Origin of the sequence: Brevundimonas lenta (genome assembly GCF_014196335.1) — a bacterium.
GTDB classification, from domain to species: domain Bacteria; phylum Pseudomonadota; class Alphaproteobacteria; order Caulobacterales; family Caulobacteraceae; genus Brevundimonas; species Brevundimonas lenta.
In genome coordinates, this window is record NZ_JACIDM010000003.1 from 1 (window position 1) to 54,964 (window position 54,964).

Sequence of the window (54,964 nt, forward strand, 5' to 3'; positions counted from 1 at the left end):
AGACCGCAGTTGTCAGTGTCGATGATAACCCCAAGGGTTATCGCCAGGACACCGCCGCCTGCGTTTCTCTTTCCAGATCAACGATTTCAAAGACCTAACCGGTCAAAACCGGCCAAACCGTTTAACGCCCGTTCGCGGCGGAGGCGGCTATCTAGAGAAGGCCGTTCCTCATGTCAACCGGGCTTTTCAGCCTTTCTGCGGAGAGAAGATCGAGACCTTCCAGACCGCAAAAAATCACCGGGAGGGAAGCCGAGAGGCTTACCTCTGTGTTCGTTTCCGACGATTCGATTGGAGCGCGGAACCTAACCGAACCACCTTCTGGAAGCAACCCGCTTTCGCGACTTTCTTCCGTGGGACCCTGGAGGCTTTCGTCTCCGTGGCCCCGGCGGCCGGCCCGTTTCCGAGCGAGGCGGGGATATACGCAGCGGCCATTTTGTCCGCAACCCGATTCCTGCGCTTTGCCGAACTTTCTCGCAGACTCCGGGTCATCGGACGTCGTCCGGCAGGGGATCCGTCTCTCAGCCAGTATAATGTATGGCGGCGAGTTTCACGGGGCCTCGCGGCCTGTCGACCGCCCCGCCGATCAGCGTCGTCAGCCCGCCGCGATATAGGTCTTCAGGGACTCGGCTTCGTAGGTCACTTCGGCGATCTGGCATTTCACCACGTCGCCGATCGAAATGACGCCGGCGAGTCGCCCGTCCGACAACACAGGCAGATGGCGGATCCGGCGCTCGGTCATCCGCTCCATCAGGACGCCCACGGTTTCGGCCGGCGCGGTGAAGACGACGTCCGTGCTCATCACCGCCGATACGGGCCGCTCCAGGCAGGCCTGGCCTTCACGGGCGATCGCCCGGACCACGTCCCGCTCGGAGAATACGCCTGTGACCCGGTCCCCGTCGCATACGATCAGGGCGCCAACCCGTTTGCGCTCCAGCTCGGCGCACGCTTCGGCGACGCTGACATCCGGTCCGATGGCGTAGACCGCGTCTCCCTTGTCCTTGAGAATCTCGGCGACCAGCATGGCTGCTCCTCTCCATAAAGCAGGGAGTGCGGCCGCGGACGGGGCCGCTTCAGGCCTGAGGGTCGCGCAGATCGCCCGTCGAATCAAATGCGGGACGCGGGGGACCGAACAATCGCGTCCACAGACCGATCGTCAGAAAGCCGAACAGGAAGCCGAATGCGTGGGCCTCCCAGGCGATTCCCGCCGCCTCCCCGCCCGGGACGAAGCCGATCAGTCCGATCAGGGCGTTCACCACCATCAGGGCGGTCGCGGTCGTCAGCGTTCTACGGTCCGTCAGGGGGCGCAGGGTTCCATCCCGCCGTCCCAGCAACCGGATCGCCGCCCCCAACAGCCCGAATACGGCGCCGGACGCGCCGACCATGATGTCCTGGCTCTCGAGGTGGATCAGGCCATAGCCGAGGGCCGCCACGACGCCGCACACGATATAGAAGAGCAGGAAGCCCAACGCTCCGCGCAGGCCCGAGCCCAGTCGAGCGACAGGCGGAGCAAAGGCGAGCGCGCCGACGGCGTTCATACTGACGTGCACCCAGCCTGCGTGCAGGAACATCGCTGTCAGCACGCCCGGCCACCACTGGCCGTCCGTCAGCGATGCGGGACGGAACGCGAGGCCAAGCCCGCCATCCGGCAGCCAGCCCTGAAACAGATAGAGGACCGGCATGGAGGCGGCGACGATCAGCGCTGCCGGCGGCGCGTTGAAGATCCGTTCCTTGGGTGAATCAGTCAGGGCGTGGCCTCTCTGGAGCGACGGCGGGGACCGCTTTGGTGACAGACCGCCGCTCTGGCAAGCGGTTCTTAATATCCATGCCCCATATTGGCACGGGGGGGCCTTAGCGGCCCGTAAACCGCGTCACGCGTGGAGAGCCGCCAATGCCTGCCCGGATCGGGATCGCTTCGGCGATCGCCCTCGCCGCTCTTGTCGTCCCTGCCGCCGCGGTCGCGCAGTCGTCCGGATCGTCCAGCATGGGCGCCTACCAGGCGGGTTACGGCGCTTCGCGCTACACCACCGCCCGCCCCCAGACCGGATCGACCCGGGACCAGAACGGCAATCGTCTGATCGTGAACGGCATCATCCAGGCCGGCGCCAGCGCCTACTCCAGCGCCTCCGGCGGCGTGTCGTCGTCCTGGTCGGGCGCCGGCGGCAACAACGGGACGACGGTCGGCGGCTCCACCGCGATCGGCAACAGCCTGAACGTCGTCGTGCAGGGCAACCACAACACCGTCATCGTCAACTCCAGCCAGGTCAACAACGGCGACATCACCGCCGGAACAGACCTGACCGGCGCCCTGAGGCTTCCATGATCGCTGGCCGGACCTTTCGGCGACTGCAGACCGTCGGCGCCGCCTGCGCGGCCGCCGCGCTGCTGAGCGGCTGCATCTCGGCCGAGGCGGGCCGCAACGGCACCTATGCGACGCCGATCGGCAACGCGCCGGTGACGGCCAACCCGACCCCCTACTCCGCCGCCCTTTACTGCATGGCGAACTATGCGCGCCGCTATAACCTGCCCTCGCCGCGCATCGCGGTCGGCCGGATCAGCGACTACACCGGCACGGTCTCGGCCGACGGCGGACGCCAGGTCACCGGCGGCGCCTCGCTGATGGCCACCACCGCGCTGGCCAAGTCCGGCGCCCGCATCGTCGAACGCTATGACACCTCGGTCTCGGAACTCGAGCTGCGCTACGCCAACAACCGCCTGATCGGCGATGAAGGCCCGGGCGGCGCCCAGGACACCCAGTACCGCCGCATCCTCGCCGGCCAGGTGCCCGGCTCCGACTTCTATATCGTCGGCGGCATCACCGAGGTGAACTACAACATCCGTTCGGGCGGCTTCGACGCCGCTGCGGGACAGGCCAGCACGGACACACCGCTGTCGGTGGCGTTCGCTGGCAAGGCCTATGTGATGAATATCGCCATCGACCTGCGGCTGGTGCAGACCACCACGCTCGAGGTCGTAGACGTGGTTTCGTACCAGAAGCAGATCATCGGCCGTGAGATCTCGGCCGGCGTGTTCGACTTCCTCAACGGCAACGTCTTCGACATCTCGGCCGGCGAAGGCGGGCTGGAGCCGGTCCAGCTGGCTGTCCGCGCCCTGATCGAGCGCGCCACCGTCGAGTTCATGGCCAATCTGTACGGCGCGCCCGGCCCGGACGTCTGCCTGTCGGCCGGCCCCGACCCGTTGGGCGGCACCGTCGGCGCGACCGGCGGCTATTACCCCGCGTACCCCAACACGGACACGAACAATGGCGAAACACGCGCTGATCCGTCTCGCTGGCACGATAGCCGCGACGACGCTGTGCGTCGCAGCAGCCGCTACTGAGGCCGCGGCGCAGGACGGCACGATCGTCCTGAACGAACAGCTTCAGCTGGGCGACATTCTGTCCGGCCAGACGCTCAACGTCGTCGACGCCCAGGATCAGGTGACGGTCAGCACCTCGGCGCAGGGCAACGCCTTCTCGGGCGCGGTCGAGAACGACTCGATCACCGTCAGCTCCGATCAGGACATGCGCGGCGATTCCACCGCCCGCAGCGATGTGACGCTCGGGGGAGACACCGACGGCGTCGTCAATGTGATCACCCAGGCCGGCGGCAACTATCTGGCCGCCAGCGCCTATGACGCCGGCCTAACGGTCGAGGCGACCCAGTCCAACACGGGCGGTCTGGTCAGCGCGACCAGCGAGGTCGGTGATTCCGACGCCCGGCTGCTGGCCGGCGGCTCCGTCAACGCCTCGGCCGTCTCGAACACCACCGCCCTCTATGGCGAAGGCTCGGCCATCGACGGGTCGATCGATCAATCGTCCTCGGCCACGGTGCGTTCATTCAGCCGGATCCAGAGCCAGTACGTTCCAGCGGAAACGGCCGTCACCAGCGAGTCGACGATCAACGCCGTCGCGGTCACCAGCGGCCAGACCTCCGGCCAGGCCCTGACGATCAACCAGACCTCCACCAGCGACTTTGTCGAGGCGGACGCCAGCGCCAACGCCGGCAACGCCTGGGACCTGGCCAGCCGCGCCCGCGCCAGCGCCAACCGGGCGGTTCTCAGCAATCAGGGCGGGTCGGTCGTGACCACGTCCTCGCAGGAGAACAGCAGCTTCGTCCGCGCGGCCGCCCTGACCACCGCCTACGACTACGGCCGGGCCGAAGCCCGCGCGACCGGCGCCGGCAATGAACTGTCGGTGGGCAACAACGACATCTACGTCGAGATCGACAACACCCAGATCAACAGCGGCGGGGTGGACGTCTCCGCGACCTTCTCCGGCACGAACGGCTACGACGTCTACGTCGGCGCCGATGCGGTAGGTAACAGCGTCACGGGCTACGCCTGCTCTGAATGCGAAGGCTATCTCGAAGCCCGCAACAGCCAGACCAACTCCGGCGACGTCTCGGCCCAGGCGACCACCGTCGTGGCGGGATCCAATCGCGCGGTCATCACCGGCGCCAATGCTGTCGGCAACTCGGCGAGCTTCTACGTCTCGCGGCCCACACATTAACCTTCTGTAACTTGAGCGCGGCCATTCCGTCGCCGAAGGGTTGCACGGGGCGTCGGCGCATCTGGAATTCGCGGTCCTTCCTGTTTTCCGGCGCATGCCGTCTGCAACGGTCCTTCGCGCCTATCGGAGTGACCGACCATGCGTTCCCCCCGCCTTCTGCTGCTCGTCGCGGCCTCCGCCGTCGCGCTGGTCGCGGCCTCTCCGACGCTGGCCCAGCAGGTCGCGCCGTCCGATCCCTGGGCCCAGGCCGCCAGCGACATTCCCGCTGACTCCAACGTCCGCTTCGGCGTCCTGCCGAACGGCATGCAGTACGCCATCCTCCGCAACGCCACCCCGCCGGGTCAGGCCTCGTTCCGCCTGCGCATCGACGCCGGATCGCTGATGGAGAACGAGGACCAGCTCGGCCTCGCCCACTTCATGGAGCACATGGCCTTCAACGGGACGACCAACATCCCCGAGAACGAGCTCCTGCGCATTCTCGAGCGGCGCGGTCTGGCCTTCGGGGCCGACACCAACGCCTCCACCGGCTTCGACCAGACCGTCTACATGCTGGAAATCCCGAACGCCGACGCCGGCACGGTCGACGACTCGCTGCGCATCCTGCGCGAACAGATGTCCGAGGCCCTGATGGCCGCCGACGCCGTTGAGGCGGAGCGCAACGTCATCGTCGGCGAGGAGCGCCTGCGCAACACGCCGGGCCTCCGTTCGATCAAGGCCCAGCTCGGCCTCTACGCCCCGGGTCAACGCATCTCCAACCGCCTGCCCATTGGCGACCTCGACATCATCCGCACCGCGCCGCGCGACCGGTTCGTCGAATTCTACCAAAGCTATTACCGCCCCGAGCGCGCGACCTTCGTCGCGGTCGGCGACTTCGACGTCGACGAGATGGAAGCCAAGGTTCGCGCCGCCTTCGAGAGCTGGCAGGGCGAGGGCCCGGCCGGTCCGGAGCCTGATCTGGGCACGGTCGCCCCGCGCGGGCCGGAAACCCGCATCCTGGTCGAGCCGGGCGTCCAGTCGTCGATCGAGCTGGGCTTCATCCGCAATCCCGACCGCGATCCCGACACCGTCGCCGAGCGTCGCGACAACCTGTACCGCCAGCTGGGCGTCGCGGTGCTGAACCGCCGCCTGGGCGAGATCGCCCGCGGCGACAACCCGCCCTTCCTGAGCGCCGGCGGCGGCGAGTTCGAACTGGCGGACAGCTTCGCCGCCGCCTCGGTCTCGGCCCAGTACAATGTCGGCGAATGGAAGCGCGCGCTCGAGACGATCGAACAGGAACAGCGCCGCCTCGTGCAGTACGGCGTGTCCGACGCGGAACTGCAGCGTGAGATCACCGCTACCCGTACCGCGCTCGAGAACGCTGTGGCCGGCGCGGCGACCCGCCGTACGCCGGCGCTGGCCAACAACCTGGCCGGTTCGGTGAACGGCAAGGTGGTCTTCACCACTCCGCAGACGAACCTGGACCTGTTCAACGCCTCGGTCGAAGGGCTGACCGCCGCGACCATCAACGCGACCCTGCCGCAGGTCTTCCAGGGCGAGGGCCCGATGGCGCTGGTCGTCACCCCCGAGCCGATCGAGGGCGGCGAGGCGGCGGTCACCGCCGCGCTGGAGGCCTCGCGCCAGACGCCGGTGAGCGCGCCGGCCGCCCAGGCCCAGCTGGAATGGCCCTATCAGACCTTCGGCACGCCCGGCGCCGTCACCGAGCGTCGCGAGATCGCCGACATCGGCACGACCGTCGTCACCTTCGCCAACGGCGTCACCCTGACGGTCAAGCCGACCCAGTTCCGCGACGAGCAGATCCTCGTGCGCGTCGACACCGGCATCGGCGAACTGGGCCAGCCGGTCGACCGGCCCACCGTCGAAGGCCTCGGCGCCAACGTCTTCACCGCCGGCGGCACGGGTCGTCTCAATCTCGATGAGATGAGCCGCGTCCTGAACGGTCGCGTCTATTCGACCGACTTCAGCGCGGGCGCCGACCGCTACAGCTTCTCCGGCGCCACCCGTCCCGCCGACCTGCCGCTGCAACTGCAGGTCCTGACCGCCTATCTGACCGATCCGGGCCTGCGCCCCGCGCCCTTCCAGCAGCTGAAGTCCGCCTACGGCCAGCAACTGGCTCAGGCCCGCGCCACGCCCGGCGGCGCCTATGCGGTCGACGGCGGCGCCGTCCTCAGCAGCGGCGACGCCCGCGACGCCCTGCCCAACCCCGAAGTCGTCGCGACCTGGACCAATGACGAGCTGAAGGCCGACATCACCCGCGGCCTGTCCAGCGGTCCGATCCGCATCACCGTCGTGGGCGACGTCACCGTCGAGGACGCCATCGCGGCTGTCGCCCCGACCCTGGGCGCCCTGCCCGCCCGTGGCCCCGAGGCCCGCCCCCTGCCCGGGTCGGACCAGAAGCGCTTCCCCGAGCCGACCGGCCAGCCGATCGAGCTGACCCACACCGGCCCGGCCGAGCAGGCCCTGGCCATCGTCGCCTGGCCGACCACGGACTCGATCGACGACCGCACCGAGGCGCGCCAGCTCTCCATCCTCAGCGCCGTACTGCGCCTGCGGGTGCTCGAGGAAATCCGCGAGAAGCAGGCCCTCGCCTACTCTCCCGGCGTCGGCGCGCAGAGCTCGAGCGTCTTCCCGGACTACGGCTTCATGCTGGTCCAGGGCGAGACGGCCCGCGCCAGCATTCCCGCCTTCTACACCGCCGTGGAATCGATCGCCGCTTCGCTGCGGGAGGCCCCGCCGTCGGACGACGAACTGAACCGCGCCCGCCTGCCCGCCATCGAACGCGTCCGCCTCAGCCAGGCGACCAACGAGTACTGGCTGACCCAGCTGGCCGACATCGTCGAAAAGCCGGGCGACGTGCAGCAGATCGTCAACAACATCGCCGTGCTGGAGGCCGTGACGCCGGCGGACGTGCAGCGCCTGGCGCAAAAATACCTGACCGACGACCGCGCCGTGCGGGTTCAGGTGGTCTCGGCCACGCCGGCCGAACAGCCGTAACGAAAATGGCCCCGGTCCATGCAGGGACCGGGGCCGAGTTCGCTTCTCAGGATCGTCGACGAAGAGCCGACGACCACCAATCTATGTCACGCCACCTGACGGCAGCCTGAACGGCCTGTTCAAGTCAGAACACGCGTCCGCCGACGCCGCCGTCCAGCGTGATAGACGCGCCGGACACGGCGACGCCCGACTGCTCGACCACTTCCTCGCGGTACTCGGTATAGAGCTCCTCACGCACCATGGTCAGGATCTTCACCCCGGCCCCGTAGCGGCGCAGCAGCGAGCGCTCGTTGCATTCGCGTTCGGCGCGCTGGGTGCGGCATTCCACATTGCCGCCGCGGCCGTGCCACAGGGCCTCGCCCTTGCGGCAGCTCATCGTCTGACCCTGATCGAAGCGAACCTCGCCGGTGTACTCGGCCCAGGTCATCTGCAGCCACGTCCCGGCCATGCAGCGGTACAGTTCGCCCTCGTAGTCGGCATTCACCTCGCGGTCCGGACGGACCTGTGACGCCGGATGGGGCACATTGCGGTCGTCGATGCAGACGGCCTGGATGACCACCCGCTTCTCCATGCGCCGACGCGATTCATACGGCACCCGGATCGTCTGGCGCACGCGCTCGCCCTCGACCAGCAGGCCGTTGATCGTCGTCGGATAGGGCTGGTCGACGGTGACATAGGCCGAACCGCCGCCGCCCACGAACACGGTCCCACCTGCACGGGCGTTCAGCCCGGCGCGCGCGCCCGCATTGGCGCTGGCGTTCACGTTCACATTGACGTTCAGGTTGCCGCCGCCGCCACAGCAGGGCGGGGGCGGGGGAATTTCGCAGCAGGGCGGGGGCGGAGGCGGCGGAGGCGGCGGCTCGCAGCACGGGGGCGGCGGCGGCGGGCACGTCGGTCCGCACTGGGCCGCAGCCGTGTCGGCGATCGCCGAGACAGCCAGAAAGCCCGCCGCGGCCGGCAGCCAGGTCATGATCCGCACCCGCATGGGCCGACCTCCAGATGAGTTCTGCGCGGTCCGCGACACGCGCGATCCGCTCCAGCCTGCATATCAACCCCAAAAGCCTTGCGTTTCCGTTGCCTTTCCCCGGTCCAGCCCTTGCGGCCTCAGGAACGGAGGCGGATGCGATGTTTCATCCTGATACGCAATTCCTGATCGACCACTGGACGGGCCTCGCCCGGAAGGCGGACGTGCGCGGCGGCGTCCCCGGTCGGGACGCGTTCGCGCCGGAAGTGCTTGGAGCCCGCCTGCCCCGTACGTTTCTCGCCGAGCGGCGGGGTGAGGACGCTTCACTGCGGCTGGCGGGAAGCTGGATCGAGACATTCGCCGACCGCACGCTGGCGAAGGAGTCGCTCCTTTCGCTCTGGACCGATGCGTCCCGGGACATGGTGACGGCGGCGCTGACCCAGGCCGGTCGCGAGGCTCGTCCCGTCGTGATCGTGGGATCGGCCGGAACGACCTCCACCCAGGTTGAGGTCACCCTGGTCCCGCTGCGCGACCTGGATGAACGCCCTTACCTGCTCCTCGGCCTGATCGCGACGGGCTCGCCCCCCGTGATGGACAAGTCCACGCGTCAGATTGCGGCTCGGGTGACGCTCGGCGTCGGCGACCACGGACGACCGGCGCTCAGCCTGGCGGCCATTCAGGGACGCCGCATCGCCTGACGCGTCAGGCCGGCTTCATATCCGTGACGTAGCGCTTCCAGTTCTGGACGTAGTGCGCGGCCGACGCCTTCAGCGCCTCGATCTGTCCGGGCTCCAGCTCGCGAACCACCTTGCCGGGCTGCCCCATGACCAGGGAGTTGTCGGGGATCACCTTGCCCTCGGTGATCAGCGCATTGGCGCCGATCAGACAGTTCTTCCCGATCTTCGCCCGGCCCAGCACCACGGCGCCGATGCCGATCAGGGTGTTGTCGCCGATCTCGCAGCTGTGCAGCATCACCATATGCCCGACCGTGACCCCGTCGCCGATGGTCAGCGGCTCGCCGGGGTCGGAATGCAGCACGCTGCCGTCCTGAATATTGGTGTCTCGCCCGATTGTGATGGGATCGTTGTCGCCGCGGACCGTCGCGCCGAACCAGATGCTGGCGCCCGGCTTCAGAATCACGTCTCCTATGACGGTTGCGGTTGGCGCCACCCAGTATTCGCCCTCAGGCGGAAGCTGCGGATTCTTGTCGCCAAGGCTGTAAACATTCATCAGCATACCGCCATTTCTAAAGAATTTGAGGGCTTTAAGCTCTCGTAAACCACGATAGCATCATCCTGTTGATGCGATTCGAGGCCGACATTTCGGCCCCGGATCGGAAGCCGGATCAAGCCCGGTCCGGTACAAGCACGGGGGCGTGCGTGGTGCGTTCGGTTCGGCGGATCGTTCCGCTGGAAGTTGACCCTTCTTCCGACCCGGGCGGGTGCCTCGCATCCTCCGCTATTCCGACCTTCGTTCGAGGCGATGCTTTTTCGGCATCGCCTTTTTTCATGCCCTGGAGGCGTCCATGACCAAGCGCGCAGCCCTGAAGCGTCAAACCCGGGAAATTTCCCGTGAGCACGGGATACTCGACTCCCGCCAGTTCACAGAGGATTCCAAGGTTCGGCGGTTGCCCCAACATGCCGGCTGGTCACCCCATCCATCGAATGACGACCGCGACCAGGCCTATCTCAAGACGCTGAAGCCCAAGTCCGACGGACAGGCCGAGCTGATGACGATGATCGATCATCACAACCTGGTTCTCGCCCTCGGTCCCGCAGGCACCGGCAAGACCTATCTGGCGGTCGCCAAGGCGGTCGAGGCCCTGGAAGCGGGCAAGGTCGGCCGCATCGTCCTGTCCCGTCCCGCGGTCGAGGCCGGCGAGTCCATCGGCTTCCTGCCGGGGGATATGGAGGACAAGCTCGCGCCCTACCTGCGCCCGCTCTACGACGCGCTCTCGGACCGTCTCAGCATGAAGCGGGTCAAGGCCCTGATGGCCGAGGGCCTGATCGAGATCGCGCCCATCGGCTACATGCGCGGCCGCACGCTGAACAACGCCTTCATCGTCGTCGATGAGGCCCAGAACTGCACCTATGTGCAGCTCAAGATGCTGCTGACCCGCCTGGGCTGGCATTCGACCATGGTCGTCACCGGCGATCCGCAGCAGTCCGACCTGCTTCCGGGCATCTCGGGCCTCTCCGACATCGCCGAACGGCTGATCACGGTGCCGGACATCGCCGTGATCAAGCTGGCCGAGCGCGACATCGTCCGCCACCCGCTGGTGGCCTCGATGATCGGAGTGCTCTGACCTACGACCGATTCTGACGTCGCGCCGTGTGATGATCCATCATGGGCGCGACGGCAGACACCTGGACGGATGAGACCCGTGAGACTCGTGAGACTGGTTTTTCACGGGCGCGAGTCTCACCCGGACCCGCGAAAAGCCCGCGGCACGGGGATCGCGCCCTCCCCGCATCAGACGCTTCAGACTCTTCAGACTGTTTTTTCGGTGCGGCTGCGGCCGCCGCCGATGCCGTGGCGACCTCAGATCAGGTCCCGGACCGGCGCGGTCTCAGGCTTGGGCGTGGCCTTCGGCTTGCCGCCCATCCGGTCGATCAGGGCGAAGACGAACGGGTTCAACGAAATCGACAGCAGGGCCGCGGCCAGGATCAGGTCGTGGGTCCCGCGGCTCATCCCGCCCAGGCTGACGCTCACCGCCGCGAGGATGAACGAGAACTCGCCGATCTGCGCCAGCGACGCCGCGACGGTCAGGCTGGTCGCCCTGTCCAGCTTGAAGAAGGTGGTGATCACCAGCGCCGCCAGCGACTTGCCGATGATAACGATGGCCAGCACGCCCAGCACCGCCAGCGGCTCGTTCACCAGGATCCTCGGATCGAACAGCATGCCGACCGAGACGAAAAACAGCACGGCGAAGGCGTCGCGCAGCGGCAGCGACCGTTCCGCAGCATTGTGCCCCAGCGGCGAGCTGTTCAGCACCAGCCCGGCCAGGAAGGCGCCGAGCGCGAAGGAGTGGAACAGCTGGTAGGCGATCCAGGCGATGCCCAGCGCAATCGCCAGAACCCCCAGGGTGAACAGTTCGCGGGACCGGGTGTGGGCGATCCGGATGAGCAGCCACGGCAGAACCTTGGCGCCGATCACCAGCATCACCGCGACGAAGCCGGCCACCTTGAACAGGGTCCAGCCGATCGACCCCGCCAGCTCCATTCCGTTCAGCGTCGTCCCCGGCTGGATGACCAGCAACGGCAGGATGACCAGGGCCAGGACGATGACCAGGTCCTCAACGATCAGCCAGCCCATCGCGATGCGGCCGACCTCCCCCCGAACCTGTTTGCGCTCCTCCAGCGCCCTCAGCAGCACGACGGTGGAGGCCACGGACAGGGCGAACCCCATCAGCGTCGCCTCCAGATCGCCCATGCCCATCAGGCGGCCCAGGCCCCAGCCCAGCACGGTCGCCACCGCGATCTGCAGCAGCGCTCCGGGAATGGCGATCTTGCGCACCTTCATCAGGTCGGCGAGCGAGAAATGCAGCCCGACCCCGAACATCAGCAGGATGACGCCGACCTCGGCCAGTTGCGGCGCCAGTTCGGTGTCGGCCACGAAACCGCCCGTGTACGGCCCGACAACCACCCCGGCGACCAGGTACCCGACAAGCGGCGACAGCTTCAGCCGGTTGGCCAACATCCCGAACACGAACGCCAGCACGAAGCCGCCGACGAGAGTGAGAATCAGGCTGTCGGCATGCGGCATCGGCGCTCCTTCGAGTGCGGCGGGAAATCCTTGCGGGCGAAGCGTCACATTTGGGGTGCGGCGGCCCTCAGGACAACCCGCAAAAGCCCACCGCGACGCCGTGACACGCGATTGCCCCTTCGCGAGCGTAACGCAGACTGCTAACCCGGACGGCCTCACTTTTCAGCGACACGAATGAAAATCCCACGCATCGCCTACGCCGCCTACGGCTTCGCCATCCTCGTCATCGTCATCGACCAGCTTACGAAGGCCTGGGTGCTTTCCGGCCTGGACCTGCGCGAGATCGGCCAGCACCCGGTGTGGCCGCCGTTCTTCAACTTCACCTGGGTCGAGAACCGCGGCGTCAGCTTCGGCCTGTTCGGCGACGGTTCCGCTCGCTGGATGCTGAGCCTGTTCTCGATCGCCGTCGCCGGCATCCTCGGCTGGTGGGCGCTCAAGGCCGACCGTCGCCTGCTGGTGACCGCCATCGGCCTCGTCATGGGCGGCGCGATCGGCAACGTCATCGACCGGATCCGCTTCGGTTTCGTCGTCGATTTCCTCGACTTCTCGGGCACCGGCTTCTTCCCGTGGGTGTTCAACGTCGCCGACAGCGCCATCACCATCGGCGTGGTCCTGCTGATTCTGGACAGCCTGCTGTCGGAGCGGGCCGCCAAGGTTGGCGTCGCCGCCGAAAAGTCGTAATCAACCGCTTCCAATAAGGTTTACGCGTGCGCCGACAGGGCGCGTCGCACCGGGACAAATCATGCGTCTTCGCACTACCGCCGTACTGACGATCGCCGCCGCCTCCACCCTCGCGCTGGGCGCCTGCTCCAGCATGGGCGAGAGCATCGGCCTCACCAAGGTCACGCCGGACGAGTTCCTGACGGTGTCGACCGCACCGCTGACCGTTCCGCCGGAATACGGCCTGCGTCCGCCGGCGCCGGGTCAACCGCGCCCGCAGGAGCTGGCTCCGGAATCGGCCGCTCGTCAGATCCTTCTCGGCCAACGCCAGGCGGTGACCCGCTCGGCTGGCGAACAGGTCCTCGTCGCCGAAGCCGGCGGCGACCGCGCCGACCCGTTGGCCCGCTACGTCGTCGACGACGAGTTCGGCGATCTGACCCACAAGGAAGAAAACTGGGCCAGCCGCGTCATGTTCTGGCGTCGTGAAGACCCGGCTTCGCAAGGCCCGTCCACGACCCTGACCGCCGAGGGCGCCGTCACGATCGACGCCGCCAGCGAACAGGCCCGCGTCCAGGCCCTGACCGGTGGTCAATCGGGCATCAGCATCTCGCAGCGCCGCGACTCGGGCTTCAAGCTCCCCGGCCTCTAGGGTTCGCTGAAATCAGAATGCAAAGGCCTGGACGCACCCGCGTTCGGGCCTTTTTCTTTCAGGCCTTGGCTGCGCCCGCCCGCAGGCCCCGCTCCGCCAGGGCCACCACGGCCACCCCGCCCATGGTCAGCGCGGCCCCGGCCAGGATCTGCGGCGTCAGCACATCGCCCATGAAGCCCCAGCCGATCAGGATCGACACGACCGGCGTGGCCAGCAGATAGGGCGTCACCCGCCCCGCCTCGCGCTTCTGCACCAGCCAGAACACCAGGGTCGTCGCGATCACCGACGACACCAGCCCGGCCCAGAACACGCTGGCCCAGACCCAGCCGTCGGCCCTCTGCATCGCCTCCACCTGGCCATGCTCGAAAATGGCCGACGCAAAGCCCAGAGCCGGCAGAGCCACCAGGGCCAGAAGCCCCTGCATCTTCAACGGCGGGATCGAGGTGGTGCGCCGCGCGATCACCGTCGTCATCGCCCAGGCGCTGGCCGCGGCGATGCCCACCACGATGCCTTTCCAGTCCTCGATCGCGTGCGCATCCAGCGTCATCCATGCCACGCCCAGGAAGGCCACGCCCATCCCGATGAGCGCGAATTTCGACAGCCGCTCTCCCAGCAGCAGGAAGGCGAACAGGGCGGTGAACGGCACCCATAACTGCGCCGCCACCGACACCGGGCTGACGTCATGCGCCAGCCAGAACGCCAGATAGATCAGGCCATAGTGCAACGGACCGCCCAGTCCGACGATCAGCAGCAGGCTCTTCCAGTTCGGAAACGGCGGTCGCACGAACGGAACGAGGCAGGCCGCCGCGATGGCGAAGCGCAATGCGCCGGTCAGCAGGGGCGGCAGGGTTTCGGTCGCCAGCTTGGCGGCGGCGTTGTTCACGCCCCAGATCACGACCACCGCGACGATGGCGACGATCTCGGCGACGGATAACGGGCTGTGCGGCTTGTCGGGGCTGATCACACCCCCGGCCTAGCGCGGCATTCTGTCGGGCGCGAGGGCCGCGCCCGACACTTCACATTTCAGACTGTGGCCGGACCGGCCGGCCCGCCCATTAGAACGGGATGTCGTCGTTCAGGTCGTAGCTCTCGCGCGGGCCCGAGGGCTTGTTCGCGCCACCGGTCGAGAAGCCCGACGAATAATCGTCGTCGCCGCCGCGCGGGGTGCTCGCGCCGCCGCCGTCACGGCCGCCCAGCATGGTCAGCTGGCCGTTGAAGCGCTGGATCACGATCTCGGTCGAATACTTCTCGACGCCCTGCTGATCGGTCCATTTGCGGGTCTGCAGAGCGCCTTCGACGTAAACCGTCGAGCCCTTCTTCAGATAGTTCTCGGCCACCTTGACGATGTTGTCGTTGAAGATGACGACGCGGTGCCACTCCGTCTTTTCCTTGCGCTCGCCGGTGGCCTTGTCGCGCCACTGTTCCGACGTCGCCAGCGACAGGTTCGCGACCTTCTCGCCGTTATTGAGAGTGCGGATTTCCGGGTCCTTGCCCAGATTGCCGACCAGAATGACCTTGTTGACGCTGCCCGCCATCTCGAGCTCCTCTAAATATCTGGCCTGCCACGCGTTCGCGCTGTTTCGGGCCGTGTTTCCGTTGGCCTAGCGCGGATCGTCCCGGCTGAGGCCGATTAATTGTCAGCTGAACAGGCTTTCCCACAGCCTGACGCCCCTCCCGCCGGAACGCTATCCGAAAGCGGCTGAATGTTCCAGCTTTGTTCTGCGCGGTCTAGTTGGCGGGCGGAGCCGGCGCGGTCGGCGCGGTCGCCGGGCCGCCATCAACTTCCTGCTGGATCGCGCCAGGGATGGCCAGGCGGCCGTCGCCGGTTCGTGCCAGCGCCATGAAGCGCGACCCTTCCAGGGTCTGGCCGAACGAAACGCCCGCACGGTCGATGAAGATGAAGCGACCCTGATAGGCGCCGATGATCTCCCGGCGGGTGCCGCCCATACGAAGGAAGCGCTGGCGCATCTCTTCAAGGCGCGCCGCGCAGAACTCGATCTGCGGCTGGTTCTCGGCGACCACGTTGAACTTCGGCGCGGCGCCGTCCGGCCCCAGTTCGACGGCGTAGCAGACGCCCTGATTGAACGGGGCCTTGGTGCTCTGCTGACAGGCGCCAAGAGCCAGAACGCCGGCGCCGAACGCCAGAAGGATGGAGGTGCGCATCAACGGAGTCCCGGGAACTGGCAGCTACGGTCCTGCTCCGCCAGCGTGCGGAAGCGGTTGTTGTCGTTCGACTGCTCGACCCGGCGCGGCACCAGCCGGAGGGTCGTCTCGCCCCAACGACCATACAGGGCGTCGCCCGGACGCACGCAGGTGCCGGCGTAGAGGGCCTGAACGCACTGGTTCAGCGACATGTTCGGCGACAGCATCCGCCAGTCCGAGCCCGTATGGCGCAGGCACTGACCGCCGGCGGCCGCGGATTGCGTCGGCTGGGCCGGCTGGGTCGACTCGGCGTCTGCGGGCTGCGCCTCGGCCGCAGTCACTTCGACCGGCGGCGCCTCGGGCGGAGGCGCGAAGGAAGCGGTCGGAGCGGCGACCAGCGCCCCGGTTTCGTCAACGCCCACGTCGAGCGCATCGGTCGCCAGACCATTTCGGCGGGCGCAGTCGGCGAGGGTCGCCATGCCCACATACTGGCCATCGACGTAACAGCGCAGCTCACGCGTCGTATCCAGGCCGGGGGCGTCGGCGACATCGACCGTCAGGCCGCCCTGGGCCGCCGGCGGCGGAGCCGGCGTGCGATCCCGGCCACCCGAGACGACAAGGCCGATGATGACGGCGGCGAGGACAGCCACAGCGGCGCCGATCGCGATGAGGATGCGGTTGTCCCTGGGCATGAAAAGCTCGCGCGGATGGAGACCCCAATAACCCTGCCCGCCCCCACGCCGTCAACGGCCTTGGCTGACCTAGCCGCCAAGACGGGCGAGAGCAGCCTGATAGTTGGCCAGTTGGGCCGTCAGATAGGCCGGGGCCGTGCCGGTGATCGCCGGCGTGTTCGATTCCGGGGCCAGAGCACGGTAGGCGTCCCGCACGGCTTTCATGGCCGCCTGCAGTTTCTCGCCGGCGTTCTTCACAGCCGTGGCGTCCGACAGGTTCAGATTGGAAGGCAGACCGAGGCCGAACGTGCTCATGACATCATCGCCAGAGCTGCGGCCGATAAAGCCTTGCGAAAGGCCCAGCCCGGCCAGCGCGTCGCGACCGGTTTCGCCAGCGGTCAGGACCGCCCCCTTGATCCCGTCGCGCGCCATGATCGAAAGACGCTGGAAGCCGGTGCGCAGGGCCGTGGCGAGATCTCCTGGCTGGGCCTCCTTGGCGGACTCCGATGTGACCGTGACCTTCAGCTTCATGTTGGAAGCCTGCTCGATCTTGCGGGCCAGGGTCTGCAAGGTGTCCCGCGCTTCGATGGTGACCGCAACCGAGCGTCCGCCATCGGCCGGCGAAACATAGAACCGGTCGCCCACGCGCAAGGACGTCGCCGTGGTCAGCGCCCGCGACGGGCTCTGGTCGATTTCGCCCTGGGGAAGACCCAGCCGGTCCAGCACGCTGGCTCCGCCCGACGCCACCGCCAGAGTCAGCGGCGCCGCCTGTTCGCTGTCGCCATTCCAGTCGCGACGCCATTCGACAGCGCCGGTCGTGGGGTCGATGCGGGTCAGGTAGGCCTTGGTGGGATCAGTCGCCTTGGCGCCCTCGGGGCGGTCGGCGATGCCGGTCAGCCAGACCTTGCCGTTCTGGATCTTCACGTCCGCCGCGGTGTCGTCCCCTGCCCCGCCGATGTAGGTCAGCCGATCATCGACCGAGGCGGTCAGACTGTCGTCGATCACGGCCACGAAGGCGTCCTTGCCGCCATGGTGAGCCATGGTGATCGTTCCGATGCCCAGGGCGGCGTTGCGGGTGGTTCCGCTGATGACGACCTTGCCGTCGGCGACGGCGATACCGGCGACTTCGCCGCTGGCCTCCCCCAGGTCGCGCTTGGCGGCCAGCGTCGGCTTGCCCAGGGCGTCCAGCGTGAACTGGCGCACGACCAGGCGGCCGTCCTCGACGCCCGCGGAGTAAAGGTTGTTTCCGTCGACGGCGATCGCATCGACGGTGTCAGCGCCGGTGGTGCCGAACTGCGACGCGCCGACGGCGGTCGAAACGACGGGGGCGAACTGGTGCAACTGGCTTTCGCTGAAGGCCTGGACGTAGCCGTCCCATCCGCCGACGCCCACAGCCCCCGTGATCGCCGACTGGGCACGCCCCGCCACATACACCGTACCATTGGGACCGAAGCTGACCGAGGTCGCCTCGTCGGCCGCGCGGGCGCCACGGCGCTGGGTCCAGACCTCCTGGCCTTCCGCATTGAAGACGGTGACGAAGCTGTCGGCGACGCCGGCGACATCGCCGCTCTTGCCCGGCTCAAGCGCCCCGGTGACGGAGCCCGCCACGGCGACGCGCCCGTTCGCATCCACGGCGATCGCGTATCCGCTGGCGGTCGAGGCGGCGCCCAGGGCCTGGGTCATCACCACCCGGCCAGCTGAGTCCACCTTGATCAGCGCCACATCCTTCTGACCCTTGATGGGCTGGTTGCCCGGACCCGCGGTCAGATCCGCCACCATCCAAAGGGAGCCGTCGGGCCCGGTGGCGCTGGCCCGGACAGTCTCGACACCGTCCGGCAAGGCCGTCTGGGAGGCGCGGCCATCGACCCACTGGGTCTCGCCGACGCCCGCGACAGGAGGTGGCGCGGCGCCGCCCGTATCGCTCTGGAACTTAAGGACCTGCAGACCACCGGCCGTCCCGTTGTTCTGCACCACATAGACGCCGTCCGCGGTCTCCGCGGGCGTGAACTTCACGGTCTCGGTCGTTACGCCCCGCACGACGAGGGCGAACTGATCAGGCCCGGGCGGGAGAGTGACCGGCTTGCCGCCCACGGTGACCGTCTTCGGCTCGGGCTTGACCAGTTCGCGGCCGATCCGCGTCTCAATGCCCTGCGCTTCCAGCTTGCCGTTGATGTGGTCCAGGACGTTGGTCAGCGTCCGGGGCGTCGTGCCCATGTCCGCCAGATCGATGGCCACCGTCTTGGTGGTGTTGTCGCCGCGCTTGATCGTGATGTTGAACTCGACCTCGCCGGCGAAGGCGGGGCTGAGGGAGTCGGGCGAGCCCTCGTGGATCGGACCGGTGACGGAGATGGCGCTGTCCCGGGGCACGGCGGCGCTGGACTTGCTGCTCGAGGACGACGTGCCCTGCACCAGCCGAATTCCGTCCAGATCCGCGGACGGGAGCCATTTGCTGACCTCCGCCATGCCGACGGCGAAACGCTTGTTGAGCTGGGTCAGCTCAAGCGCGCCGACGCCCTTGGTGGCCGCCCTATTGGCCAGAACGTTCAGGGTCTCGAGCCCCTGATAGAGGGCGAACAGCTTCTTATAGTCGGCCGAAGCGCCCTTCACGTCCAGCTGGGCGGAGTCCTCGTTGATGAAGTCCCGGCCGCCGAGCGCCGCCCGCAGGAGAGCGCTCTGTTCCGGCGGCTTGGCCGAGCTCGACCAGGGCGGTGTCGGCTGCTTCTTCGACTGCGCCAGAGCGGCAGCCGTCGTCGAGGGCAGCGTCGAGGACGCGGTCCCGCCGAATAGCCCGAGAAGATAGCTGTTGTTGATCACGGCCGACTCCGAGCCCGCACTCTCGCAGCTCTGCCGTAACGAGCCCTTAACAGGCTTGGCCGGTGCGACAGCGGGCGCGACTCAGGGAACAATGATCCCCAGCGACCGTTAACGGCCCGCTGATTACGGAGGAGAAGCCAATGACTGCCTTCGTCAACGCCCTGAAATCGCTGCTTTCCCTGTATGGCGTCGGGCCGCGATCGTCTCTGCGTCGCCGGCCGGAGCCGGTGTCTATCAGCCATGCGGAACGGCGACGCCTGGCCTGACGGCCAGGCCGATCAGCCCTTGAACAGCGACAGGATGATCTGCGGCGCCTGATTGGCGATCGACAGCGATTGCGCGCCCAGCTGCTGCTGCACCTGCAGGGCCTGCAGTCGCGCGCTTTCCTTGGCGAGGTCCGCGTCGACCAGGTTGCCGATGCCGGACTCCAGGGTGTCCATCAGCTTGGTGACGAAGTTGTTGTGCGCCTCGATCTGCTTGGCCTGCGCGCCGATCTCGCCGAGAGCGGCGTTCAGCTGGGTGATCGAGTCGTCCAACTTATTCAGCGCCGTCGTCGCGCCGGTCAGGGTCAGGAGGCTGTCGGTCAGCGACAGCTCCATGATCGCGCCGCCGAGCGACAGGTTCTTGGCCGAGAGGGTCACGAACTGCGAGGCGTCGGCGTTGGCGAGGAATTTGATCCCCGTCGTCAGCGACCCGTTCAGGATGTTGCCGCCATCGAAGCTGGCGTTGTCCACGGCCGACTTGATCGCGCGCAGCAGGGCCTTGAAGTCGGCGTTCAGGAGTTCGCGAGACTGGGTCTTCAGCGAAGTGTCCTTCGCGGCGACCACCTTTTCCTTGAGCTGGTTCAGCAGGTCCGAGACTGATTCGCCGGCCGACATGGCGACGTCGGCGATCGAGGTCGCGCGGTCGAGGCTCTGCTTGACGGCTCCGAGGGCGCCCACGTCCGCCCGCTGCTGCTGGGCGATCGCCCAGATGGCGGCGTTGTCCTTGGCCCCCTGAACCTTCAGGCCCGTGGAGACACGGCTCTGCACATCCGACAGACGATTGTTCGTCGTGGTCAGGTTTTGCAGCGCGATTGCAGCGGAAGCATTGGTGTGGACGCTATTCGTCATCCGACTCAGCCCTTCGAGGTTTGGGGCAAGCTAGAGGGCGAACTGTGGACACATGGTTAACAGGCGCTAACCACGCAGCTTAACCGCGCGGATCGCTCCTGCGCGGCGGATAGATCGAATGCCGGGACGCGTCAGGCCTTGGTGTTGATCACCGAGCCGGCGCTGTAGTCCGGGGTCTGCATGAGGTCGACGACCTGTTCGCGGGGCAACTGCTTGACGACCTCGCCCGTCACCCGGTCCAGCGTCTTGTAGATGAACGAGCCGGCCTGGGGGCCTTCCTCGATCACAAGACGGTAGCGGGCGGCCAGATCGGCCTCCTGCTGGGCCCGTGAATCACGGAAATCGCCGCTGGATGCGGCGTTGTTGGCGGACGAGACGGGGGACGCGGTTACCAGAGCGATCTTTGCATTGTTGTGCATGGCTCCTTCCGACGGCGATCAGCCGTGGCTTCCTTTTTAGGGACTGGAACGGTCGGGCGGGATCCGCAGACCCCGCCCTTCCGGTCGATCCTTAGCGGAACAGTCCGAGCAGGATGGAGGTCGAGGAGTTGGCGATCGACAGCGCCTGCACACCCAGCTGTTGCTTGGTTTGCAGAGCCTGCAGTCGCGCGCTTTCCTTGGCCAGGTCGGCGTCGACCATGTTGCCGACACCGGCGTCGATGGTGTCTTGCAGCTTGCCGACGAAGGTCAGGTGCGTGCCGAACGACTTGGAGCCGGTGCCCAGGCGAGCCAGGGAGGCCGAGACCTTGTCGATCGAGGCGTTGACGAGACCCAGGGCCGTCGAGGCCAGCGTCGAGGTGCCGATGCTGGTCGTGGCGGTGACCGTCACGTTGGCGCCGCCCAGCGACAGGTTTTCACCCGCCACCTTGATGGTGGTGCCCGTCGTGTTGGCGAGAGCCTTGTAGCCGTTGGTGCCGGTCGAGTTGTCCAGCAGGTTCACGCCGTTGAACTTGGCGTTGGTCACGACCGTAGCGATCTGGTCGCGGATGGCCTTGAAGTCTTCGTTCAGGGCCGAACGAGCCGACGTGGTCAGGCTCTTGTCGGTCGCTGCGAGGGACTTTTCTTTCATTTGGACCAGCAGGTCGGAGACCGACTCGCCGGCGGACAGGGCGACATCCACGGCCGACTGGCCACGGTTGAGGCTGTCCTTGACGGCGTTCAGGGCGCCGATTTCAGCGCGCTGACCCTGGGCGATAGCCCAGATGGCGCCGTTGTCCTTGGCGGACGAGACGCTCTTGCCGGTGTTGATGCGGTTTTGAACCGTCTGCAGTTCCGAGTTGGTAACCGACAGGTTCTGGAGGGCGATCATTGCGCCCGCATTCGTGTTAACGCTGTTCAGCGCCATGACGATAATCCTTGTTTCAAGGTGTCCGACGCCATTTTGGCGGCCGGGAGCTTTTTGCTCGGGTTGGTTGCAGCAAGGACGGGACCACTCGCCAAACCGTCATGCCAGCTCGCCGACCATTGATTTTGCTACGTTAGTTCCTGTTAAGGACGCTGGTCGCCCGGCAGGAAATGCCGGGCGCACGGCAGATTCTGCCGGGTGGCCCTGCACTTTCTGCCGCACGGCCGGACCTGGGGTTCGAAAATTGGAGTGCACACAGTGCACACAGTGCAGTCAGGTCATTCGCGAACGTCAGGGAAACGCCTTCCGGTCGAGTTCGAAATGCGGACCGTCGCGCAGGGTCGGCCAATCGCCGCCCCAGACGATCGCCGTACCCTGTCGGGCCGCGGCCGCCTTGAAGGCCGCCGCGATGCGGGGATAGAGCGGCCAGTCCCATCGCACCTGACCATCGACCATGGCGGCTACGTCGACGGCGTGACCTGTCAGGTGCCTGGAGTTCTTCGTCCGACTGGCCCCCGCGCGGATCAGCGCCATTTGCCGCTCGCGGGTGCGCAGCCCTTCCGTGACCATGAAATCGACCGGCGTCAGGGAGGCCGCCTCCTTGACCAGGGCCACCAGCCGGGGATGGACCCCGGCCAGTCGTTTCAGGGAGCGTTCGGACAAGCGATATCCCATCAGCGCTCCTCCCGGCCCGGGCCTGACTTGAGCAGGGCGAGGCTGGCGATCAGCTGTTGGGCGGTCGGCGCCACGAGATAGAGGACGAGGATCAGCGCCAGCATGCCCATGAGCGCCTCGGCCAGGCGTGGGGCGGCATGGGGCGGCGTCGCGGCGATCAGTCTGTCGAGCAGGAGCCAGACAGCTCCGGTGCTGGCGAACACGTACAGTCGCCGCCACAGCCAGCGCCCCTCGGCCAGGGGCGGGATCGGTTCTACGGGGTCAGCTTCGGTCACAGATTTTCCTCCAGATCGTCGAGCCGCCGCTCATGTCGGCGCCAGCCGGGACCACCGGCTTCGAACAGTTCGTCTTTCGTCAGCCGGCGCGGGGCATCCCAGGCGTCGAGGTCCAGCAGTTCAGCTTCATCGCGGGTGCGGGCGAGGTTCCGGGTCATGGCCGCCTCAACCCAGCGCGATCAGCCAGGCGCAGCCCGCAGCGCCGGTTCCGCCGATCCCGCCCGCGCTGACGCCGGCCCCGCCGCCACCACCGCCCGCGCCTGACGACCCGCCGGCTCCCCCGCCATGTCCGACACCCGAAGCGACTGCTCCTCCGCCCCCGCCGCCCCCGCCTGCCCAGTGCAGGGACGGCTGCGGACACGCCGATCCTGGACCGCCCGCCGCACCGGAGCCGGCGGAACCTCCGACCGCTTTCACAGCGAGCACGCCGCCATCGCCGCCCGCCCCGCCGGCCCGCGCCACGCCCGCCGCATCGAGGCTGCCGCCCGCGCCCCCGCCTCCGGGAGCATCCGGCCGGTCGAAACTCTTGCCGGTGGCGCCCGCCGCCGAAATGCTGGATGCGCCGCCGCCGTTGGAATTGGGCACGCTGGCCCCCGCGGTCCCGGCCGTTCCGCCGGACGCGTTGCCAAGACCTCCACCGCCGCCACCCGTGGCGGAGAGCAAGGTGGTCGCACCGAGCAGGATCGCCGAGCCGCTGCCGCCGCCACCGGCGATCGCAGATCCGCCCGCGCCGCCCGCGCCGACCACCACCGTGAGCCCGGCGGTGAGGTTTTCCGCCGGCCACACGGCCCGGCTGACGCCACCCGCCCCTCCGCCGCCGCCGCCGTAGCGGGCGCCGGAAGCGCCGAACGCCCCCGCGCCTCCACCCCCGCCACCGCCGACCACCACAGCCTCGACCGACCGCGCCCATGCGGGCGGCGTCCATGAACCGTTGGCGGTCAGAACAGTGACTTCGCGGCGCACGGCGCCCTGGGGGAACGACACGCGGCCGCTGGCGCGATCAGCGGTGAATGCGTTGCGCCAGGTGGCGCCATCGGCGCTGACCTTCAGGATCAGATCGTCGCTACCGACCAGGCCCAGTTCGGCGCGACCGCCATAGTTCGACTGGAACAGCAGCGAGAGGACGTCTGACGCGCCTTCCTTGTTCAGGGTGAAGCGCAGGTCGCCGTCGCCGCCGTCCACCATGGGCAGGGCGGTCCAGAGCGCCTTGTTCAGCTTCGCGGCGAAGGGATTGTCGGCGTCCGCCGCCGTCCCCACGCCCAGCCGGTCCAGATCGGCTATCTCGCCCAGACAGGCGCCGAGCGGCGTCCATGCGTCGCCCTCGCGGACGATGAAGCTCCCCTCGTCGGCGACCCGGGCCAGCAGCCCCGATGGAGCGGCGACCACAGTCCAGCCGCCGGCCTCCGCCCTCAACAGATCGCCCGCCTCACAAGCCGCCCAGACTCCGCCGGTCGCGTCTGCAGGGAGGATATACAGGTCGCCGTCGGCGGGCGCCGCAGGCTGCGCCGTGGTGGACCGGCTCACCACCACAGTCTGGACGAGAGCATCCAGCCGGGTCAGCGCCTCGTTGAGGGTCACGTGCTTCTGCATCTGGCCCGCGGCCAGGTACGGCAGTTCCAGCCGTGCGGATTGTTCGTCGCTCATGGTTGATCTCCGTGATTGGTCGGAGATCAGTCTGTGCTGGCCGGTTACCCCGGCTGGTCGATGACGCTGACAGCAGTCAGAAGGTCAGTAAAATTAACGACCTGACCCGTTCGGATATCGCGGAAATACGAAAACGACCACCGTCAGTCGTGCAGGTAGACCAGGCGGCGAAGCTTTGGATTGCGGCGCACGACGTCGAGGTGGCTCTCGTGCTCGCCGGAGGCTTTCGCGTCCCGCTCGCTGGCCTCGACCCAGTGCGTGCTCTCGATATCCTTCTGCAGCGCCCTGGCTGCGAGAAGGTGCCCCGGGAAGATCACGTCAGCCACGCTGGGCACGAAGTCCAGGAAGGGAACCTCGCCCACCGTCGTCACGAGGGCCTCGATACCGAGGTAGCCCATCATGCGGGTGACTGTACCGGGCGAAGCCTTGGCCCGCGCCGCCTGCACGATCAGCCAGCCTGCCGCGCCGAGGGTATAGACGGTGCCGACGATCGGCACCCAGGTCAGCAGGCCGTCCATGCCGACGCCGAACGGTCCGACGCCCACTACGCGGTCGGACAGTTTCTTCACGCCCTCGACATTGGACCAGATTTTCTCGATATCGCCGATGGTCCGTCTGGCCATTCTCACCCTCCGAAGCGAGACAGTAACGCGCCATGACGACCGGCGTTCACCATGAAAGCAAGACTGCGCGTCCGCTCGCCCGGATCGCCTTCAGTCTGGTCGCGCTGGCGCTCGTCTGCGCGCCGCTGCCGATCGCGCTGGCCGCACTGAGCGGGAACGGGCACCGGTGGGCCGACATCCTCGCGCAGTTCACAGCCCCGGCTCTGATCGCATCCCTGATCCTGGCCGGCGGCTTCCTGCTGATCCGGCGCTGGCGCTGGGCGGCGGCGACGGGCGGCGTGATCGTGCTTCTGACGGTCGCCGTCTGGCCGCAGTGGTTTTCGGCGCCGGGCCGGGCGGAAGCGGGCGCGCCCGTGGTCCGGATGTACTCGGCCAACCTGTACTATCTGAACAACGACGTGGCCGCGATCCGCCGGTCCATCGAGGATGCGGACGCCGACATCGTGGTGTTGATCGAGCTGGGGCGTGAACCGGCCGGGCGCATCGACGAAATTCTGGAAGGCTATACCTACCGGGTCGCCTCGATGCGGCTGGACCAGACGCGCGGGCCGTCGCGTTCAGTGATCGCCTCGCGCTATCCGCTCGACGAGATACCCAGCCGGCCGAACGGCCTGCATTCGGTCGGGGCTGTCGCCAGCACGCCGCTGGGCCGCCTGAACGTCATCGGGGTGCACCTGACGCGGCCCTGGCCGTTCCAGTTCCAGTGGGGGCAGATCACCCAGACGATGGCGCTGGGCGACATCCGCCGGACCCTGACCGGCCCGGTCGTCGTGGCGGGCGATTTCAACAGCGTGTCCAGCGCCCGCATCGGTCGTCAGGTGAAGCGGGATATGAGCCTGTCTCCGGCGGGCGGGTTCCCGGGCACCTGGCCCAGCGCCCTGCCCTCGCCGTTCGGCGTGACGATCGATCAGGTGTGGCGTTCCGACGATCTGGCCTTCGTCAGCCGCAGACTGGGACGACCGACAGGATCGGACCACCGGCCCGTCGTGACGGAGTTCACCCGCGCTGCGGACTGACCAGGGCGGCCAGCCGTTCGGCGTGGCCCTCCGTCGGAAAATCATCCGACACCCAGCTGTCTTCGAAGGCCTTCAGCAGGCGGCCTGTCTCGGGTCCGGGATCAACGCCCAGGCGTGCGAGCTCGCGGCCGCCGACAGGCATCGACGGCGGCGCCCATTGTTCCGCGATGGCCAGAAGACGGCGTGCATCGTCCGCCCGGTCCGGCGCTTCCGCCCAACGACGCAGCACCCCGTCGGCCACCGCCCTCCCGCCGTGGCGGTAGACCGCGGCGCGAACGGCAGGATCGCCCATGGACAGATCCACGTCACGAGCCGCGATCGCCGCGTCCGCCAACCGATCCCGGGTGGCGTTGGCCAGACGCAGACGACGCGAGACTTCGACGATCAGTCGCTCGTCCGCCGGCAACAGCGACATCAGGCGAACGACCGGGTCGTCGCTCAGGGGCGCCATGGCCTCGAACAGGTCCAGTGGAACGGCTTCCGGCAGGGCCAGGCCGAGGACGCCGCTGTCCGACATGGCCCTGAGCGCAGGCCGGGGATCCGGGGCGGCGAGCAGCTTCATCAGCTCCTTCGACACCCGCTCGGCCGAGAGGCGGGTCATCCCCGGCGCCAGCGCCTCGCAGGCCGCCAGACCGGCCGCATCCATCTCGCCCCGGCCGTACCAGGCGAAGAAGCGGAAGAAGCGGAGAATGCGAAGGTAGTCCTCGCGGATACGGGTCTCCGGATCGCCGACAAAGACAATGCGGCCGGCGGCGGCGTCGCCCACGCCTTCGCCGGTCGGATCGAAGACGCGCCCTTCGGCGTCGGCGTAGAGGGCGTTGAGGCGGAAGTCCCGGCGTGCGGCGTCCTCGGCCCAGTTGTCCGTGAAGGCGACCGTGGCGTTGCGTCCGTCCGTGGTGACGTCGCGGCGCAGGGTGGTGATTTCGAATGGCGTCCGCTCGGCAACCGCGGTGACCGTACCGTGAGCGATGCCCGTCGGCACGGCCTTAAGATCGGCGGCGCGGATGGCGGCCTCCGTCTGGTCAGGCTTCAGGACGGTGGCGATGTCGATGTCGTCGATGGGCTTCCCCATCAGGGCGTTGCGGACACAGCCGCCGACGAAGCGGGCGCAACCGGGGCCGCCGGCGGCCTCCAGCGCCGCCATCACGGCGCGGGTGCTCGACGCCTGCAACCATGGCTGGCCGGTCAGCGCGGTCATGCAGCGTCCTCCCCCGCGGCGGCCAGCGGTTCGGCCTCATCGCCGTACAGCCGTGTGCGCAGACCGCGCAGGATGCCGGCTGTCGCGCCCCAGATGTAGCGCTCCTCCCATGGCATGGCCCAGAACCACCGGCGGGGTTGTCCCTCGCGGTCGTAGAAGTCCCGGCGGTGGTTGGCCGGGTCCATCAGGAAATCCCACGGCGTCTCGAAGACTTCGGCGACCTCGTCGGGCGCGGGCGTGGTGGAAGGCGGCTCGGCCAGCCAGCCGATGACCGGAGTGATCAGGAAGCCGGTGCCGGTCTCGTAGGAATCGCCCAGGCCCAGCACCTCGACAGCGGCGGGATCCAGCGCGACCTCCTCGAACGCTTCCCGCAGGGCCGCCTGTACGGCGGTCTCGCCGGGATCGAGCCGACCACCGGGGAAGGCGATCTGGCCGGTATGGCTGGCGAGGGTGTCGGCCCGCCGCGTCATCAGCACCGTGGCGCCGTCCGCGCGCGCAATGATGGGCACCAGCACGGCCGCGGCGCGCAGACTGCGCTCCGGCCGCTCGGCATCCGGATTCAGGTCGAAGTCCGAGCGCCGGGCGACGGCGTCGGGGCTCCACTCCCCGATCGGGATCAGATGTCCGGCCAGACGTTCCCGAAGTGTGGCGAGGCTCATTCGACGCCCGCTCCGGCCGGGCCGAGCGCGAATACGGCGCCGTTGGACCGGATGGTCAGGCGGCTGTCCTCCACCGCGGCGCTTTCCACCAGTTCGTAGAACACCGACCGGGCGATGCGGGCCCACAGGTCGGCGCGGACGCGAATGCGGGGCGCAGGCTCGCCGGTGGCGGCGTCGGTCTCGACCTCGACGGGAAAGTCCGGCCCGGCTTCGACGAGATCTCCGACGTCGGTGGTGAAAACCAGTGTCTCGCCGCGCCTCTCCACAGCGACGGCGCGGAACGGCAGGTCCTCGACCCGGATCGACAGCTTCTCGACCGGCGTCACGAGGCAGTACCCGTCCGGGTCCTTTCTCAGGACGGTGGAGAACAGCCGCACAAGTTCGGGCCGGCCGATGGGCGAGCCTTCGTGCATCCAGACGCCGTCGCGGCGGATCAGGATGTCGATGTCGCCGCAGTGATCCGGGTTCCACAGATGCACCGGCGGCAGGCCGCGCGCAGGCGACTGCGCCGCCGCCTCGGCGACGGCCGCCAGTCCGGTCTTGCTGTCGGCGGAGCGGGCCATGGTCCGAACGTAGGCGTCAGGCGCTCGGCCGCAACGATTCTATGCGGCGAGAACCGGTCCGGCGGCCTCACCGGCCCCCAGCCACATGACCCGGCGCTGATCGACCGGTCCGGGAAGGCGGGCGTCCGGGGCGGGGCGGAATCCGAAGCGGCTGAAATACGGGGGCTCCCCGACCAGCAGAACGCCCGTGTCACCGGCGTGGTCGAGGCAGGCCTGCACCAGGTCCGCGCCCATGCCGCCGCTGCGGCTCGCCGCATCCACGGCGATCGGGCCGAGGAACAGCGCCGGCGCGCCATCCACCGTGATCGTCCACAGCCGCACCGAGCCGATCACACGGCCCTCGGCGCGGATCAGGAATCCGGCCGCCACGTGAGCGTCTTCTCGCAGTCGCTCGGCGGTCTTGGCGAAGCGGCCGGGACCGAAGGCGTCCAGCACCAGCGCCTCGACGGCGGGCCCGTCGGCGGGCGTCTCGACCTCGACGCGCCAGGGGCGGACGTCGGGCTGTGCTGTGGCGGGCGCGTGAGTCATGGGCGGGCGCACCTAAGGCCCCCGCCCTGACGAATCAACCGGCTTTCGAGAAATCGGGCGCGCGTTTCTGGGTGAAGGCCATGAACGCCTCCATCGCCTCGGGGCTCTTCATCTGGCTGCCGAAGGCCACGGCCTCGCGCTGCATCAGGGCCCACAGGCGTTCCGCGTCGCGCATCAGGGCCTTGGTCTTGCGGATCGAGTTCGGTGCGCGCGCCGCCAGCTTCGCGGCCAGCTCCGCAGCGACGGCCTCGACCTGATCTGCAGGCACGGCCCGGTTCGCAAGACCCCAAGCAAGCGCCGTCCTGCCGTCGATGGGCTCACCGAGAGCGAAGACCTCGAACGCCCGCTGGTGCCCCAGCACCGCGGGCAGCAGCATCGACGAGGCGGCTTCCGGGGCGAGCGCCAGGTTGATGAAGGGCGCCGACAGCAAGGCGTCCTCGGCCACCACGACCATGTCGCAGTGGAGCAGCAGCGTCAGGCCGATGCCGACCGCCCGCCCGCGCACGGCGGCCACGGCGGGCTTGTCCAGGTCGGCCAGCGCCTTGAGGAAGCGGAACACCGACATGTCCAGCGGCTCGCCCGTCATCGAGCCGATGGCGATGAAGTCCGCGATATCGTTGCCCGCCGAGAAGCTGTCGCCTTCGCCCCGGAACACCAGCACGCGCACGGCGTCGTCGGTGCGGGCGCGTTCCGTGGCGTCCGACATGGCCGCGTACATGGCCTGGGTGATGGCGTTCTTCTTGTCGGGTCGCGCCAGCGTCACGGTCAGGACGCCGTTGCTGAGTTCGGTCTTGATGTGGTCGGTCATGCCGCCTCCCCTTGGGTCGAAGTCCACCAGTCGACGCCGTCCGCATCGCGTGTCCGGACGGCCCGCCCCTGGCGGAGCAGGTAGTTGAGATGCGCCACGCTTTCGCCGGTCGCCATGCCGCGCACGCCGTCGCCGACCGGGCGGGCGAACAGGGCGCCGAACACGTCGACGGCCCGTTTGGGCGTCTTCAGCGAACGCTCCAGCCGCTTCAGCGAGGTGACATGACCCCGGATCAGGGCGTCCAGACGCGTCTGCACGCCGCGGAACGGCTCGCCGTGCGACGGCAGGATCAGCACGTCGTCCGGAAACACCGTCTTCATCCGTTCCAGCGACGCCAGCCAGTCGCCCAGCGGATCGGCGTCGGCCTCGGTAGGCCACACCGATACGTTCGAGGATATCTTCGGCAGTATCTGGTCGCCGCCCAGCACCACGCCGTCGTCCTCACGCCAGAGACAGGCGTGTTCGGGGCTGTGGCCCTCGCCGACGACGACGCGCCAGTCGTGGCCGCCGATGGACAGACGGTCGCCTTCGCGCATCCGCACATAGCCGGCAGGCAGCGGATCGACGGCGCGTCCGAACTGTCCGAAATCCTTGCGATAGCGGGCGATCTGCGCCTCGTCCCAGCCCGCGGCGCGATAGAATTCCGCGCCGATCTCAGGCGCCGGCTGGCCGGTGTCCGCCAGCAGCATCCGCGCCGTGACGTATTCCAGCCGGGTCATGATCAGCGGCACGTCGAACCGCTCGCACAGCCAGCCCGCCAGGCCGATGTGGTCGGGATGCATGTGGGTGCAGATCATGCGGGTGACCGGACGGCCGCCCAAAGGACCGGCCAGCAGGGCGTCCCATTCGTCACGCGTGCCCGAGAGCGCCAGACCGCTGTCGACCAGGGCCCAGCCGTCGCCGTCCTCGATGGCGTAGACATTGATGTGATCCAGCGCCATCGGCATGGCCAGGCGCATCCACAGTACGCCAGGAGCGACCTCGACGGCTTCACCCGTGGCCGGCGGCCCGGCGAACGGATAGGTGAGCCCGCGCAGGCTGCCCGCTTCGGTATCTGCCGGGGTGACGCCGTCGGCCAAGTCCGTCTCCAATCGCAACTTAGGCAGTGATACGCCGAACCTCCCGCACACGTCCAGACTCGCCGTCGATGCGCCTTGACCCAGACACACAGGGTGGCCATGGGTGCCGACGACAATTTCCTTTGCGGAGTATCCCAGTGTCGAAAAGCAAGATGCTCGGCCTGATCGCCGTGGCCTTCGCCACCCTGTTCATGGCCGCCGAGCCCGCCCTGGCGGCGCAACCGCAGCAGACGCGCGGCGAGCCGGGCACCACCGGACCCCAGACCACCGAAGGCGGACAGGGACGCACGCGTCGCCAGCAACGCGGTCGCGCGCCGGCGCCGAACCCTGAACAACTGAAGGCGTCCGCCCAGGAGCAACTGACCGGCGCCAGCATCAACTGCCAGGTCACCGAGGCCGTCAGCCCCGGTCGCGTGGGCGAGGCCAATGTGTACGAGGCCGCCTGCGCCACGGGCCCGGGGTACATGATCCTGGCCTCGACGCCGCCGACGATCGTCAATTGCCTTGAGCTGGCCGGCACCGCCGCCATCGCCCGGTCGCGCGATCCGAACGCCGACGTCGGCCAGCAGTGCGTTCTGCCCGCCAACCAGAACGGCATGGCCGTGATCAGCGGCTGGGCCCGCGACGCCGGCATCACCTGCACGGTCGATGAGGCGGTCGCCATCGGCAAGAGCAACGCCAACAACATGATCTACGAAGTCGGCTGCGCCGGCGCGACCGGCTACTGGCTGGAGCAACTGGCAACCGGCTGGGATGTGAAGGACTGCTTCCAGGTCGCCTCGTCGGGCGCCACCTGCCGGTTCACCACCAACGATGAAATGAACGCCGTGCTGCAGGCCAAGCTGACCGGCACCGACGCCGCCGCCTGCAACGTCACCCAGACCCGCCTGATGGGCCAGAACGCCAACGGCAAGTTCTACGAGGTGAAGTGCGCCACCGACGGCGAGGGCTTCATCGCCCGCGTGAACAACGAAGGCGTGACCCAGCAGGTTTATCCGTGCGCCACCGCCCAGCGGATCGGCGGCGGTTGCACCCTGACGCCGGCTCCGGCCGCGGCGCCCGCCGCCGAGTAAGCGACGGACCATCGCCTGAAGACGACGCCCCGGGGGAAACTCCGGGGCGTTTTTCGTTGCGGCGATCACCGCTTCACAGAACGCCCCGACGCGCCGTAATCATGGGCGATGCGCATCGCCACCTGGAACGTGAACTCGGTCAACGCCCGCCTCCCCACCGTGCTGGCGTGGCTGGAGGCCGCCGCCCCCGACGTCGTCGGCTTCCAGGAGATCAAATGCCTGGACGAGAAATTCCCGCGGGAGGCCTTTGAGAGCCTGGGCTACAACGTCGAGATCCACGGGCAGAAGACCTACAACGGCGTCGCCCTGCTCTCGAAATACCCGATGTCCGAGGTCCGGCGCGATCTGCCGGGCGAGGACCAGTCGGGGGTAGAGGTCGACGGCGTCCATTCCCGCTACATCGAGGCGCTGATCGAATGCCCGCGGCCGGTGCGGGTCGGGTGCCTGTATCTGCCGAACGGCAACCCGGTGGAGAGCCCCAAGTTCGCCTACAAGCTGGGCTGGATGGAGCGGCTGCACGCCCACGCGCAGACGCTGCTGGCGCAGGAAGAGGCCTTCACCCTGTGCGGCGACTACAACGTCATCCCGACGCCGGAGGACGCCAAGAACCCGGCCGCCTGGGTCAATGACGCCCTGTACCAGCCGGAGAGCCGGGCCGCCTTCCGGGCGCTGAGGTACCTCGGCCTGTCGGACGCGAGCGAGCTGGGACATCAGCCGCCGGGGACTTACACCTTCTGGGACTACCAGGCCGGGGCCTGGCAGCGGGACCACGGCATCCGCATCGACTTCCACCTGCTGTCGCCCCAGGCGGCGGACCGGTTCCGGGGCGTGGAGACGCACCGCGACGCCCGCGACATGGACAAGCCGTCCGACCACGTGCCCGTGGTCGTCGAGCTGGAGGACTGAGCCTTGGGCGAGGTGTTCCGGGTCGTCCTGCTGGTGGCGCTGGCCGCTGCAGCCCTGACCACCGGGGCGCTGATGCTGGCGTGGTGGATGGAGCCGGTGCGGCGGATGAAGCGCGCGCTGCTGAAGTCGCTGGGCGCCGTTCCCGAGGCTGAAGCGCTGTCGCCGGCGGAAGGCCGCGCCGCCGGTCTCGACTTCGACGGGGCCCAGGTGGCGGTGCTGTGGAACCGCGGCGGCAACGGCCTGGTCTACGCCTTCGAGGAGATCGAGGGTGGCGAGGTCATCGTCGACGGCCATGTCGTGGCCCGGGTGCGCCGGGGCGAAACCCGCAAGTCGCTGGACATCATGGCCCCCGACGCCGAGCAGGTGGTGCTGCGGCTGATGTTCGCAGACGCCCGCAATCCCGAGTTCGAGCTGGCGCTGTGGGACGCCGCCCTGCCCGTCCAGACAAGCTCTCCGGGCGAAGCGATGCGGCTGGGCCGCCGCTGGCTGTCGCATCTTGAAGCGCTTCTCAAAGGCTAAGCCTTACGGCCCATTGCTGCGCCAGGGGCAGGAGGGCTAGAAGCGCCCATCCTTGTACCTGTACCGGAGCGACCCAACGTGGCCCGCCTGTTCGACGCCGTCATCATCGCCGACTGGACCGCCGCCGAGGGCAAGAAGCTGGGCGACCAGTCCGTGTGGATCGGCGTCGCCAAGCGCGACGTGCGATTCCGCCTGTACAGCGAGACCCACAATGTGGCGACGCGGGCCGAGGGCGAGGCGCTGCTGAACAAGCTGATCTCGGAACACCGCAAGCGCGGCGACCGGGTGCTGGTCGGCTTCGACTTCAACTTCGGCTACCCCGTCGGCACGGCCGAGCGGCTGAAGCTGACCGGCGCGCCGTGGTCGGCGATGTGGAAATTCCTCGCCGCCAACGTGGTCGACAAGGCCGACAACACCAACAACCGCTACCAGGTGGCGGCCAAGATGAACCGGCTGATGACCGACGAGGCCTGGCCGCTGTGGGGCGCGCCGGCCAAACAGGCGCAGCGCTGGCTGACCACGACCAAGCCGCCGGTCGGCGCGGGCGCCGACATCCCCGAGTTCCGGGCCACCGAGATCGCGGCCCGCAAGGGCAAGCTGCACCCGAAGTCGGTGTGGCAGATGCACGGCGCGGGCGCCGTGGGCGGCCAGACCATGACCGGGATCCCGGTCGTGCGCCGCCTGCTGGAGAGCCTGGGGCCGTCGGGCGCCGTGTGGCCGTTCGGCACGGGCTGGCGCGCGCTGGACGCCGCCGACGTCGAACCGCTGTCGGCCCTGGTCGTCGAGGTCTGGCCGTCGATGTTCGAGGGCGCGCCGAACCCCGGCGAGTTCAAGGACCAGGCCCAGGTGCGCCAGACCGCCGAGGCGCTGGCGAAGATGGACGAGGCCGGCGAACTGGCGAAGGCCTTCGCGCCGCCGAAGGGCGCCGACGAGGCGCTCATCGCCCAGGTCGAGCAGGAAGAAGGCTGGATCCTGGGGGCGTAAGCTCTCCGCAGGACTCGTTTTCAAAGACCGGGCACGCGGAAGCATCCTCCGGCGGGGGCCGCGGGAAGGTGGGGAAGGCGCGGGGCGTCCGGGCCTCGCCCGGTGCTTTGATAGTTTTACCGTTTCGACGAGGTGGACGCCCCGCGTGGTCGTTGGTTTCGCGCGCCCTCCGGCTGGCGGCCCTGTTAGAGCCTTGACGGATCTCCGCCGCCGCCGTTGCCGGAAGCGACGTGGGTGGGACATCGGCTGAGCCAGCGGTCCGCACCTTCGATGCGCGGCGAGCAAGCAGGCAGCATCCATCGCTGCCCGAAGAGGCCCCCCGGACTACCCTTCGCCCGGGCTTCATCGCTCGACCACACCCCGCCGTCGTCGAGGCGCTGGATCCGACGCCTTCCCCATCGACGGGATGGGAGGATTATGCGGCGGGCGGATACCTCGCTGCGTAGAGGGAATTTTGGTGGGGGAAGTCAGCGGGTTGGCGAAAACAATCCGGGAATAGCCGACGCTTTCTTCCTGCTATCGTCATCCTCCGGCGCCCGCAGGGCGACCGGGGGACCCAGCGGCGCCGGAGCGCAGCGAAGGCGAAACCTCAGCCGCCGGTGCGTGTGACAGGGTGGCTGCTACGCGCCGTCCGGCGGTTCGCGCTCCCGCGCGCCGCTGGGTCCCCCGGTCTCCCCTCGCATGCGCGAGGGTCGCCGGAGGATGACGATAGCAACAGGATGTGCCGGGGCGGTTGCACGTCACCACCTTGTGGTTGACATAATTCTCGCCCTACGCGAACCGTAGCGGGTCCCGGCGTGCATGGGGACGTCAGACCAGAACGGAGAATCGCCTGTGAAACTTCCTCGCGTCCTGATTGCCGCGGCCCTGGCCGTGTCGGTGGCCTCGGTCGCCACCAGCGCTTCGGCGCAGACCAACTATTTCGTCGGGCCGCAGGGCTACGGCTTCCAGTACACCTATTACATCGGCGGCCAGCTGGTCTCGACCCACTACCTCGGCTGCAACGGCTGGGAGTCGTGGGACGGTTACAACGGCTGGGCCGACCTGACGATGGGCGACTCCTACGACTACATCGAGTGGGAATGCTGATCACGGCATGACCGGCGGGACGGCGCGCGAAGGCGCGCCGTTTTTGCGTCAGCGGCCGCTCATCTCCCCATCGCAGATGGGGAGGGGGACCGCCGGAACGGCGGTGGAGGGGGCGTCGCCGGCGGATGTAATCAGAGCTCTACCGGCCCAGGCCGGCGTCGCCCCCTCCTGACCGCTGCGCGGTCTGTCCTCCCCATCGCCTTGAGGGGCGATGGAGAGGTGAAGGGGCTTTACCCCGCGATCTGGCCGAAGTCGGCGACGCGGCCCATGACGGCGCGGACCTGGCCGAGCAGTTTCAGGCGGTTGTCGCGTTCGGCGGGCACGTCCGAGTTGACCATCACCTTGTCGAAGAAGGCGTCCACCGGGGCGCGCAGGGCGGCGAGCGCCCGCATGGCGGCGGCGAAATCCTCGGTCTCCAGCGCCTGGTCCACGGCCGATTGGGCGGCGGCGGAGGCGAAGGCGAGCGCGGTCTCCTCGGCGGGCTGGTCAGCCATGCCGGTCTCGACCATGCCGGTCGGCAGCGGGCCCTTCTTCTCCTCGGCCTTGAGGATGTTGGAGGCGCGCTTGTAGCCGGCCAGCAGGTTGGCCCCGTCGTCGGTGGCGAGGAAGGCGTCCAGCGCCTCCACCCGGCGGACGATACGGACGAGGTCGTCGTCGCCCAGCGCGAAGACGGCGTCGACGAGGTCGTGGCGTTTGCCCTGGTCGCGCAGGAGGACTTTCAGGCGGTCGGCGAAGAAAGCGAGGAGGTTGGCCCTGATCTGGATTGGCGGATCGAACCAGCGATCTGCCACACCATTCAAGAAGCGTTCAGTCTCCACCCCATCAACACCGCTCCATTCGGCGCCGATAAAGACCAGCTTCGCGAAGTCCTCGAACTCGGACAGCGAAGTTGGGCTTCGAACGTGGCGGAAATCCCGCACGAACTCCGGCTTATCCGGAGCGCCGTCTTGATATCCTTCTTGTCGAACTTCGCTCACACCCAGCACTGAATAGTACTGGTTGTCCCAACGTTTGACGTGGTCCCAGATAACGCCGTCAATCAGCGACGATAGCTGTGCGCGGAGGCCATTCTCCAGCACCAGCCTGATCACCCCCAGCGCCGCACGGCGGAGCGCGAACGGGTCCTTCGAACCGGTCGGCTTCTCGTCGATGGCGAAGAAGCCGACGAGGGTGTCGAGCTTTTCGGCCAGAGAGACCGCCACGGTCAGCGGCGCGGTCGGGACGGAGTCGCCCGGGCCCTGCGGCTTGTAGTGGTCGCGGATGGCGTCGGCGATCGCGTCGGGTTGGCCCTCGGCGCGGGCGTAGTAGCCGCCCATGATCCCCTGCAGTTCCGGGAACTCGCCAACCATGCCCGAGGCAAGGTCAGCCTTGGCCAGCTTGGCTGCCGCAAAGGCCTGTTCGGGATCGATGTCCATCCCTTGCCCCTTCATCGTCCGGGCGATCTCGCGGGCCAAGGCGGCGATGCGGTCGACGCGCTCGGCCAGCGTGCCCAGCTTCGCATGGAAGGTGACGCCGGACAGCTTGTTCGACCAGGCCTCGAAGCCCGTCTTGCGGTCCTCGTCCCAGAAGAAGCGGGCGTCGTTCAGGCGGGCGGAGAGGACGCGGCTGTTGCCGGCGGCGAGGGCCTTGCCGCCGTCCGTAGCCTCGACGTTGGCGACGACGACGAAGTGGGGCGCCAGGCCGTGTTTCGCGGGATCGCGGACGGCGAAATACTTCTGGTGGACCTTCATCGACAGGCGGACGACCTCGGGCGGGAGGTCGAGGAACTGCGGGTCCATGTCGCCCAGGATCGGCGTCGGCCATTCGGCGAGGCCGGCGACCTCGTCCAGCAGGCCGTCGTCATCGACCAGGGCCAGGCCCTTGTCGGCGCAGACCTTTTGCGCGGCCTCGAGGATGCGCAGCTTGCGGTCGGCGACGTCGAGCAGGACGAACTGCTTCTCGAGATGGGCGCGGTAGTCCTCGAAATTCTTGACGGCGAAGGGCTGGCCGGAGCCGAGGAAGCGGTGGCCCTCGGTGGTGTCACCCGAGGCGATGCCGTCGATGTCGAAGGGCACGACGTGGCCGTCGAACAGGGCGACGATGCGCTTCAGCGGGCGCACCCAGCGCAGCGTGCCGGAACCCCAGCGCATCGACTTGGGCCAGGGGAAGGTGCGGACGATGGAGTCGACCATGCCCGGGATCAGGGCGGCGGTGGACTGGCCCTTCTGGCTGATGACGGCGAACAGCACGCCGTCGCGCTCGACCAGTTGGTCGCGGGTCAGGCCGGTCTTGCGCAGGAAGCCTTCCAGCGCCTGTTCCGGGGCCGAGGCCTTGGGCCCCTTGAGCTCTTCCTCACGGTCCGGCGTCGCGGCCGGCAGGCCCTCGACGACGAGGGTCAGGCGGCGCGGGCCGGCGAAGGTGATCAGAGAATCGTACGACAGGCCGGCGGCCTTGAGGCGCTCGGCGGCCATCCGCTCCAGATCGCGCGCGGCGCCCTGCTGCATGCGGGCGGGGATCTCTTCCGAGAACAGTTCGAGGAGGAGTTGGGGCATGGGGTCAGGCGTCACTTGAGCCCTTCCCCTCGAGGGGGAAGGGTTGGGATGGGGTGGTGGCAGGGTGTTCGATCAAAGGGCTGGAAGACGCCGGAGTCTCCGGAGACATCTCCGGAAGCAGCGTGCCTCCACCCCATCCCCCGCCCCCTTCCCCCTCGAGGGGAAGGGGTGAGGCTTTGCGGATCGCGTCGAGAACCGTGTCGATCTCATACTCGACCTGCCTGGTCGTGAAGCGGAGCACGCGATAGCCCTGCCCGGCGAACCATTCGTCACGAGCCAGGTCGCGAACAGCAACCTCAGGCAGGTTGTGGACGCCGCCATCGACCTCGATCACGAGACGAGCGCGGTGGCAGGCGAAGTCGACGACGTACGGGCCAATCGGCGCCTGGCGACGGAAGCGGACGTCGAACTGGCGGAGGCGGGCCCAGAGCTTCGCCTCTGTGTGCGTCGGGTCGGCACGCAGTCTTCGAGCGCGGCCGATCATGCGGGCGTCGGCGCGCGTGTTGCCGTCGAAGCGATCAAAGCCCTCCCCTCCATGGGGAGGGTTGGGTGGGCTGGTGGCAGGCTGGTGGTTGACGAGACTGGAAGACGCCGGCGTCTCCGGAGCCAGCTCCGGACGCAGTGTGCCTCCACCCCAACCCCCGGCCCCTTCCCCGTCGAGGGGAAGGGGAGCTGTGGGCCGCTCGCCCTGCATCACGCCCGCGCCCGCTCCTGCTCGACCCATTCGGTCGCGCAGGCTTTGCAGAGGTCCCGGATGCGCCCGATGTAGCTCTGGCGTTCGGCGACGGCGATGGCGCCGCGGGCGTCCATCAGGTTGAACAGGTGCGAGGCCTTGAGGACCTGGTCGTAGGCGGGCAGCACCAGCGCCTGACCTTGCGGGCCCTTCATCGCCAGCAGACGCGAGACCTCGGCGACCATGTCCTCGAAGCGGCGCTTGAGGCCGTCGACGTCATAGCCGTGGAAGTTCGCTTCCGACTGCTGACGCTCGTTCTCGAGGAAGACCTCGCCGTAGGTCAGGCCTTCCCTGGTGAATTTCAGATCGTAGACGTTGTCGACGCCCTGGACGTACATGGCCAGGCGCTCCAGACCGTAGGTCAGCTCGCCCGAGACGACGTCGACCTCGATGCCGCCGACGCCCTGGAAGTAGGTGAACTGCGTCACCTCCATGCCGTCGCACCAGACCTCCCAGCCGAGCCCCCAGGCGCCCACCGTCGGGTTTTCCCAGTCGTCCTCGACGAAGCGGATGTCGTGCAGTTTCGGATCGATGCCGATGGCCTTCAGCGAGCCGAGATACAGCTCCTGCAGGTTGTCGGGGTTCGGCTTCAGGATCACCTGGTACTGGTAATAGTGCTGGAGCCGGTTGGGGTTCTCGCCATAGCGGCCGTCGCCCGGGCGGCGGCTGGGCTGGACATAGGCGGCCTTCCACGGACGGGGGCCGAGCGCGCGCAGCACGGTGGCCGGGTGCAGGGTGCCGGCGCCGACCTCGATGTCATAGGGCTGGAGGATCGCGCAGCCCTGATCGCCCCAGTATTTGTGGAGCGTCAGGATCAGGTCCTGGAAGGCGAGCGGTTCGGTGGTCACGGCGGCTTTTTCGTCCGGGGGAGAAGGCCGCGGACCCTAGACGGGCGGCCCATTGGCGGCAAGACAAGGTCGGTTCAGGCCAATCGCCGCCGACCGCGAAGCGGTCCGTCATCGCTGGTTCTTCACAACGGTCACAACGGATCCACAACGGGCACGACGTGGCCAACGTCAGGCGCGGAGCCGTCGTGTTCGTTGTGACCACGTCGCGCCCGTCGTGAAGAACCGGGGCAGCCAGAAATGAATGCCGGCTTCGCCGGAAAGGACGGAATCTTAAGCGTCCCCGGAATAGCTTTCCCCCATGAAGCAGATCGACCAGATGCGCCGGCGGGCCGCGCGCTATCTCGATGTGGCGGCGGTGGAGATCGCCCCGGCCAAGGGCGTGTTCTCGCTCAGCTTCGACGACTTTCCCGCCAGCGCCTGGACCGAGGCGGGGCCGATCCTGGCCGAGCACGGGGTGAAGGCGACCTACTATGTCTGCGGCGGGCTGGCCGGCGGGCGGAACATGGATCGCGACCAGTTCCGGGTGGAGCATCTGCAGGCGCTGCACGCGGCCGGGCATGAGGTCGGCTGCCATACGTACGGTCACACCAGCGTGCTGCGCATGGATGCGGAGGCGCTGCGGCTGAGCCTGGACGCCAATGCGGCGTGGGTGGGCGAGCGGCTGGACGGGTACCGGATGACGACCTTCGCCTATCCGTTCGGGGACGCGACGCTTGAGGCCAAACGCTATGTGCGCGGGCGGTTCGCGCTGGGGCGCGGGGTGCGCGACGGGGTCAACGCCGGGCGCGAGGACCGGGGGCTGGTGAAGTCGATCGGCCTGGAGAGCCGGCGGTTGCCCGGTTACGACCTGGAGGGGCTGATGGCCGAAGCCGCGGCGTCGAAGGGCTGGCTGACGGCCTATGGACACGACGTGTCGGACCGGCCGACGGACTACGGCTGCACGCCGGACGATCTGGACCGGGTGCTGCGGCTGGCGAAGACCGCCGGGCTGGAGGTGCTGCCGGTGGGCGCGGCCTGGGGCGTGGTTCAGGCGGCCTGAGCCAGCGCCGTCTTGCGGGCGTCGGCCCAGCGGATGAGGGCGGCGCGGGGCCAGGCGACGATCCACGAACGGGCGGTGTATTCACCCTTCTCGATCATGGCGGCGCGGGTCGGCGAGCTGGCGCCCGCGCGCTGGGTGTGGATGTCGCCGGGACCCTGATGGATCAGGAAGGCGCCGTTTTTCAGCGGGTTGAGCCGCAGATAGGCGAGGCGCGGGCTGATCTGCTCCAGCGGCGGATCGTAGAACCAGGACGAGCCGAGCATGCCGGCCATGTCGGGGCGGCGCTTCAGGATTTCGGCGGCCGTGGCCCAGGCGCGGTCCCAGCCGGCCTCGTTGAAGTCGGACAGTTCGCGGCTTTCGGTGTGGACCTCCAGCCAGGGCTTCCAGGCCTGGGCGGCGGCGTAGGCCGGGATCACCGACCAGCCCCTGCCCTCGCGGGCGTGGCGCAGGATCTGGCCCGGCCCCATGGGCGAGGACAGGTCGATCATCTGGGTGCGGGCGCCGGGGACGCTGAGGACCAAGGCGATGCGCACGTCCTTGGCCCAGAAGTCGCGGTCGTAGGGGTTGGCGCCCTCGGTCAGGAAGGCGGCGAGGCGGCCGATCCATTCGGGATAGAGCTCCAGCACCGCCTGCGGCAGGTCGGCGGCGGGCACGCGGGCGGGCATTTCCAGCGCCCACAGGGCGACCAGGGCGCGGCGGTGGTCGTCGGTCAGGGCGGGGCCGAAGACGGCCTGCAGGGCCTCTTCCGCGCGATGCCCGGGCTGGTCGAAGTCCCAGTGCGGGGCCGAGGCGGCGGCGGCGTCGGCGGCGGCGGCCTTGAGCGCGTGGAGGCGGGCGCGGTCCGCCGATGGGACCCGGTTCAGAACGGCCTCGAACGCGGCGATGTGGGCGGGCGTGAGCGTTTCCATGCCCTGAACCTACACAGCGGCGGTTTGCCGACGGTTAAGCGCGAAAAAGGCGGCGGACCGGGGCCCGCCGCCTTCGTCAGTCAGACAAGCGCCCGGATCAGTTGGGCGGAGTCGGAGCCGGGTTGGCCGGATCCTCGGCCTCGTCGACGTCGCCGTCGGTGGGGTTATGCACCGGCGGGGCCTGGATGGTGGTGGTCGTGGCCGCAGGCTGGCCGGTTGGGGCGATCTCACCGGTGGCCGGACGCGTCGTGGCGGTCACGCCCGCGGCGGCCGCGGCTGCGCCGGCGACGCCGGGATCCGTCGGCAGGGTCGGGACCGACGGCATGGACGGCATGGACGGCATGCTCGTCCCCGGCATGGACGGGACCGAAGGCGCGGACGGAAGGCTGGGCGTCGTCGGCAGGGCCGGAACCGAGGGCGTCCCCGGCAGGGCCGGCGAGGTGATCGGCGCGGTCACGGCCTCGGTCGCCTCATCGACGGCATCGGTCGTTTCGTCCACCGTGCCTTCGACCGCTTCGGTCGCGGCCGCGGCCGGGGTCGCCGGCGCAGCGGCTTCCTCGTCGCCGACGGCGGCCATCGACTGGGCGGGGTTCAGAACCTTGTCGATGGCGAAGACGGCGCCGTTGGAGGCGTCCAGATCAGCCTGGGTGACCGTCGCGGCGTCGACCTTGATGGCCTCGCCGGTGCCGTCGAGCAGGACCTGGGTGCGGGCGGCCGTCTCGACGCCGCCGCGGGCGCCCTGGATCTGGCCGGCCGAAACGTCGGCGACGATGACGTGATAGAGCAGCAGGCTGCGCAGCTCCTGCGCATTGGCCGGATCCATCAGGCGGGTGCGGTCGGCCTCAGGCAGGGCGGCGAAGGCCGCATCGGTGGGCGCGAAGATCGACACCGCCGGGCGGGTGCGCAGGGTCTCGGTCAGCTGGGCCTGATCAAGGGCGGCCAGCAGGGTGGTGAAATTGCCCTGGGCCTGCAGCACGTCGATGACCGTGTCGGCGGTCGCCGGAGTGGCGGCCTGGACGGCCGCGGATGGCGCCTCGCTTGGCGTCGGCGTGGTCGTCGGGGGCGTCTGGGCGAAGGCGGAAGCGCCGGCCGCGAGTGCGGTCGCCGCGACCGCGGTGAGCAGTCGAATGCGAAGCATGACAATATCCCTTTATTCTGTTCGCTCGGCCGCAAGGGGAGGAAGCGCGCAGCCGAAAACAACGGAAACCTGGCGGTTCAAGAGCGCAACAGGCGATCAGGTTCCGAACTTAAGGGTTATTGTGAACGTCTTTATGCGCGGAAAACGTTGCTGTACCGCTTGGGGACAGCGCTGAATTCTACGTCAGAAGAGGCGGCAGAAAGCTTGTCCGTTCAGGACAAGGTCGCGCTCTCGACCCACCACAGTTCATGCGTCCGGCGCATGCGGTCGCGGGCGGCGTCGGCGGCCTGGCGGGTGTCGAACAGGCCGAACACGGTGGCGCCGGAGCCGGACATGCGGGCCACGCGGCAGCCCGGCAACGCCTCGACCGCCTTGAGGGCGCGGCCGATCTCGGGCTCGATGGCGATGGCGGCCGGTTCGAGGTCGTTGCGATGGTCGGCGAGCCAGCCGATCAGGGATTTCGCGCTCCAGTCCGTCGGCGGCGAAGGAATGTCGGCGTTGCGGGCGTCTCCACTGTCGTAGCCCCGGTAGACCGCGCCGGTGGGGCACGGGAGATCCGGATTGACCAGCACGGCCGCGAGCGGCGCCAGGCGCGGCTCGAACGTCAGGTGATGGCCGAAGCCGGTCGCCCAGGCGGCGCGGTTGTGCAGGCACATGGGGCCGTCGGCGCCGACCTTTTCCGCCACCTTCGCCAGCGCGTGGTCGTCCAGCGGCAGTTCGAGGAGGTCGCGAGCCAGTTTGAGCGCCGCACCGGCGTCCGCGGTGCCGCCGCCGAGCCCGGCGGCTATCGGCAGCTGTTTGTGCAACGTGACCGCCACCTTGGGCTCGCCGATGCCCGCGGCCTCGCCCAGCGCACGCAACGCACGGAGCACAAGATTGTCCGGCTCGCGGGCCAGGGCGCCGCGGTAGGAGCCGGTGACCGTCATTGACAGCTTGTCGGACGGCTCGACGGTCACCCGGTCGCCGATATCGGCGAAGGCCACGAGGCTGGCCAGGGGATGGAAGCCGCTACGGTCCAGCGGGCCCACGTGAAGGAAGAGATTGACCTTGGCGGGCGCGAGGCAGGAGAGCGCGGCCATGGCTCAGGGCCGTGCGCCGGCCACCAGGGTCTGGGCGGGCAGACCAGTAGCCAGTTTCTGCTCGACCTCGGCGCGGCGCTCCGCGTCAGGTTCGAGCGTGAGGACCCGATTCCACTGCCATTCGGCCTCGCGACGGCGGCCGACCTGCCAGTAGGCGTCGCCCAGGTGGTCGACGATCTCGGCGTTGCCGGGCTCCTTGGCGACGGCGCCCTCGAGGGTCTCGACAGCAGTCTCGTACTGGCCCTGGCGATACTGGGCCCAGCCCAGCGAGTCCTGGATGTTGCCGTTCTCGGGATCGGCGGCGTGGGCGCGGGCGATCATTTCCGCCCCCTGGTCCACCCTGCGGCCGCTGTCGACCCAGAGGTAGCCGAGGTGGTTGAGCATGACCGGATCGTTCGGCTCGGACTGCAGCGCGGCCCAGAGCTCGTGTTCGGCTTCATCGAGACGTCCCAGGCGCTCCAGCGCCGCGCCGCGCAGGAAGCGGAACTGCGGCGCCTGGTTGGAGACGTTCACATCCGGACGGTCGAGGACCGCGAGCGCCTCGTCGAAGCGCTCAAGCTCAACCAGCTGGGCGGCCAGCTGGAAGACGATCATCAACTGGCCGGGCGCGACCGAATTGGCCTGTTCCAGATGCTGCAGGGCCTCGGCCCCGCGATCATCGCGCTGGAGGCTGAGAGCCAGATTGTACTGGGCGCCGGCGTAGACGATGGGGTTCGCCTGGCTGACGCGCGCCAAAGCCTCGCGGGCGAGCACTTCCTGTTCGGCCGCGGCGAGGCTGTGGCCCAGGCGCAGGATGATCTCGTCCGACGGATTCAGGCTTTCCGCCAGGCGCAGGCAGATGGCGGCGTATTCGAAGAACTCGGCCCCCGTCATTTGCAGCGAGGCGAACTGGAGGACGTCGGCGGCGGTCTGCTGGATCGTCGGAATGGGGGGCGGCGACGCGCGACGGTCGATGCGCTGCAGACCGGCGGCGGCGGCGGGATCCGGCGCGGCCCCGGTGAGCACGGCCTGATAGACGGTGCGGGCTTCGTCGCGGCGACCGCGACGTTCGAGGAACTCGCCCAGATCGACGCTGAACAGTTCGGCTCCGGCCGGCTGGGCGACGAGGATGCGATATTCGGCCTCGGCCTCGTCGTAACGACGGCGCGTTTCGAGCGCGCGGGCGCGCTGGAGGCGGAGGATCAGACCGTTCGGATCGGCGGGCGCCAGTTCGACCGGCTTGAGCGCGGCGTCCCAGTTGCCGGCGGCCGCCTCGGCGGTCGGAACCAGATATTTGGCGACGATCCCGAATGGCGTCGCATAGGGCTGCCCCTGGGTCTTCAGGAGACCGACGCTGGTGCGGCCATCGCCCCGTTCAAGCGCCTGGACGACCTGGACCAGACGTCCGGCCTCGGCCAGTTGCGGCGTGTCCTCGACCAGCGGGGCCACGCGGGCGACGGCGTCGAGATCGCCCGAGAACAGGCCTGCGCGGAAGGTCTCATCGGCCAGCGATGGCTGTTCGGGCGTCAGGGTCTGGCTGCTCGACAGCAGCTCGGCGGCGGCGGTGCGGTCGCCGCGGATGTTGGCGACCCGGGCCGAGAGATAGAGGCCGTAGGAGGACTGGCCGAACTCGTCCGTCGGAACCGGCGCCCAGATCGCCGGGATAGGCGGCGCCGGCGGCGCGACGGGCGCCTCAGGCGGGGCCGCAGGGGTCGCTCCGACGGCCTCGGGCGCAGCGCCGTCGGCCGGCGCCGCCGCAGGGGCGTTCATCGGCGGATCGACGACGATGGGCGCATCCTGCGCAGCCGCAGGAGAAGCCAGCGCCAGCAAGGCGCAACCGGTCAGTAGAAGCGAAGAAAGGCGCATGGCGCGAACCCTTCCCACATTATGCGGCGACGACAAGGCCCATCGCCGCCCGAGCGTCACATATTCGGATAGTTGGGACCGCCGCCGCCTTCAGGCGTGGTCCAGACGATGTTCTGCGACGGATCCTTGATGTCGCAGGTTTTGCAGTGGACGCAGTTCTGGGCGTTGATCTGGAAGCGCGGATTGGCTCCCTGCTCATCATACAGCACTTCGTAGACGCCTGCCGGGCAGTAGAGTCGCGCGGGCTCCCCGAACTCGGGCAGGTTAACGCGGATCGGCACCGTCGGGTCCAGCAGCTTCAGATGCGCCGGCTGGTCCTCGGCGTGGTTGGTGTTGGAGATGAAGACCGAGGACAGCTTGTCGAACGACAGCTTCCCGTCCGGCTTCGGATAGGTGATCGGCTTGTGCTTCGAGGCCTTTTCGGTCGAGCCGGCGTCGGTCCCGTGGTGCTTGAGCGTGCCGAGCAGGGAGAAGCCGCCGAAGAGGGTCTGGAACCACATGTCGAAGACGCCGACGGCCCCGCCGAGGGTGGTGCCCAGGCGCGAGAGCAGCGGCTTGGCGTTCCGCACGCGCTTGAGGTCCTGGTAAACCCAGCTGCCTTCATAGGCGGCCTGGTACTCGACCAGCTCGTCACCCGAACGGCCGGCGATGACGGCGTCATAGGCGGCATCGGCGGCCAGCATGCCGGTCTTCATGGCGTTGTGGCTGCCCTTGATCCGCGGGACGTTCACGAAGCCGGCCGAGCAGCCGATCAGGGCGCCGCCCGGGAAGGCCAGCTTCGGCACCGACTGGAAGCCGCCCTCGGTGATAGCGCGGGCGCCGTAGGAGACGCGGGTGCCGCCCTCCAGATGCTCGCTGATCGAGGGGTGGTGCTTGAAGCGCTGGAACTCGTCGAACGGAGACAGGAACGGGTTCTTGTAGTTCAGGTGCACGACGTAGCCGATCGACACGTAGCGATCGCCGAAGTGGTACATGAAGCTGCCGCCGCCGGTGAACTCGTCCAGCGGCCAGCCGGTGGTGTGCTGGACCAGACCGGGCTGGTGCTTGTCCGCCGGGACCTGCCACAGCTCCTTGATGCCGATGCCGAATTTCTGGGGCTGGGCGCCGTCGCAAAGGTTGTGGCGGGCCATGATGGTCTTGGCCAGGGAGCCGCGGACGCCTTCGGCGATGAAGACGTATTTGCCGTGCAGCTCGATGCCGGGCTGGAAGTCGCCGGTCGGCTTGCCCTCGCGGTCGATGCCGAAGACGCCGGCGACGACGCCCTTCACCCGCCCCGACGGTTCGTCCCAGACGACATGGCTGGCGGCCATACCGGGATAGACCTCGACGCCCATCGCCTCGGCCTGCTCGCCCAGCCAGCGCGCCAGATTGCCCAGCGAGCCGATGTAGCAGCCCTCGTTGTGCATCAGCGGCGGAAGCAGCGGCATGGGCAGGGGAACCTGCCCCATCGGCCCGAGAATCAGGAACCGGTCCTTGGTGACCGGGGTCTCAAGCGGCGCGCCGCGTTCCTTCCAGTCGGGGAACAGCTCGTTCAGGGCCTTGGGGTCCATGACCGCGCCCGAGAGGATATGGCCGCCGATCTCGGCCGACTTCTCCAGCACGGCGACGGAGATCTCCTTGCCGTCCTTTTCCGCGCGCTGCTTCAGGCGGATGGCGGCGGACAGGCCGGCGGGGCCGCCGCCGACGATGACGACGTCATATTCCATCACCTCGCGCTCGACGCCCGCCAGGGCCTCGGCGGGGGGCAGCTTGTCGATCACAGCTTCCTGCCAGGCGTTGGCGGCGCCGCCCTCGATCGCTTGCTCGGCCATAGCGTGATGTCCTCGTCGTCCGTGTGGTCTTGAATCCCGCTTATCGGAAGGTGACGCGGCGGCGGTCAAGGACTATCCCTGTGCCGAAGCGCCTATGACCATGCAGCCCCTCGACACCGCAGCCGCCGAAAGCCTGCTCGCCTTCTGGAGCGATGCGGGGGTCGACGCCTGTTTCGGCGACGCGCCGGTGGACCGGACGCACGTCGCGCCGCCGCCCGCGGTGAAGGCCGTGGCGAAGGCGACGGCGTCGGTGGTGGCCTCTCCGGATGTGGCGGACGCGGCCTCCGACGCCCGCCGGCTGGCGGCCGGGGCCGAGACGCTGGAAGCGCTGGGTCAGGCGGTCGCGCAGTTCGAAGGCTGTCCCCTGACAGGGATGGGCGCGCGCCAGGCGGTGTTCGGACGGGGCAATCCGCAAGGGGCCGTGCTGGTCATCGGCGAGGCGCCGGGCGCGGAAGAAGACGAGCGCGGCGAGCCGTTCGTGGGCCAGGCCGGACTTATGCTGGACCGGATGCTGAAGGAGGCCGGGCTGGAGGGCCAGGCGTACCTGACCAACACGGTGTTCTGGCGCCCGCCGGGCAACCGGCCGCCGACGGCAGCGGAACAGGCGTCCTGCGCGCCGTTCCTGGAGCGGGCCCTCGCCCTGATGAAGCCGAAGGCGGTGCTGCTGCTGGGCGGGGCGGCGGCGAAGGCTGTGCTGGGGACCGACGAGAGCATCATGCGGCTGCGCGGCCACTGGAAGGAATGGCGGCCGGCAGAGGGCGGCGGTGTGACGGCGCCGGCGCTGCCGAGCTTCCATCCGGCCTTCCTGCTGCGCACGCCGATGGCCAAAAAGGCCGCGTGGGCGGACATGCTGGCGCTGGCGACACGCCTCGGGGCAGACGGCTGATCCGTTAACCTGATCGACTCAAAAGCGCCCCAAAAGCCGCTGAAACTTGACATCCGCACGGGCCGAGTCGTTTTTTCCGGCCTGACGACCGAACGAACAGCGAGCGCCGGACCGGGTGGGTTTGGTTCCGCGCCGCTCTAAGGGGGGCCGCCTCGTGCCTGTTGCTTTCCGCCGCGCGATCCTCGCGCCGACGCTGGCTTTGGCTCTCGCTGCATTCGCGGGCGTGAGCCATGCCGACGAACGCCGTGCGCCCTCGGCCCTGAGCGCGGCGGACCGTCTGAGCTACACCACCGCCTTCGATGCGCTGCGCCGCGGCGATCTGGACGCCGCGCGCGAGTCCGCCCGCCAGGCGCAGGACCGCGTGCTGCTGGGCCAGGTCGAGTTCGAGCGCCTGTTCCACCCTGACCACTCCGCGACGTACGAAGAGCTGGCGGCGTGGCTGGAGGAGTATTCCGACCTGCCCTGCGCCCCGCGCGCCTACAATCTGGCCCTGCGCCGGCGTCCGGACGGCGCGCCGGAGCCGAAGCGGCCGGCGGGCGTCGGGGAGCGGACGTGGAACAGCGTCGTGGCGGCGGGCGGCGGCTCGGCCGAGGACGATCCGATGAAGGCGGCCCGGGTCGCCCTCAACAACGACAACCTGACGGGCGCCGTGACGCTCGGCGAGCAGATCGGCGACTGGTGGACGGTCGGGCTGGCGCAATACCGGCTGGGCGAGTTCGCCAGGGCCACGACGGCGTTCGAGCGCGTGCTGGACGACCCGACCGAGAGCGGCTGGGTCCGCGCCGGAGCCGCCTTCTGGGCCGCCCGTTCGGCCGGACGTTCCAGCCAGCAGGACCGCGTGCAGCCGCTGCTGCGTCGCTCGGCGACATGGCCGGCGACCTTCTACGGCCAGATCGCCATGCGCCAGCTGGGCATGGAGCCGACGATCGAGAACCTGGGGCCGCAGCCGTACGGGGCCACGCTGCAGCAAGCCTCCTACACGCCGGACGAGCCGGTCGGCGTGGACGCGTCGGAGCTGGACGATTTCGTTCGCACGGACCCCCGGGCCCGACGGACGGTGGCCTACTATGAGATCGGCCGCCGCGACGACGCGCGCGAGGAGCTGCGGACCGGGATGCGCTCGGCGCTGACCGATCGCGCCCGCCGCATGTGGGCGGCGCTGGGACGGGCGCTGGGGCCGCGGGTGACGGGTTCGGACGGCGACGCGCGCCGCATCGACGCCGTGCGCTATCCGCAGCCGATCATCGAGCCGGAGGGCGGCTTCACCATCGAACGCTCGCTGGTCTATGCGATCGCCCGCAAGGAAACCGACTTCAACCCGCGCGCGCGCTCCTCGGTGGGCGCCTACGGCCTGATGCAGGTGATGCCGACGACGGCGGCCGAGCTGTCGGGCGATCGCGGCTTCGTCACGGAGCCGGAGCGACTGTTCGAGCCGAACCTGAACGCGCGGCTGGGCCAGGCCTATGTGAACCGGGTGCTGGCCATGCCGGCGATCAACGGCGACCTGCTGCGGGCGGCCTCGTCCTACAATGCGGGGCCGGGGCCGATGGTGGCGGCGGTGCGCAAGCTGGGGCCGGACGCCGACCCGCTGCTGCTGATCGAGACGATCGACGTGCCGCAGGCGCGGGAATACGTGGAGAAGGTGGTCGCGGCCTACTGGATCTACCAGCGCATGAACGGACGGCCGCTGAATACGCTGGACGCGGTGGCGTCGGGCGCGACCCTGGTGCCGATCAGTCTGGACTATGTGCCCCCGCCCCCGGCTCCGCCCGTCACCGAGCAGCCGGCGCAGACGGTGGAAGTGGCGCTGGTTCCCGCGACCGGCGGCTAGAGGCCGGCCAGCAGCAACGCCGGCATGCAGCAGGCGACGACAATCAGCAGCCCGTAGACCAGCAGGCTGGGGCGTCGCGCTTCAGGCTGTTGAGCAGGCATCGACATGGCTGACTCCCGAACGCGGGTGCGTTCCTGAAGCTCCACGGATACCGATGTTGTCTTAAGGCCGGGTTGGGGTGTGCGGTTAACGTAATGCTTCCGCCGACCACTCGAGGAAGTCGGGCTGGGCCAGCAGGGCGTCGCGGTAGGCGGCGGCCGTTCCGTCGTCGCCATAGGCCGCCAGATCGACCTGATAGTGCAGGAAACGCGCGGCGACAGGCGTGAAGAAGGCGTCCGGCACCGACCACTCGCCGAACAGGTAGGGGCCGTCCGCGCCGAAGCGGGTGCGCATGTCGGTCCACAGCGAGACGATGCGGCGAATGTCGCGCTCGACGGCCGGAACGGTCGGCGTCGGCGAGCGGTCGGGGCCGACCATGGAGTGGTTGCGGTCCATGGTGCAGTGGGTGCGCAGACCGGTGAAGCCGCCGTGCATCTCGCAGGCGGCGGAGCGGGCCAGCCAGCGGGCGTGGGGATCGGCGGGCCAGAGGCGGACGTGCGGGAAATTCTCGGCGCACCAGACCGATATGGCCATGGAATCCCAGACGGTTTCGCCGTCGACGTTGAGCAGGGGCACGAGGCGCGAGGGCGAGATCCGCTCGAGCTCGGCCTGGCCTTCGGGGCTGTAGATGTCGATTTCGCGGACGGTGAAGTCGGCCCCGCATCGCTTGAGCACCAGCCAGGGGCGCAGCGACCAGGTCGAGTACAGACGGGGCCCGATGATCAGTTCCATGGCGACGATTCCCTGCTGAAAGCGTGGCCGTCTCGTGCGCCCGCGGGCTTTCGGATGCAAGCCGCGCCTTGACTCCGGGCGGCCCTGGACCGACACGACGCGCCCATGATCACGCGCTATTCCCGCCCCGCCGCCGTCGCCATCTGGTCGCAAGAGACCAAGTACAAGATCTGGTTCGAGATCGAGGCGCATGCCGCCACCAAGATGGCCGAGCTGGGGGTGATCCCGCAGGACGCCGCGGACGCGATCTGGGCCAAGGGCAAGGACGCGACGTTCGACGCCGACCGGATCGACGAGATCGAGCGGACGACCAAGCACGACGTCATCGCCTTCCTGACCCATGTGGCCGAGATCGTGGGCGACGAAGCCCGCTTCCTGCACCAGGGCATGACCTCGTCGGACGTGCTGGACACCTGTTTCGCGGTGCAGCTGGCGCGGTCGTCGGATCTGCTGATCGAGGGCGTGGACCGGGTGCTGGCGGCGCTGGAGACGCGGGCCAAGGAGCACAAGTTCACGCCGGAAGTCGGCCGCAGCCACGGCATCCACGCCGAGCCGATCACCTTCGGCCTCAAGCTGGCCGGCTATCACGCCGAGTTCCAGCGGGCGAAGCGTCGTCTGGTTACGGCGAAGGAAGAAATCGCGACCTGCGCCATCTCGGGCGCCGTGGGCACCTTCGCCAACGTCGATCCGGCGGTTGAAGCCTATGTCGCCGACAAGATGGGCCTGCAGGTCGAGCCGGTGTCGACCCAGGTGATCCCGCGCGACCGTCACGCCGCCTTCTTCGCGGCCCTGGGCGTGGTCGCCTCGTCGATCGAGCGTCTGGCGACGGAAATCCGCCACCTGCAGCGCACGGAAGTGCTCGAGGCCGAGGAGTTCTTCGACAAGGGTCAGAAAGGCTCGTCGGCGATGCCGCACAAGCGCAACCCGATCCTGACCGAAAACCTGACCGGCCTGGCCCGTCTGGTGCGCTCGGCCGTGGTGCCGGCGATGGAGAACGTCGCCCTGTGGCACGAGCGGGATATCAGCCACTCGTCGGTCGAACGCGGCATCGGCCCGGATGCGACCATCCACCTGGACTTCGCCCTGCACCGCCTGGCGAACGTGGTCGAGCGGCTGAACATCTATCCCGAGAACATGCAGAAGAACATCGACCTGCTGGGCGGGTTGGTGCACTCGCAGCGGGTCATGCTGGCGCTGACGCAGGCCGGCGTGAGCCGTGAGGACGCCTATGCCGCCGTGCAGGAGAACGCCATGAAGGTCTGGCGCGGCGAGGGCCGGTTCATCGACTTCCTGAAGGCCGACGCGCGGGTCACCCTGCCGGCCGAGCAGCTCGAGGCGCTGTTCGACATCGGCTACCACACCAAGCACGTGGACACGGTGTTCGCCCGGGTGTTCGGGGAAGGCTGACGTGATCGCCACCTGGATCATCGCCGCGCTGGCGGTTCTGGCTGCGCCCGCGTGGCAGGACGACGCCGTTCCGGAGCGCAGCGTCCAGGTCCGGACCGTCGACGAGGTCGCGGCCGGCCGTTGTCTGAACGGCCTGGTCGGCATACGCGGCGTCCAGATGCGGTGCGTGGTCGATGCGCAGGGCCGCCCGTCGGATTGCGAGATCCTGAACCCCTCGCCCGCGATCACGCGACGCGCCTCCGTATTCCGGTGCATGGCGTCAAAGATGCAGGCGACCTACGAGGACGGAACGCCGGCCGAGGGCCAGACGGTGTTCCTGAACCTCGGGGGCCGCACCTATCTGAGTTCGGAAGAGCTGCGGCGTGACCGCGAGGCGGAACGCGCCGGCCAATGACGACCTCGCAGCCGGTTTCCGGACCGGTGCGACTGTCGGCGTTCGAGCCGGTGACGGACGCCCGGACCCGCGTACTGGTTCTGGGAAGTCTGCCCGGGGCGGCGTCCCTGAAGGCCGGTCAGTACTACGGGAACCCGCAGAACGGCTTCTGGCGTCTGATCGGCGGCGTGACGGGGCGCGATCTGGTCGCCCTGTCCTATCCCGAACGGCTTGAGGCCCTGAAGGCGGCTCGCGTCGGACTTTGGGACGTGATCGCCAGCGCCTATCGCCCCGGGAGCCTGGATCAGGCCATTCGCGAAGCGGAGGCGGCGGATCTGAAGCGCCTGATCGCCGACCTGCCCGACCTGCGCGCCGTGGCGTTCAACGGCGCGACGTCGGCGCGGATCGGACGACGGTCGCTGGAAGGAGTCGAGGGCCTGACGCTGATCGACCTGCCGTCCTCCAGCCCGGCGTTTACGAAACCCCTTGCCTGGAAGGCGGAACATTGGGCCATCATCGGCGACTTCGTCGCCGACCCCTCGCGGCCCTCATGATCCTGACCCTCTCCTGCCCCGATCGCCCGGGCATCGTCGCCGCCGTGTCAGGATTTCTGTCCGACTGCGGCTGCAACATCACCGACGCCCAGCAGTTCGGCGACCGCTCGACCGGGACCTTCTTCATGCGGGTGGTGTTCGAGCGCCCGGAGACGCTGGCCGATGAAGCGGTCCGCGCGGCCTTCGCGCCGCTGGCCGAACGGTTCGCCATGGACTGGACGCTGCGGGGCGACGAGCGGCGCCGGGTGATGATCCTGACCTCGCGCTTCGACCACTGCCTGGCGGACCTGCTGTATCGCTGGCGCGTGGACGAACTGCCGATGACGATCACGGGCATCGTCTCCAACCATCCGCGGGACCAGATCGGCCACGTCGATCTGGGCGAGCTGCCGTTCCACCACCTGCCGATCGACGTTGCGGACAAGGCGGCCCAGGAGCGGACGCTGCTGCGTCTGATCGAGGACACGGGGACCGAACTGGTCGTGCTGGCCCGCTACATGCAAATTCTGTCCGACGACTTCGCCGGCCGGCTGGCCGGGCGGTGCATCAACATCCACCACTCGTTCCTGCCGGGCTTCAAGGGCGCCAAACCCTACCATCAGGCCCATGCGCGCGGCGTGAAGGTGATCGGAGCCACGGCCCACTACGTCACCGCCGACCTGGACGAGGGTCCGATCATCCAGCAGGACGTCGAGCCGATCAGCCACCGCGACACGCCCGACGATCTGATCCGCAAGGGCCGGGACATCGAGCGACGCGTGCTGGCGAGAGCCGTCGGCCACCATCTGGAGGACCGGGTGCTTCTGAACGGCTCGAAGACGGTGGTCTTCGCCGACTGAGCAGCGGAACGCGCAAACGAAAGGGGCCGCCCCGGCGACGGAGCGGCCCCTGATTCGTTCGGCTTGCGCCGGTCCGGCTTATTCGCCGTTGCGGATCTGCTCGCGGGCGATCGAGGCCAGTTCGTCCATCTTGCGGCGGATTTCGCCTTCCGAGACGACGATGCCCGAACCTTCGAGGTCCTGGGCGATCTTGCGGAAGACGTCTTCCTCACCCGGCTGCTCGAAATCGGCCTTCACGACGGCGCCCGCGTATTGATCGGCGCTGTCCGAGGACAGGCCCATCTTTTCAGCGGCCCAGAGGCCCAGCAGCTTGTTGCGCCGGGCGACCGCCTTGAATTCCTGTTCCTGATCGAGGGCGTATTTGGTCTCGAAGCCCTTTTCCCGATCGTCGAAGGTGGTCATGGGCGTTCGAAGGCTCCTCAGTCGGCAGCAAGACGGCGGCCGTGTCCGGGGTGCTCTACATCCCCCCGGGGGCCGAACGCAACCGGAACCCGCCCGGTTGCGACCGTCCGACATGCCGCGTCCGTGGTTTGTATCACAGGACGGGTTCCGCTAAGGGATGGCGCAACGAATTTTCCCGCCCACCAGATTCCGGATCGCGCCGCCCAGACACTCGCGCTGGCCGCGCGATTTTCGTTTCTGGCGAGGCCCCGCCTGGACGAAACCGCATGAACGTCAAGCGCAAGAAGCTCTACGAGGGCAAGGCCAAGATTCTGTATGAGGGACCGGAGCCCGGCACCCTGATTCAGTACTTCAAGGACGACGCCACCGCCTTCAACGGCGAGAAGAAGGCCCAGCTGGAAGGCAAGGGCGTCATCAACAACCGCATCAGCGAGTTCGTGATGTCGCGCCTGAACGGCATCGGCGTCACCAACCACTTCATCAAGCGCCTGAACCTGCGCGAGCAGCTGATCCGCGAAGTCGAGATCATTCCGCTGGAAGTCGTGTGCCGTAACGTCGTGGCCGGCTCGATGAGCAAGCGCCTCGGCATCGAGGAAGGCACGCCCCTGCCCCGTTCGATCATCGAGTTCTACCTGAAGAAGGACGAGCTCA

General features: G+C 68.5%; 57 protein-coding genes (1 of these 57 cut by a window edge). 23 read left to right on the plus strand and 34 right to left on the minus strand.

The window, feature by feature from the left end; all coding sequences use genetic code 11:
- Positions 1-592: 592 nt before the first annotated feature.
- A complete protein-coding gene (locus GGR12_RS13190) occupies positions 593-1,021 on the minus strand; it encodes a CBS domain-containing protein (RefSeq protein WP_183204927.1) in 429 nt (142 codons plus the stop codon).
- Positions 1,022-1,070: 49 nt separating this feature from the next.
- Positions 1,071-1,679, minus strand: coding sequence for a rhomboid family intramembrane serine protease (locus tag GGR12_RS13195; RefSeq protein ID WP_221212394.1), 609 nt, complete (start codon positions 1,677-1,679; stop codon positions 1,071-1,073).
- 209 nt (positions 1,680-1,888) lie between these two features.
- Between GGR12_RS13195 and hfaA the strand changes: the two genes are divergently transcribed.
- From hfaA to GGR12_RS13215, 4 genes are all read left to right on the plus strand, one after another.
- Complete coding sequence (gene hfaA, locus GGR12_RS13200; RefSeq protein ID WP_183204928.1) at positions 1,889-2,320, plus strand: holdfast anchoring protein HfaA; 432 nt, start codon at positions 1,889-1,891, stop codon at positions 2,318-2,320.
- Positions 2,317-3,336: a holdfast anchoring protein HfaB gene (gene hfaB, locus GGR12_RS13205; RefSeq protein WP_183204929.1), complete on the plus strand. Its 1,020-nt coding sequence runs from the start codon at positions 2,317-2,319 to the stop codon at positions 3,334-3,336. The genes hfaA and hfaB overlap by 4 nt, the downstream gene beginning before the upstream one ends.
- On the plus strand, positions 3,260-4,507 hold the full coding sequence (gene hfaD / locus GGR12_RS13210) for a holdfast anchor protein HfaD (protein WP_183204930.1): 1,248 nt from the start codon (positions 3,260-3,262) through the stop codon (positions 4,505-4,507). The genes hfaB and hfaD overlap by 77 nt, the downstream gene beginning before the upstream one ends.
- 138 nt (positions 4,508-4,645) lie before the next feature.
- Positions 4,646-7,498, plus strand: a complete 2,853-nt coding sequence (locus GGR12_RS13215) for a M16 family metallopeptidase (protein WP_183204931.1) — start codon at positions 4,646-4,648, stop codon at positions 7,496-7,498.
- 124 nt (positions 7,499-7,622) lie between these two features.
- On the opposite strand, the gene GGR12_RS13220 is transcribed toward GGR12_RS13215, so the two are convergent.
- Entirely contained in the window at positions 7,623-8,483 is an 861-nt protein-coding gene (locus tag GGR12_RS13220; RefSeq protein WP_183204932.1) for a hypothetical protein, read from the minus strand.
- Positions 8,484-8,497: 14 nt separating this feature from the next.
- Between GGR12_RS13220 and GGR12_RS13225 the strand changes: the two genes are divergently transcribed.
- Entirely contained in the window at positions 8,498-9,160 is a 663-nt protein-coding gene (locus GGR12_RS13225; protein WP_183204933.1) for a PAS domain-containing protein, read from the plus strand.
- A 4-nt stretch (positions 9,161-9,164) separates the two neighbouring features.
- Here the strand turns inward: GGR12_RS13225 and GGR12_RS13230 are convergent, their stop codons facing one another.
- Entirely contained in the window at positions 9,165-9,692 is a 528-nt protein-coding gene (locus GGR12_RS13230) for a gamma carbonic anhydrase family protein (protein WP_183205759.1), read from the minus strand.
- A 283-nt stretch (positions 9,693-9,975) separates the two neighbouring features.
- On the opposite strand from GGR12_RS13230, the gene GGR12_RS13235 reads away from it, so the two are divergent.
- Positions 9,976-10,767 (plus strand): PhoH family protein, encoded by a 792-nt coding sequence (locus GGR12_RS13235; protein ID WP_183205761.1) that lies wholly within the window; start codon positions 9,976-9,978, stop codon positions 10,765-10,767.
- Positions 10,768-11,003: 236 nt separating this feature from the next.
- Here the strand turns inward: GGR12_RS13235 and GGR12_RS13240 are convergent, their stop codons facing one another.
- On the minus strand, positions 11,004-12,227 hold the full coding sequence (locus tag GGR12_RS13240) for a cation:proton antiporter domain-containing protein (RefSeq protein ID WP_183204934.1): 1,224 nt from the start codon (positions 12,225-12,227) through the stop codon (positions 11,004-11,006).
- 174 nt (positions 12,228-12,401) lie between these two features.
- Between GGR12_RS13240 and lspA the strand changes: the two genes are divergently transcribed.
- Together lspA and GGR12_RS13250 are read left to right on the plus strand one after the other, a co-directional pair.
- A complete protein-coding gene (gene lspA / locus GGR12_RS13245; RefSeq protein ID WP_183204935.1) occupies positions 12,402-12,908 on the plus strand; it encodes a signal peptidase II in 507 nt (168 codons plus the stop codon).
- A gap of 61 nt (positions 12,909-12,969) precedes the next feature.
- Complete coding sequence (locus tag GGR12_RS13250) at positions 12,970-13,536, plus strand: DUF3035 domain-containing protein (RefSeq protein ID WP_183204936.1); 567 nt, start codon at positions 12,970-12,972, stop codon at positions 13,534-13,536.
- A 58-nt stretch (positions 13,537-13,594) separates the two neighbouring features.
- Here GGR12_RS13250 and GGR12_RS13255 read toward each other — a convergent pair whose 3' ends face one another.
- The 5 genes from GGR12_RS13255 to GGR12_RS13275 all read right to left on the minus strand — a co-directional run bounded on the left by GGR12_RS13255 (position 13,595) and on the right by GGR12_RS13275 (position 19,163).
- On the minus strand, positions 13,595-14,500 hold the full coding sequence (locus GGR12_RS13255; protein ID WP_183204937.1) for an EamA family transporter: 906 nt from the start codon (positions 14,498-14,500) through the stop codon (positions 13,595-13,597).
- A gap of 91 nt (positions 14,501-14,591) precedes the next feature.
- Positions 14,592-15,071, minus strand: coding sequence for a single-stranded DNA-binding protein (gene ssb / locus GGR12_RS13260; RefSeq protein WP_183204938.1), 480 nt, complete (start codon positions 15,069-15,071; stop codon positions 14,592-14,594).
- Positions 15,072-15,264: 193 nt separating this feature from the next.
- A complete protein-coding gene (locus tag GGR12_RS13265; RefSeq protein WP_183204939.1) occupies positions 15,265-15,699 on the minus strand; it encodes a hypothetical protein in 435 nt (144 codons plus the stop codon).
- On the minus strand, positions 15,699-16,370 hold the full coding sequence (locus tag GGR12_RS13270; RefSeq protein ID WP_183204940.1) for a hypothetical protein: 672 nt from the start codon (positions 16,368-16,370) through the stop codon (positions 15,699-15,701). The genes GGR12_RS13265 and GGR12_RS13270 overlap by 1 nt, the downstream gene beginning before the upstream one ends.
- Before the next feature lie 69 nt (positions 16,371-16,439).
- Positions 16,440-19,163: an NHL repeat-containing protein gene (locus GGR12_RS13275; protein ID WP_183204941.1), complete on the minus strand. Its 2,724-nt coding sequence runs from the start codon at positions 19,161-19,163 to the stop codon at positions 16,440-16,442.
- A 140-nt stretch (positions 19,164-19,303) separates the two neighbouring features.
- On the opposite strand from GGR12_RS13275, the gene GGR12_RS16750 reads away from it, so the two are divergent.
- Positions 19,304-19,429, plus strand: a complete 126-nt coding sequence (locus tag GGR12_RS16750) for a hypothetical protein (RefSeq protein WP_281378589.1) — start codon at positions 19,304-19,306, stop codon at positions 19,427-19,429.
- 12 nt (positions 19,430-19,441) lie between these two features.
- On the opposite strand, the gene GGR12_RS13280 is transcribed toward GGR12_RS16750, so the two are convergent.
- From GGR12_RS13280 to GGR12_RS13315, 8 genes are all read right to left on the minus strand, one after another.
- Complete coding sequence (locus GGR12_RS13280; RefSeq protein ID WP_183204942.1) at positions 19,442-20,275, minus strand: flagellin; 834 nt, start codon at positions 20,273-20,275, stop codon at positions 19,442-19,444.
- Positions 20,276-20,406: 131 nt separating this feature from the next.
- On the minus strand, positions 20,407-20,694 hold the full coding sequence (locus tag GGR12_RS13285) for a hypothetical protein (protein ID WP_183205857.1): 288 nt from the start codon (positions 20,692-20,694) through the stop codon (positions 20,407-20,409).
- Between the two features lie 91 nt (positions 20,695-20,785).
- Complete coding sequence (locus GGR12_RS13290) at positions 20,786-21,619, minus strand: flagellin (RefSeq protein ID WP_183204943.1); 834 nt, start codon at positions 21,617-21,619, stop codon at positions 20,786-20,788.
- 291 nt (positions 21,620-21,910) lie between these two features.
- The gene (locus GGR12_RS13295; RefSeq protein ID WP_246328927.1) at positions 21,911-22,282 is read right to left on the minus strand and encodes a M15 family metallopeptidase; all 372 of its coding nucleotides are present in this window, start codon (positions 22,280-22,282) and stop codon (positions 21,911-21,913) included.
- A gap of 11 nt (positions 22,283-22,293) precedes the next feature.
- Positions 22,294-22,569: a hypothetical protein gene (locus GGR12_RS13300; RefSeq protein WP_343053257.1), complete on the minus strand. Its 276-nt coding sequence runs from the start codon at positions 22,567-22,569 to the stop codon at positions 22,294-22,296.
- Positions 22,566-22,727, minus strand: coding sequence for a hypothetical protein (locus tag GGR12_RS13305; RefSeq protein WP_183204945.1), 162 nt, complete (start codon positions 22,725-22,727; stop codon positions 22,566-22,568). The genes GGR12_RS13300 and GGR12_RS13305 overlap by 4 nt, the downstream gene beginning before the upstream one ends.
- 7 nt (positions 22,728-22,734) lie before the next feature.
- Positions 22,735-24,213, minus strand: a complete 1,479-nt coding sequence (locus GGR12_RS16755) for a DUF2793 domain-containing protein (RefSeq protein ID WP_183204946.1) — start codon at positions 24,211-24,213, stop codon at positions 22,735-22,737.
- 143 nt (positions 24,214-24,356) lie between these two features.
- Complete coding sequence (locus GGR12_RS13315; RefSeq protein ID WP_183204947.1) at positions 24,357-24,836, minus strand: DUF4112 domain-containing protein; 480 nt, start codon at positions 24,834-24,836, stop codon at positions 24,357-24,359.
- Positions 24,837-24,868: 32 nt separating this feature from the next.
- Here GGR12_RS13315 and GGR12_RS13320 point away from each other — a divergent pair, with 32 nt between their 5' ends.
- Positions 24,869-25,852: an endonuclease/exonuclease/phosphatase family protein gene (locus GGR12_RS13320; protein ID WP_183204948.1), complete on the plus strand. Its 984-nt coding sequence runs from the start codon at positions 24,869-24,871 to the stop codon at positions 25,850-25,852.
- Here the strand turns inward: GGR12_RS13320 and GGR12_RS13325 are convergent.
- Genes GGR12_RS13325 through GGR12_RS13350 form a run of 6 tightly spaced genes read right to left on the minus strand, consistent with a single transcriptional unit; the run spans position 25,833 to position 30,687 of the window.
- Positions 25,833-27,050 carry a CCA tRNA nucleotidyltransferase gene (locus tag GGR12_RS13325; RefSeq protein WP_183204949.1) on the minus strand — a complete coding sequence of 406 codons (1,218 nt, stop codon included), beginning with the start codon at positions 27,048-27,050 and terminating at the stop codon, positions 25,833-25,835. The two genes, GGR12_RS13320 and GGR12_RS13325, sit on opposite strands and share 20 nt — an antisense overlap.
- Positions 27,047-27,709 carry a CoA pyrophosphatase gene (locus tag GGR12_RS13330; RefSeq protein ID WP_183204950.1) on the minus strand — a complete coding sequence of 221 codons (663 nt, stop codon included), beginning with the start codon at positions 27,707-27,709 and terminating at the stop codon, positions 27,047-27,049. The genes GGR12_RS13325 and GGR12_RS13330 overlap by 4 nt, the downstream gene beginning before the upstream one ends.
- A complete protein-coding gene (locus GGR12_RS13335; protein ID WP_183204951.1) occupies positions 27,706-28,272 on the minus strand; it encodes a DUF1285 domain-containing protein in 567 nt (188 codons plus the stop codon). Before GGR12_RS13335 ends, GGR12_RS13330 begins: the two co-directional genes overlap by 4 nt.
- A gap of 39 nt (positions 28,273-28,311) precedes the next feature.
- Positions 28,312-28,800, minus strand: a complete 489-nt coding sequence (locus GGR12_RS13340; protein ID WP_183204952.1) for a GNAT family N-acetyltransferase — start codon at positions 28,798-28,800, stop codon at positions 28,312-28,314.
- A gap of 34 nt (positions 28,801-28,834) precedes the next feature.
- Positions 28,835-29,608 (minus strand): enoyl-CoA hydratase, encoded by a 774-nt coding sequence (locus GGR12_RS13345; protein WP_183204953.1) that lies wholly within the window; start codon positions 29,606-29,608, stop codon positions 28,835-28,837.
- Entirely contained in the window at positions 29,605-30,687 is a 1,083-nt protein-coding gene (locus tag GGR12_RS13350; protein WP_183204954.1) for an MBL fold metallo-hydrolase, read from the minus strand. The genes GGR12_RS13345 and GGR12_RS13350 overlap by 4 nt, the downstream gene beginning before the upstream one ends.
- Positions 30,688-30,824: 137 nt before the next feature.
- On the opposite strand from GGR12_RS13350, the gene GGR12_RS13355 reads away from it, so the two are divergent.
- From GGR12_RS13355 to GGR12_RS13375, 5 genes are all read left to right on the plus strand, one after another.
- Positions 30,825-31,760, plus strand: a complete 936-nt coding sequence (locus GGR12_RS13355) for a hypothetical protein (RefSeq protein ID WP_221212395.1) — start codon at positions 30,825-30,827, stop codon at positions 31,758-31,760.
- Positions 31,761-31,868: 108 nt separating this feature from the next.
- Positions 31,869-32,666 carry an exodeoxyribonuclease III gene (gene xth / locus GGR12_RS13360; protein WP_183204955.1) on the plus strand — a complete coding sequence of 266 codons (798 nt, stop codon included), beginning with the start codon at positions 31,869-31,871 and terminating at the stop codon, positions 32,664-32,666.
- A gap of 12 nt (positions 32,667-32,678) precedes the next feature.
- On the plus strand, positions 32,679-33,185 hold the full coding sequence (locus GGR12_RS13365) for a hypothetical protein (protein WP_343053301.1): 507 nt from the start codon (positions 32,679-32,681) through the stop codon (positions 33,183-33,185).
- Positions 33,186-33,263: 78 nt separating this feature from the next.
- Positions 33,264-34,169, plus strand: a complete 906-nt coding sequence (locus tag GGR12_RS13370) for a cobalamin biosynthesis protein CbiG (protein WP_183204957.1) — start codon at positions 33,264-33,266, stop codon at positions 34,167-34,169.
- Positions 34,170-35,003: 834 nt separating this feature from the next.
- Complete coding sequence (locus tag GGR12_RS13375; RefSeq protein WP_183204958.1) at positions 35,004-35,258, plus strand: hypothetical protein; 255 nt, start codon at positions 35,004-35,006, stop codon at positions 35,256-35,258.
- 230 nt (positions 35,259-35,488) lie between these two features.
- Here GGR12_RS13375 and glyS read toward each other — a convergent pair whose 3' ends face one another.
- The 3 genes from glyS to GGR12_RS13390 form a co-directional block, all read right to left on the minus strand.
- On the minus strand, positions 35,489-37,789 hold the full coding sequence (gene glyS, locus GGR12_RS13380) for a glycine--tRNA ligase subunit beta (protein WP_183204959.1): 2,301 nt from the start codon (positions 37,787-37,789) through the stop codon (positions 35,489-35,491).
- A 4-nt stretch (positions 37,790-37,793) separates the two neighbouring features.
- Positions 37,794-38,273 carry an endonuclease domain-containing protein gene (locus GGR12_RS13385; RefSeq protein ID WP_183204960.1) on the minus strand — a complete coding sequence of 160 codons (480 nt, stop codon included), beginning with the start codon at positions 38,271-38,273 and terminating at the stop codon, positions 37,794-37,796.
- A gap of 209 nt (positions 38,274-38,482) precedes the next feature.
- A complete protein-coding gene (locus tag GGR12_RS13390; RefSeq protein ID WP_183204961.1) occupies positions 38,483-39,370 on the minus strand; it encodes a glycine--tRNA ligase subunit alpha in 888 nt (295 codons plus the stop codon).
- Between the two features lie 298 nt (positions 39,371-39,668).
- Between GGR12_RS13390 and GGR12_RS13395 the strand changes: the two genes are divergently transcribed.
- Positions 39,669-40,409 (plus strand): polysaccharide deacetylase family protein, encoded by a 741-nt coding sequence (locus GGR12_RS13395; RefSeq protein ID WP_183204962.1) that lies wholly within the window; start codon positions 39,669-39,671, stop codon positions 40,407-40,409.
- On the opposite strand, the gene GGR12_RS13400 is transcribed toward GGR12_RS13395, so the two are convergent.
- The 5 genes from GGR12_RS13400 to GGR12_RS13420 form a co-directional block, all read right to left on the minus strand.
- Complete coding sequence (locus GGR12_RS13400) at positions 40,397-41,317, minus strand: hypothetical protein (protein ID WP_183204963.1); 921 nt, start codon at positions 41,315-41,317, stop codon at positions 40,397-40,399. The genes GGR12_RS13395 and GGR12_RS13400 overlap by 13 nt on opposite strands.
- 97 nt (positions 41,318-41,414) lie before the next feature.
- Positions 41,415-42,455: a fasciclin domain-containing protein gene (locus GGR12_RS13405; RefSeq protein ID WP_183204964.1), complete on the minus strand. Its 1,041-nt coding sequence runs from the start codon at positions 42,453-42,455 to the stop codon at positions 41,415-41,417.
- A gap of 212 nt (positions 42,456-42,667) precedes the next feature.
- A complete protein-coding gene (locus tag GGR12_RS13410; protein ID WP_183204965.1) occupies positions 42,668-43,534 on the minus strand; it encodes a 4-(cytidine 5'-diphospho)-2-C-methyl-D-erythritol kinase in 867 nt (288 codons plus the stop codon).
- A 3-nt stretch (positions 43,535-43,537) separates the two neighbouring features.
- Entirely contained in the window at positions 43,538-45,379 is a 1,842-nt protein-coding gene (locus tag GGR12_RS13415) for a tetratricopeptide repeat protein (protein WP_183204966.1), read from the minus strand.
- Between the two features lie 56 nt (positions 45,380-45,435).
- Entirely contained in the window at positions 45,436-47,190 is a 1,755-nt protein-coding gene (locus GGR12_RS13420) for an electron transfer flavoprotein-ubiquinone oxidoreductase (protein ID WP_183204967.1), read from the minus strand.
- A gap of 94 nt (positions 47,191-47,284) precedes the next feature.
- On the opposite strand from GGR12_RS13420, the gene GGR12_RS13425 reads away from it, so the two are divergent.
- Positions 47,285-48,076, plus strand: a complete 792-nt coding sequence (locus GGR12_RS13425) for a uracil-DNA glycosylase (RefSeq protein ID WP_183204968.1) — start codon at positions 47,285-47,287, stop codon at positions 48,074-48,076.
- Between the two features lie 154 nt (positions 48,077-48,230).
- Positions 48,231-49,907: a transglycosylase SLT domain-containing protein gene (locus tag GGR12_RS13430; RefSeq protein WP_183204969.1), complete on the plus strand. Its 1,677-nt coding sequence runs from the start codon at positions 48,231-48,233 to the stop codon at positions 49,905-49,907.
- A 186-nt stretch (positions 49,908-50,093) separates the two neighbouring features.
- Here GGR12_RS13430 and GGR12_RS13435 read toward each other — a convergent pair whose 3' ends face one another.
- Positions 50,094-50,738 carry a glutathione S-transferase gene (locus GGR12_RS13435; protein WP_183204970.1) on the minus strand — a complete coding sequence of 215 codons (645 nt, stop codon included), beginning with the start codon at positions 50,736-50,738 and terminating at the stop codon, positions 50,094-50,096.
- 105 nt (positions 50,739-50,843) lie between these two features.
- Here GGR12_RS13435 and purB point away from each other — a divergent pair, with 105 nt between their 5' ends.
- The 4 genes from purB to purU are packed head-to-tail and all read left to right on the plus strand — an operon-like array spanning position 50,844 to position 53,911.
- Entirely contained in the window at positions 50,844-52,145 is a 1,302-nt protein-coding gene (gene purB, locus GGR12_RS13440; protein WP_183204971.1) for an adenylosuccinate lyase, read from the plus strand.
- 1 nt (position 52,146) lies between these two features.
- On the plus strand, positions 52,147-52,539 hold the full coding sequence (locus tag GGR12_RS13445) for a hypothetical protein (RefSeq protein ID WP_183204972.1): 393 nt from the start codon (positions 52,147-52,149) through the stop codon (positions 52,537-52,539).
- Positions 52,536-53,072 (plus strand): DNA-deoxyinosine glycosylase, encoded by a 537-nt coding sequence (locus tag GGR12_RS13450; protein WP_183204973.1) that lies wholly within the window; start codon positions 52,536-52,538, stop codon positions 53,070-53,072. Before GGR12_RS13445 ends, GGR12_RS13450 begins: the two co-directional genes overlap by 4 nt.
- On the plus strand, positions 53,069-53,911 hold the full coding sequence (gene purU, locus GGR12_RS13455) for a formyltetrahydrofolate deformylase (RefSeq protein ID WP_183204974.1): 843 nt from the start codon (positions 53,069-53,071) through the stop codon (positions 53,909-53,911). The genes GGR12_RS13450 and purU overlap by 4 nt, the downstream gene beginning before the upstream one ends.
- Before the next feature lie 78 nt (positions 53,912-53,989).
- On the opposite strand, the gene GGR12_RS13460 is transcribed toward purU, so the two are convergent.
- Entirely contained in the window at positions 53,990-54,313 is a 324-nt protein-coding gene (locus GGR12_RS13460; RefSeq protein WP_183204975.1) for a DUF1476 domain-containing protein, read from the minus strand.
- 266 nt (positions 54,314-54,579) lie between these two features.
- Here GGR12_RS13460 and purC point away from each other — a divergent pair, with 266 nt between their 5' ends.
- Positions 54,580-54,964, plus strand: partial view of a phosphoribosylaminoimidazolesuccinocarboxamide synthase gene (gene purC / locus GGR12_RS13465; protein ID WP_183204976.1) — the 5' portion only. It continues 374 nt past the right edge of the window; 385 of the gene's 759 nt are visible here — the first part of the coding sequence; its start codon is at positions 54,580-54,582; the stop codon falls past the right edge of the window.

Excerpts from the sequence above, each read along its gene's own strand:
- GGR12_RS13400 (WP_183204963.1), bottom strand. The coding sequence starts at position 41,317 with ATGGAAACGCTCACGCCCGCCCACATCGCCGCGTTCGAGGCCGTTCTG.
- GGR12_RS13315 (WP_183204947.1), bottom strand. The coding sequence starts at position 24,836 with ATGGCCAGACGGACCATCGGCGATATCGAGAAAATCTGGTCCAATGTC.
- GGR12_RS13195 (WP_221212394.1), bottom strand. The coding sequence starts at position 1,679 with ATGCCGGTCCTCTATCTGTTTCAGGGCTGGCTGCCGGATGGCGGGCTT.
- GGR12_RS13330 (WP_183204950.1), bottom strand. The coding sequence starts at position 27,709 with ATGAGCCTCGCCACACTTCGGGAACGTCTGGCCGGACATCTGATCCCG.
- GGR12_RS13405 (WP_183204964.1), bottom strand. The coding sequence starts at position 42,455 with ATGCTTCGCATTCGACTGCTCACCGCGGTCGCGGCGACCGCACTCGCG.
- GGR12_RS13230 (WP_183205759.1), bottom strand. The coding sequence starts at position 9,692 with ATGAATGTTTACAGCCTTGGCGACAAGAATCCGCAGCTTCCGCCTGAG.
- GGR12_RS13250 (WP_183204936.1), top strand. The coding sequence starts at position 12,970 with ATGCGTCTTCGCACTACCGCCGTACTGACGATCGCCGCCGCCTCCACC.
- GGR12_RS13265 (WP_183204939.1), bottom strand. The coding sequence starts at position 15,699 with ATGCGCACCTCCATCCTTCTGGCGTTCGGCGCCGGCGTTCTGGCTCTT.
- GGR12_RS16750 (WP_281378589.1), top strand. The coding sequence starts at position 19,304 with ATGACTGCCTTCGTCAACGCCCTGAAATCGCTGCTTTCCCTGTATGGC.
- GGR12_RS13305 (WP_183204945.1), bottom strand. The coding sequence starts at position 22,727 with ATGACCCGGAACCTCGCCCGCACCCGCGATGAAGCTGAACTGCTGGAC.
- GGR12_RS13190 (WP_183204927.1), bottom strand. The coding sequence starts at position 1,021 with ATGCTGGTCGCCGAGATTCTCAAGGACAAGGGAGACGCGGTCTACGCC.
- GGR12_RS13410 (WP_183204965.1), bottom strand. The coding sequence starts at position 43,534 with ATGGCCGCGCTCTCCTGCCTCGCGCCCGCCAAGGTCAATCTCTTCCTT.
- GGR12_RS13240 (WP_183204934.1), bottom strand. The coding sequence starts at position 12,227 with ATGCCGCATGCCGACAGCCTGATTCTCACTCTCGTCGGCGGCTTCGTG.
- GGR12_RS13420 (WP_183204967.1), bottom strand. The coding sequence starts at position 47,190 with ATGGCCGAGCAAGCGATCGAGGGCGGCGCCGCCAACGCCTGGCAGGAA.
- GGR12_RS13215 (WP_183204931.1), top strand. The coding sequence starts at position 4,646 with ATGCGTTCCCCCCGCCTTCTGCTGCTCGTCGCGGCCTCCGCCGTCGCG.
- GGR12_RS13225 (WP_183204933.1), top strand. The coding sequence starts at position 8,498 with ATGAGTTCTGCGCGGTCCGCGACACGCGCGATCCGCTCCAGCCTGCAT.
- lspA (WP_183204935.1), top strand. The coding sequence starts at position 12,402 with ATGAAAATCCCACGCATCGCCTACGCCGCCTACGGCTTCGCCATCCTC.
- GGR12_RS13285 (WP_183205857.1), bottom strand. The coding sequence starts at position 20,694 with ATGCACAACAATGCAAAGATCGCTCTGGTAACCGCGTCCCCCGTCTCG.
- GGR12_RS13345 (WP_183204953.1), bottom strand. The coding sequence starts at position 29,608 with ATGACCGACCACATCAAGACCGAACTCAGCAACGGCGTCCTGACCGTG.
- GGR12_RS13320 (WP_183204948.1), top strand. The coding sequence starts at position 24,869 with ATGACGACCGGCGTTCACCATGAAAGCAAGACTGCGCGTCCGCTCGCC.
- GGR12_RS13290 (WP_183204943.1), bottom strand. The coding sequence starts at position 21,619 with ATGGCGCTGAACAGCGTTAACACGAATGCGGGCGCAATGATCGCCCTC.
- GGR12_RS13450 (WP_183204973.1), top strand. The coding sequence starts at position 52,536 with ATGACGACCTCGCAGCCGGTTTCCGGACCGGTGCGACTGTCGGCGTTC.
- GGR12_RS13340 (WP_183204952.1), bottom strand. The coding sequence starts at position 28,800 with ATGACTCACGCGCCCGCCACAGCACAGCCCGACGTCCGCCCCTGGCGC.
- GGR12_RS13435 (WP_183204970.1), bottom strand. The coding sequence starts at position 50,738 with ATGGAACTGATCATCGGGCCCCGTCTGTACTCGACCTGGTCGCTGCGC.
- ssb (WP_183204938.1), bottom strand. The coding sequence starts at position 15,071 with ATGGCGGGCAGCGTCAACAAGGTCATTCTGGTCGGCAATCTGGGCAAG.
- hfaD (WP_183204930.1), top strand. The coding sequence starts at position 3,260 with ATGGCGAAACACGCGCTGATCCGTCTCGCTGGCACGATAGCCGCGACG.
- GGR12_RS13415 (WP_183204966.1), bottom strand. The coding sequence starts at position 45,379 with ATGCGCCTTTCTTCGCTTCTACTGACCGGTTGCGCCTTGCTGGCGCTG.
- GGR12_RS13335 (WP_183204951.1), bottom strand. The coding sequence starts at position 28,272 with ATGGCCCGCTCCGCCGACAGCAAGACCGGACTGGCGGCCGTCGCCGAG.
- GGR12_RS13395 (WP_183204962.1), top strand. The coding sequence starts at position 39,669 with ATGAAGCAGATCGACCAGATGCGCCGGCGGGCCGCGCGCTATCTCGAT.
- GGR12_RS13460 (WP_183204975.1), bottom strand. The coding sequence starts at position 54,313 with ATGACCACCTTCGACGATCGGGAAAAGGGCTTCGAGACCAAATACGCC.
- GGR12_RS13325 (WP_183204949.1), bottom strand. The coding sequence starts at position 27,050 with ATGACCGCGCTGACCGGCCAGCCATGGTTGCAGGCGTCGAGCACCCGC.
- GGR12_RS13220 (WP_183204932.1), bottom strand. The coding sequence starts at position 8,483 with ATGCGGGTGCGGATCATGACCTGGCTGCCGGCCGCGGCGGGCTTTCTG.
- GGR12_RS13270 (WP_183204940.1), bottom strand. The coding sequence starts at position 16,370 with ATGCCCAGGGACAACCGCATCCTCATCGCGATCGGCGCCGCTGTGGCT.
- purB (WP_183204971.1), top strand. The coding sequence starts at position 50,844 with ATGATCACGCGCTATTCCCGCCCCGCCGCCGTCGCCATCTGGTCGCAA.
- hfaA (WP_183204928.1), top strand. The coding sequence starts at position 1,889 with ATGCCTGCCCGGATCGGGATCGCTTCGGCGATCGCCCTCGCCGCTCTT.
- hfaB (WP_183204929.1), top strand. The coding sequence starts at position 2,317 with ATGATCGCTGGCCGGACCTTTCGGCGACTGCAGACCGTCGGCGCCGCC.
- GGR12_RS13425 (WP_183204968.1), top strand. The coding sequence starts at position 47,285 with ATGACCATGCAGCCCCTCGACACCGCAGCCGCCGAAAGCCTGCTCGCC.
- xth (WP_183204955.1), top strand. The coding sequence starts at position 31,869 with ATGCGCATCGCCACCTGGAACGTGAACTCGGTCAACGCCCGCCTCCCC.
- purU (WP_183204974.1), top strand. The coding sequence starts at position 53,069 with ATGATCCTGACCCTCTCCTGCCCCGATCGCCCGGGCATCGTCGCCGCC.
- GGR12_RS13280 (WP_183204942.1), bottom strand. The coding sequence starts at position 20,275 with ATGACGAATAGCGTCCACACCAATGCTTCCGCTGCAATCGCGCTGCAA.
- glyS (WP_183204959.1), bottom strand. The coding sequence starts at position 37,789 with ATGCCCCAACTCCTCCTCGAACTGTTCTCGGAAGAGATCCCCGCCCGC.
- GGR12_RS16755 (WP_183204946.1), bottom strand. The coding sequence starts at position 24,213 with ATGAGCGACGAACAATCCGCACGGCTGGAACTGCCGTACCTGGCCGCG.
- GGR12_RS13385 (WP_183204960.1), bottom strand. The coding sequence starts at position 38,273 with ATGATCGGCCGCGCTCGAAGACTGCGTGCCGACCCGACGCACACAGAG.